General features: G+C 74.1%; 53 protein-coding genes and 1 other RNA gene (1 of these 54 only partly in view). 26 read left to right on the top strand and 28 right to left on the bottom strand.

The features are described 5' to 3' along the window. A protein-coding gene (locus ACZ514_RS25370) for an NAD+ synthase (RefSeq protein WP_468174863.1) crosses the window boundary here: on the top strand, positions 1–874 show its end. It extends 881 nt beyond the left edge of the window; 874 of the gene's 1755 nt are visible here — the last part of the coding sequence; its start codon lies off the left edge, out of view; the stop codon is at positions 872–874. Between the two features lie 84 nt (positions 875–958). Here ACZ514_RS25370 and ACZ514_RS25365 read toward each other — a convergent pair whose 3' ends face one another. After that, positions 959–1987 (bottom strand): endonuclease/exonuclease/phosphatase family protein, encoded by a 1029-nt coding sequence (locus ACZ514_RS25365; RefSeq protein ID WP_468171223.1) that lies wholly within the window; start codon positions 1985–1987, stop codon positions 959–961. 306 nt (positions 1988–2293) lie between these two features. Here ACZ514_RS25365 and panB point away from each other — a divergent pair, with 306 nt between their 5' ends. From panB to ACZ514_RS25350, 3 genes are all read left to right on the top strand, one after another. Then, the gene (gene panB / locus ACZ514_RS25360) at positions 2294–3154 is read left to right on the top strand and encodes a 3-methyl-2-oxobutanoate hydroxymethyltransferase (protein ID WP_469125747.1); all 861 of its coding nucleotides are present in this window, start codon (positions 2294–2296) and stop codon (positions 3152–3154) included. Between the two features lie 130 nt (positions 3155–3284). After that, positions 3285–4307 (top strand): ATP-binding cassette domain-containing protein, encoded by a 1023-nt coding sequence (locus tag ACZ514_RS25355; RefSeq protein WP_468171229.1) that lies wholly within the window; start codon positions 3285–3287, stop codon positions 4305–4307. Next, a complete protein-coding gene (locus ACZ514_RS25350; RefSeq protein ID WP_468171232.1) occupies positions 4304–5152 on the top strand; it encodes an ABC transporter permease in 849 nt (282 codons plus the stop codon). The genes ACZ514_RS25355 and ACZ514_RS25350 overlap by 4 nt, the downstream gene beginning before the upstream one ends. Positions 5153–5216: 64 nt before the next feature. On the opposite strand, the gene ACZ514_RS25345 is transcribed toward ACZ514_RS25350, so the two are convergent. Beyond that, positions 5217–8570, bottom strand: coding sequence for an AfsR/SARP family transcriptional regulator (locus ACZ514_RS25345; RefSeq protein WP_469125746.1), 3354 nt, complete (start codon positions 8568–8570; stop codon positions 5217–5219). Positions 8571–8631: 61 nt separating this feature from the next. Here ACZ514_RS25345 and ACZ514_RS25340 point away from each other — a divergent pair, with 61 nt between their 5' ends. Next, positions 8632–9438: a site-2 protease family protein gene (locus ACZ514_RS25340; protein ID WP_468171238.1), complete on the top strand. Its 807-nt coding sequence runs from the start codon at positions 8632–8634 to the stop codon at positions 9436–9438. Positions 9439–9505: 67 nt separating this feature from the next. On the opposite strand, the gene ACZ514_RS25335 is transcribed toward ACZ514_RS25340, so the two are convergent. Then, entirely contained in the window at positions 9506–9688 is a 183-nt protein-coding gene (locus ACZ514_RS25335) for a hypothetical protein (RefSeq protein ID WP_468171241.1), read from the bottom strand. Positions 9689–9804: 116 nt separating this feature from the next. Next, on the bottom strand, positions 9805–10509 hold the full coding sequence (npdG, locus tag ACZ514_RS25330) for an NADPH-dependent F420 reductase (RefSeq protein WP_468171244.1): 705 nt from the start codon (positions 10507–10509) through the stop codon (positions 9805–9807). Positions 10510–10552: 43 nt separating this feature from the next. On the opposite strand from npdG, the gene ACZ514_RS25325 reads away from it, so the two are divergent. After that, positions 10553–11164 carry a hypothetical protein gene (locus ACZ514_RS25325; RefSeq protein ID WP_469125745.1) on the top strand — a complete coding sequence of 204 codons (612 nt, stop codon included), beginning with the start codon at positions 10553–10555 and terminating at the stop codon, positions 11162–11164. A gap of 24 nt (positions 11165–11188) precedes the next feature. On the opposite strand, the gene ACZ514_RS25320 is transcribed toward ACZ514_RS25325, so the two are convergent. Then, entirely contained in the window at positions 11189–11431 is a 243-nt protein-coding gene (locus ACZ514_RS25320; RefSeq protein WP_468171250.1) for a hypothetical protein, read from the bottom strand. 109 nt (positions 11432–11540) lie between these two features. Between ACZ514_RS25320 and map the strand changes: the two genes are divergently transcribed. Together map and ACZ514_RS25310 are read left to right on the top strand one after the other, a co-directional pair. Then, complete coding sequence (map, locus tag ACZ514_RS25315) at positions 11541–12398, top strand: type I methionyl aminopeptidase (RefSeq protein WP_388935920.1); 858 nt, start codon at positions 11541–11543, stop codon at positions 12396–12398. Positions 12399–12557: 159 nt separating this feature from the next. Then, positions 12558–13205 carry a biliverdin-producing heme oxygenase gene (locus ACZ514_RS25310; protein WP_468171253.1) on the top strand — a complete coding sequence of 216 codons (648 nt, stop codon included), beginning with the start codon at positions 12558–12560 and terminating at the stop codon, positions 13203–13205. A gap of 64 nt (positions 13206–13269) precedes the next feature. Here ACZ514_RS25310 and ACZ514_RS25305 read toward each other — a convergent pair whose 3' ends face one another. Next, positions 13270–13920, bottom strand: a complete 651-nt coding sequence (locus tag ACZ514_RS25305) for a PhzF family phenazine biosynthesis protein (RefSeq protein ID WP_468171255.1) — start codon at positions 13918–13920, stop codon at positions 13270–13272. A 388-nt stretch (positions 13921–14308) separates the two neighbouring features. Here ACZ514_RS25305 and efeO point away from each other — a divergent pair, with 388 nt between their 5' ends. Genes efeO through efeU form a run of 3 tightly spaced genes read left to right on the top strand, consistent with a single transcriptional unit; the run spans position 14309 to position 17625 of the window. Further along, positions 14309–15463 carry an iron uptake system protein EfeO gene (efeO, locus tag ACZ514_RS25300; RefSeq protein ID WP_468171258.1) on the top strand — a complete coding sequence of 385 codons (1155 nt, stop codon included), beginning with the start codon at positions 14309–14311 and terminating at the stop codon, positions 15461–15463. Positions 15464–15493: 30 nt separating this feature from the next. Further along, positions 15494–16756: an iron uptake transporter deferrochelatase/peroxidase subunit gene (efeB, locus tag ACZ514_RS25295; RefSeq protein ID WP_469125744.1), complete on the top strand. Its 1263-nt coding sequence runs from the start codon at positions 15494–15496 to the stop codon at positions 16754–16756. Positions 16757–16779: 23 nt separating this feature from the next. Further along, the gene (gene efeU / locus ACZ514_RS25290) at positions 16780–17625 is read left to right on the top strand and encodes an iron uptake transporter permease EfeU (RefSeq protein ID WP_469125743.1); all 846 of its coding nucleotides are present in this window, start codon (positions 16780–16782) and stop codon (positions 17623–17625) included. A gap of 73 nt (positions 17626–17698) precedes the next feature. Here efeU and ACZ514_RS25285 read toward each other — a convergent pair whose 3' ends face one another. Next, positions 17699–18460 (bottom strand): SDR family oxidoreductase, encoded by a 762-nt coding sequence (locus ACZ514_RS25285; protein WP_468171267.1) that lies wholly within the window; start codon positions 18458–18460, stop codon positions 17699–17701. Positions 18461–18646: 186 nt separating this feature from the next. On the opposite strand from ACZ514_RS25285, the gene ACZ514_RS25280 reads away from it, so the two are divergent. Next, complete coding sequence (locus ACZ514_RS25280) at positions 18647–20035, top strand: multidrug effflux MFS transporter (protein WP_469125742.1); 1389 nt, start codon at positions 18647–18649, stop codon at positions 20033–20035. 9 nt (positions 20036–20044) lie between these two features. Continuing rightward, positions 20045–21055 (top strand): small ribosomal subunit Rsm22 family protein, encoded by a 1011-nt coding sequence (locus ACZ514_RS25275; protein ID WP_469125741.1) that lies wholly within the window; start codon positions 20045–20047, stop codon positions 21053–21055. Positions 21056–21282: 227 nt separating this feature from the next. On the opposite strand, the gene ddaH is transcribed toward ACZ514_RS25275, so the two are convergent. Continuing rightward, positions 21283–22092 (bottom strand): dimethylargininase, encoded by an 810-nt coding sequence (gene ddaH / locus ACZ514_RS25270; protein WP_468171276.1) that lies wholly within the window; start codon positions 22090–22092, stop codon positions 21283–21285. A 156-nt stretch (positions 22093–22248) separates the two neighbouring features. Here ddaH and ACZ514_RS25265 point away from each other — a divergent pair, with 156 nt between their 5' ends. Both ACZ514_RS25265 and ACZ514_RS25260 read left to right on the top strand, forming a co-directional pair. After that, positions 22249–22875, top strand: coding sequence for a TetR/AcrR family transcriptional regulator (locus tag ACZ514_RS25265; RefSeq protein ID WP_468171279.1), 627 nt, complete (start codon positions 22249–22251; stop codon positions 22873–22875). A gap of 150 nt (positions 22876–23025) precedes the next feature. Continuing rightward, positions 23026–23775 (top strand): bifunctional DNA primase/polymerase, encoded by a 750-nt coding sequence (locus tag ACZ514_RS25260; RefSeq protein WP_468699584.1) that lies wholly within the window; start codon positions 23026–23028, stop codon positions 23773–23775. An 88-nt stretch (positions 23776–23863) separates the two neighbouring features. On the opposite strand, the gene yaaA is transcribed toward ACZ514_RS25260, so the two are convergent. Continuing rightward, a complete protein-coding gene (yaaA, locus tag ACZ514_RS25255) occupies positions 23864–24664 on the bottom strand; it encodes a peroxide stress protein YaaA (protein ID WP_469125740.1) in 801 nt (266 codons plus the stop codon). A gap of 174 nt (positions 24665–24838) precedes the next feature. Here yaaA and ACZ514_RS25250 point away from each other — a divergent pair, with 174 nt between their 5' ends. Next, positions 24839–26281: an RNB domain-containing ribonuclease gene (locus ACZ514_RS25250; protein ID WP_469125739.1), complete on the top strand. Its 1443-nt coding sequence runs from the start codon at positions 24839–24841 to the stop codon at positions 26279–26281. 42 nt (positions 26282–26323) lie between these two features. Here ACZ514_RS25250 and ACZ514_RS25245 read toward each other — a convergent pair whose 3' ends face one another. Further along, a complete protein-coding gene (locus ACZ514_RS25245) occupies positions 26324–27133 on the bottom strand; it encodes a hypothetical protein (RefSeq protein WP_469125738.1) in 810 nt (269 codons plus the stop codon). Further along, positions 27130–27864: a MerR family transcriptional regulator gene (locus ACZ514_RS25240; RefSeq protein WP_468699587.1), complete on the bottom strand. Its 735-nt coding sequence runs from the start codon at positions 27862–27864 to the stop codon at positions 27130–27132. Before ACZ514_RS25240 ends, ACZ514_RS25245 begins: the two co-directional genes overlap by 4 nt. 76 nt (positions 27865–27940) lie before the next feature. Between ACZ514_RS25240 and rnpB the strand changes: the two genes are divergently transcribed. Together rnpB and ACZ514_RS25230 are read left to right on the top strand one after the other, a co-directional pair. Beyond that, positions 27941–28343: RNase P RNA component class A (rnpB, locus tag ACZ514_RS25235), an RNA gene on the top strand. Positions 28344–28499: 156 nt separating this feature from the next. Further along, entirely contained in the window at positions 28500–29273 is a 774-nt protein-coding gene (locus ACZ514_RS25230) for a glycosyltransferase family 2 protein (RefSeq protein WP_468171297.1), read from the top strand. Between the two features lie 23 nt (positions 29274–29296). Here the strand turns inward: ACZ514_RS25230 and ACZ514_RS25225 are convergent, their stop codons facing one another. The 4 genes from ACZ514_RS25225 to ACZ514_RS25210 form a co-directional block, all read right to left on the bottom strand. Further along, positions 29297–29926, bottom strand: coding sequence for a DUF4352 domain-containing protein (locus tag ACZ514_RS25225; protein ID WP_469125737.1), 630 nt, complete (start codon positions 29924–29926; stop codon positions 29297–29299). A gap of 256 nt (positions 29927–30182) precedes the next feature. After that, positions 30183–31598 carry a bifunctional RNase H/acid phosphatase gene (locus ACZ514_RS25220; protein ID WP_469125736.1) on the bottom strand — a complete coding sequence of 472 codons (1416 nt, stop codon included), beginning with the start codon at positions 31596–31598 and terminating at the stop codon, positions 30183–30185. After that, positions 31598–32341: a zinc ribbon domain-containing protein gene (locus ACZ514_RS25215; protein WP_468171564.1), complete on the bottom strand. Its 744-nt coding sequence runs from the start codon at positions 32339–32341 to the stop codon at positions 31598–31600. Before ACZ514_RS25215 ends, ACZ514_RS25220 begins: the two co-directional genes overlap by 1 nt. Continuing rightward, positions 32338–33198, bottom strand: a complete 861-nt coding sequence (locus tag ACZ514_RS25210) for a Nif3-like dinuclear metal center hexameric protein (RefSeq protein WP_468171306.1) — start codon at positions 33196–33198, stop codon at positions 32338–32340. The genes ACZ514_RS25215 and ACZ514_RS25210 overlap by 4 nt, the downstream gene beginning before the upstream one ends. A 176-nt stretch (positions 33199–33374) precedes the next feature. Here ACZ514_RS25210 and ACZ514_RS25205 point away from each other — a divergent pair, with 176 nt between their 5' ends. Beyond that, entirely contained in the window at positions 33375–34520 is a 1146-nt protein-coding gene (locus tag ACZ514_RS25205; RefSeq protein ID WP_469125735.1) for a hypothetical protein, read from the top strand. 109 nt (positions 34521–34629) lie between these two features. On the opposite strand, the gene ACZ514_RS25200 is transcribed toward ACZ514_RS25205, so the two are convergent. The 3 genes from ACZ514_RS25200 to ACZ514_RS25190 all read right to left on the bottom strand — a co-directional run bounded on the left by ACZ514_RS25200 (position 34630) and on the right by ACZ514_RS25190 (position 37607). Then, positions 34630–35571, bottom strand: coding sequence for a 3-oxoacyl-ACP reductase (locus tag ACZ514_RS25200; protein WP_469125734.1), 942 nt, complete (start codon positions 35569–35571; stop codon positions 34630–34632). Between the two features lie 64 nt (positions 35572–35635). After that, positions 35636–36712, bottom strand: coding sequence for a Zn-dependent alcohol dehydrogenase (locus ACZ514_RS25195; protein ID WP_469125733.1), 1077 nt, complete (start codon positions 36710–36712; stop codon positions 35636–35638). Between the two features lie 22 nt (positions 36713–36734). Next, the gene (locus ACZ514_RS25190) at positions 36735–37607 is read right to left on the bottom strand and encodes a MaoC/PaaZ C-terminal domain-containing protein (protein WP_469125732.1); all 873 of its coding nucleotides are present in this window, start codon (positions 37605–37607) and stop codon (positions 36735–36737) included. A 250-nt stretch (positions 37608–37857) separates the two neighbouring features. Here ACZ514_RS25190 and ACZ514_RS25185 point away from each other — a divergent pair, with 250 nt between their 5' ends. Next, a complete protein-coding gene (locus tag ACZ514_RS25185) occupies positions 37858–38217 on the top strand; it encodes a response regulator (RefSeq protein WP_468171567.1) in 360 nt (119 codons plus the stop codon). Between the two features lie 116 nt (positions 38218–38333). On the opposite strand, the gene ACZ514_RS25180 is transcribed toward ACZ514_RS25185, so the two are convergent. Continuing rightward, positions 38334–39638, bottom strand: coding sequence for a cytochrome P450 family protein (locus ACZ514_RS25180; RefSeq protein ID WP_469125731.1), 1305 nt, complete (start codon positions 39636–39638; stop codon positions 38334–38336). Between the two features lie 240 nt (positions 39639–39878). Between ACZ514_RS25180 and ACZ514_RS25175 the strand changes: the two genes are divergently transcribed. After that, positions 39879–40970, top strand: coding sequence for an amidohydrolase family protein (locus ACZ514_RS25175; protein WP_468171324.1), 1092 nt, complete (start codon positions 39879–39881; stop codon positions 40968–40970). Between the two features lie 45 nt (positions 40971–41015). Here ACZ514_RS25175 and ACZ514_RS25170 read toward each other — a convergent pair whose 3' ends face one another. From ACZ514_RS25170 to ACZ514_RS25155, 4 genes are all read right to left on the bottom strand, one after another. Continuing rightward, the gene (locus ACZ514_RS25170) at positions 41016–42200 is read right to left on the bottom strand and encodes a thiolase C-terminal domain-containing protein (RefSeq protein ID WP_468171327.1); all 1185 of its coding nucleotides are present in this window, start codon (positions 42198–42200) and stop codon (positions 41016–41018) included. A gap of 59 nt (positions 42201–42259) precedes the next feature. Beyond that, positions 42260–44425, bottom strand: a complete 2166-nt coding sequence (locus tag ACZ514_RS25165) for an acyl-CoA dehydrogenase (RefSeq protein ID WP_469125730.1) — start codon at positions 44423–44425, stop codon at positions 42260–42262. A gap of 125 nt (positions 44426–44550) precedes the next feature. Continuing rightward, positions 44551–45513, bottom strand: a complete 963-nt coding sequence (locus ACZ514_RS25160) for a serine/threonine-protein kinase (RefSeq protein ID WP_469125729.1) — start codon at positions 45511–45513, stop codon at positions 44551–44553. Next, positions 45405–46256: a serine/threonine-protein kinase gene (locus ACZ514_RS25155; RefSeq protein WP_469125728.1), complete on the bottom strand. Its 852-nt coding sequence runs from the start codon at positions 46254–46256 to the stop codon at positions 45405–45407. Before ACZ514_RS25155 ends, ACZ514_RS25160 begins: the two co-directional genes overlap by 109 nt. Before the next feature lie 284 nt (positions 46257–46540). Between ACZ514_RS25155 and ACZ514_RS25150 the strand changes: the two genes are divergently transcribed. The 4 genes from ACZ514_RS25150 to ACZ514_RS25135 all read left to right on the top strand — a co-directional run bounded on the left by ACZ514_RS25150 (position 46541) and on the right by ACZ514_RS25135 (position 50323). After that, positions 46541–47128 (top strand): class I SAM-dependent methyltransferase, encoded by a 588-nt coding sequence (locus ACZ514_RS25150; protein ID WP_468171570.1) that lies wholly within the window; start codon positions 46541–46543, stop codon positions 47126–47128. A gap of 146 nt (positions 47129–47274) precedes the next feature. Beyond that, a complete protein-coding gene (locus tag ACZ514_RS25145) occupies positions 47275–48261 on the top strand; it encodes an N-acetylmuramoyl-L-alanine amidase (protein ID WP_468699600.1) in 987 nt (328 codons plus the stop codon). Positions 48262–48377: 116 nt separating this feature from the next. Next, complete coding sequence (locus tag ACZ514_RS25140) at positions 48378–49169, top strand: DUF5336 domain-containing protein (protein ID WP_469125727.1); 792 nt, start codon at positions 48378–48380, stop codon at positions 49167–49169. A gap of 143 nt (positions 49170–49312) precedes the next feature. After that, entirely contained in the window at positions 49313–50323 is a 1011-nt protein-coding gene (locus ACZ514_RS25135) for an LLM class F420-dependent oxidoreductase (RefSeq protein WP_469125726.1), read from the top strand. Between the two features lie 7 nt (positions 50324–50330). Here the strand turns inward: ACZ514_RS25135 and ACZ514_RS25130 are convergent, their stop codons facing one another. From ACZ514_RS25130 to ACZ514_RS25110, 5 genes are all read right to left on the bottom strand, one after another. Further along, complete coding sequence (locus ACZ514_RS25130) at positions 50331–50717, bottom strand: hypothetical protein (RefSeq protein WP_468171345.1); 387 nt, start codon at positions 50715–50717, stop codon at positions 50331–50333. 26 nt (positions 50718–50743) lie between these two features. Beyond that, positions 50744–51316 carry a hypothetical protein gene (locus ACZ514_RS25125; protein ID WP_468171573.1) on the bottom strand — a complete coding sequence of 191 codons (573 nt, stop codon included), beginning with the start codon at positions 51314–51316 and terminating at the stop codon, positions 50744–50746. Between the two features lie 162 nt (positions 51317–51478). Then, positions 51479–52567 (bottom strand): prenyltransferase/squalene oxidase repeat-containing protein, encoded by a 1089-nt coding sequence (locus ACZ514_RS25120; RefSeq protein WP_468171348.1) that lies wholly within the window; start codon positions 52565–52567, stop codon positions 51479–51481. Next, positions 52564–53307 (bottom strand): class I SAM-dependent methyltransferase, encoded by a 744-nt coding sequence (locus ACZ514_RS25115; protein WP_388936019.1) that lies wholly within the window; start codon positions 53305–53307, stop codon positions 52564–52566. Before ACZ514_RS25115 ends, ACZ514_RS25120 begins: the two co-directional genes overlap by 4 nt. Positions 53308–53458: 151 nt before the next feature. After that, on the bottom strand, positions 53459–54769 hold the full coding sequence (locus ACZ514_RS25110) for a glycosyltransferase family 4 protein (protein WP_468171351.1): 1311 nt from the start codon (positions 54767–54769) through the stop codon (positions 53459–53461). Positions 54770–54996: 227 nt separating this feature from the next. On the opposite strand from ACZ514_RS25110, the gene ACZ514_RS25105 reads away from it, so the two are divergent. Beyond that, positions 54997–55665 carry a TetR family transcriptional regulator gene (locus ACZ514_RS25105; RefSeq protein ID WP_469125725.1) on the top strand — a complete coding sequence of 223 codons (669 nt, stop codon included), beginning with the start codon at positions 54997–54999 and terminating at the stop codon, positions 55663–55665. Positions 55666–55791 lie beyond the last annotated feature (126 nt).

Here is a 55791-nt window from a genome sequence, read left to right as displayed (position 1 = left end):
GCCCGGCGGCTACGCGGAGCGCCTGGACGACGACGAGGAGGTGTACGACGCGCTGGTCGTGGGGCTGCGCGCGTACGTCAGGAAGAACGGCTTCCGTTCCGTCCTGATCGGGCTCTCCGGGGGCATCGACTCGGCGCTCGTCGCGGCCATCGCCTGCGACGCGGTCGGGGCGCAGAACGTGTACGGCATCGCCATGCCCTCGAAGTACTCCTCGGAGCACTCCAGGGGCGACGCCGCCGATCTGGCGGAACGGACCGGGCTGAACTTCCGCACCGTCCCGATCGAGCCGATGTTCGACGCCTACATGGGCTCCCTGGGCCTGACCGGACTGGCCGAGGAGAACCTCCAGTCCCGGCTGCGCGGCACCCTGCTGATGGCGTTGTCCAACCAGGAGGGGCACATCGTGCTGGCCCCGGGCAACAAGTCCGAGCTGGCCGTCGGCTACTCCACCCTCTACGGGGACTCCGTCGGCGCCTACGGGCCGATCAAGGACGTCTACAAGAGCGACGTCTTCCGGCTCGCCCGCTACCGCAACCGGGCCGCCGTCGAGCGGGGCGAGACCCCTCCCATCCCGGAGAACTCGATCGTGAAGCCGCCGAGCGCCGAGCTGCGCCCGGGCCAGGTGGACACGGACTCGCTGCCGGACTACCCGGTGCTCGACGCGATCCTCGCCCTGTACGTGGACCGGGACCAGGGCCTGGAGGAGATCGTCGCGGCCGGCTTCGACCGGCAGCTGGTGGCCCGGACCCTGCGGATGGTGGACACGGCGGAGTACAAGCGCCGCCAGTACCCGCCGGGCACCAAGATCTCCGCGAAGGGCTTCGGCAAGGACCGCCGGCTGCCCATCACCAACGGCTGGCGGGAGCACGCGTAGCCGCCGCTCCCGGCCCGACGGGCCCGGCAGGGGGCCGGCCGCTCACGCGGCCGGCCCCCTGCCCGCGTCCCGCGGGCGCGCCGCTCACTTGCGCACGGTCACCCGGGCGGCCACCGGGAGGTGGTCGCTGCCCGTGCGCGGCAGGGTCCAGGAGGCCTCCGGCTTCACCCCGCGCACCATGATCTGGTCGATCCGCGCCATCGGGAACTGCGCGGGCCAGCTGAAGCCGAAGCCGTCGCCGGCCGCGCCCTGGGTGGAACGCATCTGCGAGGTGACCTCGGACAGGGCGCGGTCGTTCATGGTGCCGTTGAGGTCGCCGAGCAGGATGACGTTCTTCAGCGGTTCGGCGGCGAGGGCCGCGCCGAGCGCGTCGGCGCTGTTGTCGCGCTGGTTGGCGGTGAACCCGGCGTTGAGCTTGACCCGGACCGAGGGGAGGTGGGCGACGTACACGCCGATCTCCCCGAAGGGGCTCGCGACGGTGGTGCGCATGGCGCGGGTCCAGCCGAGCCGGATGTCCACGGGCTTGCTGGAGGTCAGCGGGTACTTGCTCCACACGCCGACCGTGCCCTCGACCGCGTGGTACTTGTACGCGCCCCCGAGCGCCTTCTCGTAGACGGGCACGGCGCTCGCCTTGAGCTCGGTCAGGGCCAGCACGTCCGCCCGCGAGGTGGCGAGCGCCTCGCCGGTTCCGCGCGGGTCGGGGTTGTCGGCGTCGACGTTGTGGGCGGCGACCATCAGGTTGCCGCGGGAGCCCGACTTGTCGGTGACGAGGCCGCCGAAGAGGTTCACCCAGACCGCGGCCGTCAGCAGTATCGCGATCAGGGCCGTCGCGGACCTGCGGACCACGGCGATGGCCAGCAGGACCGGCACGGCCAGGCCCAGCCAGGGCAGGAAGGTCTCGGTGAGGCTGCCGAGGTTGCCCACGTCGTTGGACAGCTCGGCGTGGAAGACCATCACCAGCGAGATCAGGGCGGCGACGCCGGCGGTGACGACGCCCCGCTTCCAGATGCCGCGGTCGCCCCGCAGCTCGGCCAGGAGGCGCTTCAGTCGGGATCCGGGGGGCCCGGGCTCGGAGCCGCCGTTCCCCGTCTCCGTCATGTACGCCTGTGCCATGCCATGTCCTCGCTGCCGTGCTCGCGCTCCGTCCCCGTGCCTTGACCCTAGGCGATGTCGGGAGCCTTCCGTGCCGTCCTCGCGGCCGTACAACCGGGAGGACGAACGGCCGTGCGGCAAGGGTTCCGCTTGTCACGAAACGCGCACATTGGCTCCGGCGCGCCCGGAGACGGGCCGGGAGTGTGACGGACCGGTCAGCGCGCCGCGGTCCTCCCACTTCCGTCGACGGCCGGACGGGTGCCACCATGGTGGGTGAGTCCGGGGACACCGTGAGGGTGCCTCGAGATGACACAAGGAGCAGTTGCAATGACGCATGCCGTTTCGCCTGCCCGCGAAGCCGCCTCCCCCACCCTGTACGGAGGCACGGGCAACCGGCGCATCACCGTCCGCGACCTCACCCTCGCCAAGGAGCGCGGCGAGAAGTGGCCCATGCTCACCGCGTACGACGCCATGACGGCGTCCGTGTTCGACGAGGCCGGGATCCCGGTGATCCTCGTCGGTGACTCCATGGGCAACTGTCACCTCGGCTACGACACCACCGTCCCCGTGACGATGGACGAGATGACCCTGCTGTCGGCGGCCGTCGTACGGGGCACCGGCCGGGCCCTGGTCGTCGGCGACCTGCCGTTCGGGTCCTACCAGGAAGGCGCCGTCCAGGCACTGCGCAGCGCGACCCGGCTGGTGAAGGAGGCCGGTGTCGGGGCGGTCAAGCTGGAGGGCGGGGAGCGCTCGCTGCACCAGACGGAGCTGATCGTCCAGTCCGGCATCCCGGTCATGTCCCACCTCGGCCTGACCCCGCAGTCCGTGAACGCCATGGGCTACCGGGTGCAGGGCCGCACCGACGAGGCCGCGCACCAGCTGCTGCGCGACGCCAAGGCCGCGCAGGACGCGGGCGCCTTCGCGGTGGTCCTGGAGCTGGTCCCGGCCGAGCTGGCCGCCGAGGTCACCCGGTCGCTGCACATCCCGACCGTCGGTATCGGCGCGGGCTCGGAGTGCGACGCGCAGGTGCTCGTGTGGACCGACATGATGGGCCTGACCGGCGGGAAGATGCCGCGCTTCGTCAAGCAGTACGCGGACCTGCGCCGGACCATGGGTGACGCGGCGAAGGCCTTCGCCGAGGACGTGGTGGGCGGAACGTTCCCGCAGGAGGAGCACGCCTTCCACTAGTCCCCGCCGTCGCGGACCCCGCGCACCGACAGCCCGCCGGCAGGCCCGCCGACGGGCTGTCGGCCGCCCGTCGGAGGGCTGTCGGACGTCTGTCGGAGCTTTGTCAGTGACGGCTGGTCCCATGGTGGACATGACGCGAAACGACAAGAACTCCCACGCCGTGGAAGTGCGCGGGCTGGTCAAGCACTACGGCGAGACCAAGGCCCTGGACGGGGTCGACCTGGACGTCCGCGAGGGCACCGTGCTCGGCGTGCTGGGCCCGAACGGCGCCGGCAAGACCACCCTGGTCCGCTGCCTGTCCACCCTGATCGTCCCCGACGCGGGCACCGCCACGGTCGCCGGCTTCGACGTGGTCCGCCAGCCCCGGCAGCTGCGCCGCACCATCGGCCTCACCGGCCAGTACGCCTCGGTCGACGAGAAGCTCTCCGGCTGGGAGAACCTCTACATGATCGGCCGGCTGCTGGACCTGTCCCGCAAGGACGCCCGGGCCCGCGCGGACGAGCTGCTGGAGCGGTTCTCCCTCACCGAGGCGGCGAAGAAGGCGGCGATGCACTACTCCGGCGGGATGCGCCGCCGGCTCGACCTGGCCGCCTCGATGATCGGCCGCCCGGCGGTGCTCTACCTGGACGAGCCGACCACCGGTCTGGACCCCCGTACCCGCAACGAGGTGTGGGACGAGGTGCAGCGGATGGTCGCCGAGGGCGCCACCGTGCTGCTCACCACCCAGTACATGGAGGAGGCCGAGCAGCTCGCGGACGAGCTGACGGTCATCGACCGCGGCAAGGTCATCGCCAAGGGCCGGGTCGACGAGCTGAAGGCCCGCGTCGGGGGCCGCACCCTGCGGATCCGGCCGGCGCACCCGTCCGACCTGCCGGACATCGCCCGCTCGCTGGCGGAGGCCGGGCTGGACGGGGTGGCCGGCTCCCAGGCGGTGCCGGACGAGGGGGTGCTGCTGGTGCCGATCCTGAGCGACGCGCAGCTGACCGCGGTGGTCGGCCTGCTGGCCGCCCGCGGGTACCCGATCGCCGACCTCGGCACCTACCTGCCCAGCCTGGACGAGGTGTTCCTGTCCATCACCGGCCACAAGCCGGGGACGGCCGAGGACGCCGCATCCGCCCCGAAGACCGAGCCGAACCAGGAGGTCGCGGCATGAGCACCGCCACCACGACGAAGCCCAGCACCACCGCGGCCGTCACGGCCGCGTCCCGCCCGCCCGCCGAGGGCCGGATCGGCCTGCGGGCCAACCTGCGCCACATCGGCGCGCTCGTCCGCCGCAACGCCCTCCAGATCAAGCAGGACCCGGAGTCGATGTTCGACGTCCTGTTCATGCCGATCATCTTCACGCTGCTGTTCGTGTTCGTCTTCGGCGGCGCGATCTCCGGCAAGGGCAACCAGGGCGAGTACGTCAACTACGTGGTCCCGGGCCTGATGGCGATGATGGGCATGAACATCGCGATGGGTGTCGGCACCGGCGTCAACGACGACTTCAAGAAGGGCGTGATGGACCGCTTCCGGTCCATGCCCATCGCCCGGTCCTCGGTCCTCATCGCGAAGATCGTGGTCGAGCTGGGCCGGATGATGGTCGCCATCGCCATCCTGCTCACCGTGGGCTTCATCCTGGGCCTGTCCATCAAGTCCTCGGTGCTGGACCTGTTCCTCGCCATCGGGCTGTCGGCCGTCTTCGGCGCCTCCCTGATGTGGATCTTCATCCTGCTGGGTCTGACCCTGAAGACCGCGCAGGCCGTCCAGGGCATGGCGATGCTGGTCCTGATGCCGCTGCAGTTCGGCAGTTCGATCTTCGCCCCGCCGACGACGATGCCGGGCTGGCTGCAGTCCTTCACGGACTACAACCCGCTGTCCAACCTGGCCGACGCCGCCCGCGGCCTGATCAACGGCACCCCGCTGGGGAACTCCGTGTGGGTCACGCTGGCCTGGTCGGTCGCCATCACGGCGGTCACCATGCCGGTCGCGGTCCGCAAGTTCCGCCAGAAGACCTGATCCCCCGCCGGCCGGTCCGTCAGGATCGCGTCCCGGACGGCACCGCACGGGGGAGCCGGCCGGATCAGATGAGGGCGGTGGCCTCCTCCAGGGTGAGGCCGCCGCCCTCGGCGCACGCCGCCTCGTACGCGGCGTCCCCCAGCGCCGCCCGCGCCCGTTCCCCGGCGAGGGCGGCGTCCTCGCGTTCGGAGGAGACCGGGACGTGCCCGGCCGGCAGGTGGGCGCGGTAGGCGCCGATCAGCCGCGCGGCCTCGTACGCCTGCTCCCGGCCGCCCAGGCCGGTCCGGGCCACCGCAGCCGTCAGCAGGTACAGGGCGGGCATCTGCGGGGCGACCATCATCGCCAGCGGGTGCCGGACGGCTCCCGCCGCCTCCCGGGCCAGCAGCAGGGCGTCCTCGTACTTGCCCTCCTGGTTGTCCAGCCAGGCCGTCGTCGCGAGGAGGAACACGTCGAAGACGGCGAAGGCGCCGAGGGCGAACTCCTCGCGCAGCATCCGGATCTGGGCCCGGGCCTCGGGGATGCGGCCGGTGCGGCCGTAGACGCCCGCGAGGAACATCCGGGCGGCGGGCATGGCCTCGTTCCCGAACCGGTCCAGGGTGGTGAGGCTGTCCGTGAGGATCCGCTCGGCCTCCTCGATCCGGCCGCTCTCCACCAGGGACCCGGCCATCCGCACCCGCAGCACCGTCACCTGCGCCTTGGCGCCGAGGCGTTCGGCGTACTCGATCGCCTCGCGGTAGTCCCGGGCGGACAGGGCGTAGTCCCCGCGCTTCTCCCGGGACTCGGCGCGGGCCGAGAGGGCCTCGGCGCAGCCCCAGTGGTCGCCGAGTTCGCGGAAGATCGCCAGGCTCTCGTCGGCGTCGCGGGAGGCGTCGCCGGCCCAGTCGGCACGGTTGGCGAGGATGTTGGCCCGCAGCTGGAGGGCGGAGGCGAGCTCCCAGCGGTAGCCGAGCTGGCGGGCGGTGTCCACGGTGGCGTCCACGACCCGCTTGAGCAGCCCGGCGTCGCCCGCGATCATCACGGCGTAGATCCACAGCGAGGCCGGGGTCCGGCAGGTCTGCGGGAGTCCGGGCCGGTAGGTGGCGAGCACGCCCGCCACCTGCTCGCGGACCTCGGGGCTGTCCCAGTCGGTGCTGGTCTGGTCCCGGGAGGCCAGCCGCACCAGGTGCAGGGCGCGCCAGCCCTCGGTGAGCACCTCGCCGGAATAGGGCGGGGGCGAGTCGACGAGCCGTTCGTGGACGGGCCCGGCGGGGACGTGGGGCGGCCGGAAGGGGTCGGGGCCGAGTTCGGCGGCGGCCTCGGACCAGTGCCGGGACTCGGCGCGCAGGTCCTGCATGTGCCAGTACCAGCCGAGCGAGTGGACGAGGCACAGCACTTCGCCGGTGTCGCGGGCGGCCACGGCCCGGCGCAGGGCGGTACGGAGGTTCTCGTACTCGGTGGCGAGCCGGTCGGCGGCCGCGCGCTGGTCGTGGCCGCGGAGCAGGGGTTCGGTGGTGCGGGCGAGTTCGCGGTAGTGGACGAGGTGGCGGCGCTCGGTGGCTTCGCGGTCCTTTCCGGCGCCGGCCTCGGCGAGGCGCTCGGCGGCGTATTCGCCGACGGTCTCCAGGAGGCGGTAGCGCATGTCGCCGGCGGGCCCGGGCGCGGCGACGACGAGGGACTTGTCGACGAGGGCGGCCATGGCGTCGGCGACGTCGGTGTCCGGACCGGCGTCCGGGTCCGCGCAGACGGCTTCGGCGGCGTCCAGGTCGCAGCCGCCCGCGAAGACGGACAGCCGTCTGAGGACGGCCCGTTCCGGCTCGTCCAGCAGGTCCCAGGACCAGTCGACGACGGCGCGCAGGGTCTGCTGGCGGGGCAGGACGGTGCGGGCGCCGCCGGTCAGCAGGCGGAAGCGGTCGTCGAGCCGGTCGGCGATCTGGCGGGGGGTCAGGAGCCGCAGGCGCGCGGCGGCCAGTTCGATGGCGAGCGGCAGCCCGTCGAGACGGCGGCAGATCTCGGCCGCGGCGGCCGGGTCGTCGCTGACCCGGAACCCGGGCCGGGCGGCGGCGCCCCGGTCGCCGAGCAGCCGCAGGGCGACGGGGTCGGGCAGCGGTTCGACGGGGCGCAGGAACTCCCCGGGCACGCCGAGGGGTTCCCGGCTGGTGGCGAGGATCCGCACGCCGGGGCAGTGGGTCAGGAGCCGCTCGGCGAGTACGGCGGCGGCGCCGATGACGTGCTCGCAGTTGTCGAGGAGCAGCAGCAGCCGGCGGCGGGCGCAGTGCTCGGTGAGCCGGTCGAGGGGGTCGTCCCCGGCCCGGTCGGTCAGCGCGCGCAGCTCCTCGGCGGCGGCCCCGCGCAGCTTGGTCTCGCGGGCGCCGAGTGCGGCGAGGACCGCCTCGGGGACGTCCTCCGGGTCCTCCACGGGCGCCAGCTCGGCGAACCACACCCCGTCGGGCCAGGCGTCGGCGGCGGCCCGCGCGTGCGTCTCGGCGGCCTCCTGCGAGAGCCGGGTCTTCCCGGCCCCGCCGGGGCCGAGGAGGGTGACGAGCCGGGCCCGGGCGAGGTCGTCGCCGATGACGCGGATGTCATCCTCCCGCCCGACGAAGGTGGTGAGCCGCGCGCGGAGGTTCCCGGGGGGCTCGGCCTCGTGCGGGGCGGCGGGGGCGGCCGGGAGCGGGGCGGGGGGCGGGGGTGTGGCCGGGCCGGGGGCCCGGGAGGGCCGGGGGCCCGGCGGGGGCGGTGAGAGGAGCTCCGAGTGGAGGGCGCGCAGGGCGGGGCCCGGGTCCGTGCCGAGGCGGGCGGCGAGGTCCTGGCGGACGGTCTCGTACGCGGCCAGCGCCTCCGCCGGGCGGCCCGCCGCACGCAGGGCCCGGATCCGCAGCACCTGCGAGGGCTCGTCCAGCGGCTGCCGCGCGCACAGCTCGGTCAGCTCCGGCAGGACCTGTTCCGCTTGGCCCAGCGCCAGCGCCGCGCCCAGGCGGCCCCGGCGCGCGTCCGTGCGTACGGCCTCCCAGCGCGCGGCCTCGGCCGCCGGATCGGGGAGGGAGGCCAGCGCCGGGCCCCGCCACAGCGCGAGCCCCTCGTCGTACAGGGCCGCCGCGCGGGCCTGGTCCGGCTCGGCCGCGGCGGCGCGCACGAGGCGCTCGAAGCGGTACAGGTCGACGTCGTCCCGCTCCGCCTCCAGCCGGTAGCCGCCCTCCACGGACCGCACGGCCGCGTGCCCGAGCGTCCGCCGCAGCCGCCCCACCAGCGCCTGGAGCGCCGCGACGGCATCGGCCGGCGGGGCGGCGTCCCACACCTCCGCGATCAGCAGCCCCGCCGGCACGGCGCGGCCCGGCCGCAGGGCGAGCGCGGTCAGCAGGGCGCGCAGGCGCGCTCCGCCGACGGCGACGGGGGTCCCGTCGTCGCGGATGGCCTGGGCGGTGCCGAGAATCGCGTAGAGCACCGGCCCATTCTCTCCGGGACCGCGTCCCCTTCCGCGCCGAGCCCGGGGTAGGTTTCGCGGCATGGTTCACCAGGGCGTCCGCAGCGAGCGGCAGATCAGTTCCGTCTTCCTCGGCATCGCCGCCGTCATGGCCGTGACGGGCTGGGCGGTGTGGACGGACTACGCGGCGAGCACGGGGCTGGCCGTGTTCCTCTTCGTCACGTCCGCGTGGGTGGTCTCGCTGTGCCTGCACGAGTACGCGCACGCCCGGACCGCGCTGCACGGCGGTGACATCACGGTCGGCGCCAAGGGCTACCTCACCCTGAACCCGCTGAAGTACACGCATCCGCTGCTCAGCATCGTCCTGCCGGTGGTCTTCGTGATCCTGGGCGGGCTGGGGCTGCCCGGCGGGGCCGTGTACATCGAGCTCGACCGGATCCGGGACCGCTGGAAGCACAGCCTCGTCTCGGCGGCGGGGCCGCTGACGAACGTGGCCTTCGCGGTGGTCTGCACGGCCCCGTTCTGGCTGGGCGCCCTCGACGGGGTGCCGCTGCCCTTCCGCTTCGCGCTGGCCTTCCTCGCGCTGCTCCAGGTCTCGGCGGCCATCCTGAACTTCCTGCCGGTGCCGGGCCTGGACGGCTACGGGATCATCGAGCCCTGGCTCCCCCACCGGGTCCGCCGCGAGCTGGCCCCGCTGGCGCCGTTCGCGCTGATCGGGGTGTTCGTGCTGCTGTGGATCCCCGAGGTGAACGCCGTCTTCTTCGACGCGGTCCGCGGGATCCTGCGCGGGCTCGGCGTCTCGGACCTGGAGACGTACTGCGGCCGCGGCCTGTACCGCTTCTGGCAGGAGTCGGACGGGTTCTTCTGCGCGGCCCCGCAGGACCGGTAGGCGTCCCGCGGGACGGCCGGGTCCCGTCCGGTCGTGGCGCGCGGGCCGGCGGCCCCCGGCGCCCCGGCTACGCGGCCCGCCGCTGCTTCTCCGCCTTGGCCTTGCGCACGTAGAACCAGGCCATGTTGGACGTGACGCCGGCCAGCAGCACCCACACGATCCCGAGGAAGCTGCCCTCCACGAAGGCGACCACGGCCGCGGCCACGGCGAGGACGCAGACGACAAGGGCGAACACGGCAAGGCGGGGCATCGGGAACAGCTCCTCGGGGGCACGTCAGGGGGCGAACCCCTCCAGTGTCCCCCATCCCGCCCGGGCCCCGCCGCCGGCGCGGGCCCGGGAGCGGCGCGGACCCCGGGGCGGCGCGGTCAGACGTCGGTGAGGCGCAGGCCGGCGTGGGCCTTGTAGCGGCGGTTGGTGGAGATGAGGTTGGCCACCATCGCCTCGACCTGGTGGGCGTTGCGCAGGCGGCCCGCGAAGACGCCGCGCATGCCGGGGATGCGGGCGGCGAGGGCCTGGACGAGGTCGGTGTCGGCGCGGGACTCGCCGAGGACCATCACGTCGGTGTCGATCTCCTCGACCGAGGCGTCCTGGAGGAGGACGGCGGAGAGGTGGTGGAAGGCGGCGGTGACGCGGGAGTCGGGGAGCAGGGCGGCGGCCTGCTGGGCGGCGCTGCCCTCTTCGACCTGGAGGGCGTAGGCGCCCTGCTTGTCGAAGCCGAGGGGGTTCACGCAGTCGACGACGAGCTTGCCCGCGAGGTCCTCGCGCAGGGCTTCGAGGGTCTGGGCGTGGCCCTCCCACGGCACCGCGATGATCACGATGTCGCTGCGGCGGGCGCATTCGGCGTTGTCGGCGCCCTCGACGCCGAGGCCGAGTTCTTCGGCGGCGCCGCGCGCGCGGTCGGCGGCGCGGGAGCCGATGATCACCTTCTGGCCCGCGCGGGCGAGCCGGTAGGCCAGGCCCCGGCCCTGGTCACCGGTGCCGCCGAGGACGCCGACGACGAGGCCGGAGACGTCCGGGAGGTCCCAGGGGTCCTTGGCCGGCGGCTTCTGGGTGCTGTCTGAGGAAGTCATGGGGGCGAGGGTACTGCCGAGTAGGCCGGCCGAGGAGGGTCCGATGGGGCAGGATGCCGTGAGGGTGGCGCTGCTGCGCGAGGTGCTCGCCGGGACGGGGTGGCCGGACGAGGCCCGGCGCTTCGCGGGCTCGCTGCGGCGGTCGGTGGCACCGTCCGGGGGCAGCCTGCTGCTGGTGGGGACCGAGCAGTACGAGCCCTGGCACCTGGCGGCGCACCTGGTGGACGAGGCCGCCTGGTCGGGGCAGCCGGAGCTGGCCCCGACGCTGGTGCGCCACCACGTGCGGCCGGGGGAGCCGCCGCACCTGTCGGTGGGGCTGAGCCGGCTGGAGACGGCCCGGCGCGGGCACACGCTGCTGGTGGTGGCGCCGGAGCGGCCCGGCGGGGGGCTGCTGGAGCGGGTGCACGACGCGCGGCGCGCGGGGGCGACCGTACTGTCCCTGGACGGCGGGGATCCCGACCTGGGCACCCTGGCCCACGACGCCCTGTCGGTGCCGCCGGTCACCTCCGAGCTGGATCTGGACACCGTGCAGCACCTGGTCAGCGCGGCGGCCGGGGAGAACGGCCCGCCGGAGCGGCGGGGGCCCCGGCGGCTGCGCGACCGGCTGGCCGGGCTGGCCGAGCGGCTGACCGCTCCCCCGCCCAGCCGCTGGTAGGCCGCGCCGGCGCGGGCGGCCCGGTCAGGGGGCGGTGCCGCCGCCTTCCCCGTCCTCGCGGGTCTTGTCGTTCCACTTGGGGTCGTTCTGCCATTCGAGGTTGCGTTCCTGCGCGGTCTCCATGGCGTGGGCGGCCTCTTCACGGGTGGTGTAGGGGCCGAAGCGGTCCTTGGCAGGGCACTCGGGACCTTCCTCGACCTTCCGGTGGACCAGGCAGTAGTACCACTCGCCCGGTTTTCCCACCTGACGCTTCTTGAACAGGGCCATCGCCTCGGGGCTCCTCTCGACGCCGGCTTCCCGGTACCGCCGCTCGATACCGTTCGATACCGCTCCTCGTCGCCATGCTGCCCCATCGCCGCTGGATACACTCGCTTGCATGTCTGGCCAGTCGCTGCTCGTACCAGGCGAGCTCTCTCCCGTCCGTTCCGTCCCCGGCAACATCCGCCGGCCCGAGTACGTGGGCAAGCCCGCGCCCGCTCCGTACACCGGACCGGAGGTGCAGTCGGCCGAGACGATCGAGGCCATGCGCATCGCCGGCCGGATCGCCGCGCAGGCGATGGAGGAGGCCGCGAAGCACATCGCGCCCGGGGTGACCACCGACGAGCTGGACCGGGTCGCGCACGAGTACATGTGCGACCACGGCGCCTACCCGTCGACGCTGGGCTACCGGGGGTTCCCGAAGTCCCTGTGCTCCTCGCTGAACGAGGTCATCTGCCACGGGATCCCCGACTCGACCGTCCTGCGGGACGGCGACATCGTGAACCTGGACGTGACCGCGTACATCGGCGGGGTGCACGGCGACAACAACGCCACCTACCTGTGCGGCGAGGTGGACGAGGAGTCGCGGCTGCTGGTGGAGCGCACCCGGGAGGCCCTGAACCGGGCGATCAAGGCGGTCAAGCCCGGCCGTCAGATCAACGTCATCGGCCGCGTCATCGAGTCGTACGCGAAGCGGTTCGGGTACGGGGTGGTCCGGGACTTCACCGGACACGGCATCAACTCGTCCTTCCACTCGGGCCTGATCATCCCGCACTACGACAGCCCGCACGCCACCACCGTCATCGAGCCCGGGATGACCTTCACCATCGAGCCGATGCTGACGCTGGGGACCCACGAGTACGACATGTGGGAGGACGGCTGGACGGTCGTCACGAAGGACCGCAAGCGCACGGCGCAGTTCGAGCACACCCTGGTGGTGACGGACACCGGCGCGGAGATCCTGACCCTGCCGTAGGGCGGCCGGCCGAAAGGCGCGGCGGCGGGTTTCCGCCGCGCCCGCGGGGTTTTTACCGACAAGGCGTCGGGAACACATTGACTTAGGCAACCCTCAGCACGAGGATCGGGCGTGGCGGCGGTCTGCCGCCGGCCCGTTCCTCTTCCCCGGAGGTCAGTCTTGGACGCGTTCTCCACGGTCATCCGTGTCGCCTCGCACGAGCAGCACACCGAAGCCGAGACCTCGACGTTCATGAGCGACCTGCTCGGCGGGCGCCTCGGGGTGGACGCGTACACCCGCTACACCGAGCAGCTGTGGTTCGTGTACCGGGCGCTGGAGGACGGCGCCGAATCGCTGCGCGAGGACCCGGTGGCGGGCCCCTTCATACGGCCCGAGCTGATGCGCGTCGCCGAGATCGAGCGCGACCTGGCCCACCTGCTCGGCCCGGGCTGGCGGGAGGCCGTCAGCGCCCTGCCCGCGACGCGGGCGTACGCGGACCGGGTCGCGCGGTGCGCGGCCACCTGGCCGGGCGGGTACGTCGCCCACCACTACACCCGCTACCTGGGCGACCTCTCCGGCGGCCAGATCATCCGGGACAAGGCCGAGCGGACCTGGGGCTTCGCGCGCAAGGGCGACGGCGTGCGGTTCTACGTCTTCGAGGACATCTCCAACCCGGCCGCCTTCAAGCGGACCTACCGCGAGCTGCTGGACGCGATCGCCGCGGACGACCTGGAGAAGCAGCGCATCATCGACGAGTGCAAGCGGGCCTTCGACTTCAACGGCGCGGTCTTCCGCGAGCTGGGCGAGGAGTTCCCGCTCAGCGCGTAGGCCGTCCGCCGCGGCGGGCGGGGGCCGGGCGGGTGCGTGCGCCCCGGCCCGGCCCGCTCGTCCGTCACGCGGCGAAGCGGACGCGGCCGCCGATCTCGATCGTGCCGTCGGGGCCGGGCGCGGTGAGGATCTGGGAGCCGGCGCCCTGGGTGATGTTGAGGGCGCGGTTCAGCTCGGCGGTGAGGAGTACCGCCGCCGAGCCGGTGGCCTCGTCCTCGGTGATGACCCCGTCCGGGCGGCGCGGGAAGCCCCGGGCGCGGATCCGTCCCGCGGTCTCGTCCTCCCAGGCCCACGCGTACAGCCAGCCCTCGCCGGGCGGCGGGGCGGGCAGCGCGTCGACCTCGGCGGGGGTGGCGTACTGCTCGGTGCGCTTGCCGGTGACCCACTCGGGGCGGGCGGTGATCCAGGTGAACTCGCCGTCGTCGCGCGCCCACACGGGTCCGGCGGGCGGCTGGAGCTCCTCGATGTCCAGCAGCCAGGCGACCCCGACCAGCGGGTGCCCGGCGAAGGACATCCGCGTGCCGGGGGTGCGGATGTCGACGACCCCGCGCTCGGGGTCGTCGACGAACACCGTCTCGCTGTAGCCCAGTTCGGCGGCGAGGGCCTGCCGGGAGGCGTCGTCCGGGCAGGTGCGGCCGTCGCGGACGACTCCGAGCAGGTTGCCGAAGCGGCCGTCACCCGCGCAGAAGACCTTGATCACGTCTAGATCGTTCACGCTGGCATTCAAGCACGGCGCGGTGTCCGGGCCCCGTGGCCGGGGAGCGCGCGGCTGCCGGCGGAGGGGCCCGCGGTCGGCCCGCCGGCGGTCGGCCGGTGGTCCGCGGTCGTCCCGCCGGCGGGCCCGGTGCGGGGGCCACCGGACTCCGCGTCCGCCGCCCCGCCGGGCTCCGCGGGGGCCGGCGCGGGCGGTGCTTGACTTCGGCTTGACCCTTCCTTGAGGGGGTCATGGAGGGGTCGTGACGGGCCCGTGTCCGGGGCCGGAACCTGAGAGCTGAATCACTGGACGACGGGCCATCGGTCAGGTAAGCCTCGGTTAAGTTAGGTCCGCCTCACCGGCCCGTCCCGCCCCACCGGCCTGCCCCCGCCCTCACCCAGGAGCCCCCATGCGCCCCGCCCGCCTCACCGTGCTCACCGCGGCAGCAGCCGTCGCCGCGCTCACCGCAGTCACCGGCTGCGCCGAGAAGAGCGACAAGGACGGCGGCTCCGGAGCGGTCCACGTGAACGCGACCGACAGCGCCTGCGAGGTCTCGCGGACCGAGTTCCCGGCCGGCAAGGTCTCCATCGAGGTGGAGAACAAGGGCTCCAAGGTGACCGAGCTCTACGTGCTCTTCCCGGACGACCGGATCGTCTCCGAGCGCGAGAACATCGGCCCCGGCACCAAGGCCACCATCACCGCGGAGATCAAGGCCGGCGACTACGAGTTCGTCTGCAAGCCCGGCATGAAGGGCGACGGCATCCGCACCAAGGTCAAGGCCACCGGCAAGGGCGGCACCGAGAAGCGCAGCCCCGAGCTGGACGCCGCGGTCGCCGCGTACCGCAAGTACGTCCAGGAGCAGGCCGACGAGACCCTGCCGAAGGCCCAGGCCTTCGCCGACGCCGTCAAGGCCGGGGACGTGGAGGCCGCGAAGAAGGCCTACGCCCCCTCCCGCATCGGCTGGGAGCGCACCGAGCCCGTCGCCGAGTCCTTCGGCGACATCGACCCGAAGGTCGACGTCCGCGAGGACGGCCTGGAGGCCGGCCAGGACCCGGCCAAGGACTGGACCGGCTGGCACCGCCTGGAGAAGTCCCTCTTCCAGGACGGCAAGATCGGAGACGACGAGAAGAAGCTCGCCGACACCCTGATCACCGACCTGACCGCGTGGCAGAAGAAGGTGGGCCAGGCCGAGATCACCCCCACCTCCATGGCCAACGGCGCCAAGGAACTGCTCGACGAGGTCGCCACCGGCAAGGTGACGGGCGAGGAGGAGCGCTACAGCCACACCGACCTGGTCGACTTCAAGGCCAACGTCGAGGGCGCCCAGAAGTCCTACGAGCTCCTCAAGACGGTCACCGTCAAGAACGACCCGGAGCTCGCCAAGCAGCTGGACACCCAGTTCGCCGCGCTGAACACCCTGCTCGACAAGTACCGCGCCGACAAGAACGGCTACGAGTTCACCTCGTACGACAAGGTCGGCGAGGCGGAGCGCAAGGAGCTCTCGGACGGTGTGAACGCGCTGGCCGAGCCCCTCTCCAAGCTGGCCGCCGCGGTCGTCAAGTAATCCGGAGCCAGGCAGAGGCGGGAGATCCACATGACCGACGGGGTAGCGGAAGAGACCACGGGCGCCGCCGGCGCGCCCTCGCGCCGCGCCGTACTCGGCTGGGGCGGGGCCGGGCTGGCGCTCGGCGCGGCCGCGGCCGGCGGCGCGGCGGCCGCCCTCGGCGGCGGCCCGGACGTCTCCCCGGCGGCGTCGGCCGGTGCGGCGGTGCCCTTCCACGGCGAGCACCAGGCCGGCATCGCCAGCGCCGTCCAGGACCGGCTGCACTTCGCGGCCTTCGACGTGCGCACGAAGAGCCGCGACGAGCTGGTCCGGCTCCTCAAGGACTGGACGGCGGCGGCCCGCCTGATGACGGCCGGGCAGCCGGTCGGCGACGCGTACGGCGGCCTGCCCGAGGCCCCGCCCACCGACACCGGCGAGGCCCTCGGCCTCAAGCCCTCCCGCCTCACCCTGACCATCGGCTTCGGCCCCGGCCTGTTCGCCAAGGACCGCTTCGGCCTGGAGGGCAGGCGCCCCGAGGCGCTGGTGGACCTGGAGCTCTTCCCCGGCGACAACCTGGACGCGGCCCGCTCCGGCGGCGACCTGTGCGTCCAGGCCTGCGCCGACGACCCGCAGGTGGCCGTGCACGCCATCCGCCAGCTGGCCCGCATCGGCTTCGGCAAGGTCGCGGTGCGCTGGTCGCAGCTGGGCTTCGGCAAGACCTCGTCCACCACCCCGGACGAGCAGACCCCGCGCAACATGATGGGTTTCAAGGACGGCACCCGGAACATCTCGGGCACCGACACGGCCGCCCTCGACCGGCACGTGTGGGTCGGCGCGGGCGACGGCAGCGACTGGCTGACGGGCGGTTCGTACCTGGTCGCCCGGCGGATCCGGATGAACATCGAGACCTGGGACCGCACCTCCCTCCAGGAGCAGGAGGACATCTTCGGCCGCGACAAGGGCGAGGGTGCCCCCGTGGGCAAGTCCAAGGAGCGCGACGAGCCGTTCCTGAAGGCGATGAAGCCGGACGCGCACGTACGCCTCGCGCACCCCGACAGCAACGACGGGGCGACGATCCTGCGGCGCGGCTACTCCTTCACCGACGGCACCGACGGCCTGGGCCGCCTCGACGCGGGCCTGTTCTTCCTGGCCTACCAGCGCGACGTCCGCAAGGGCTTCATCCCCATCCAGCGCCGGCTGGCGAAGTCGGACGTCCTGAACGAGTACATCCAGCACGTGGGTTCGGCGATCTTCGCCGTCCCGCCGGGCGTCCGCGACGAGGACGACTGGTGGGGCCGGACTCTGTTCGCATAAGTCCCCGCCGGAGAGGAAACGCCGTGTTCGGCAACTATCTGATCGGCCTGCGCGAGGGGCTGGAGGCCAGCCTGGTCGTCTGCATCCTCGTCGCCTACCTGGTCAAGACCGGGAACCGGGCCGCGCTGCGGCCGGTCTGGCTCGGCATCGCGATCGCCTGCGGGCTCTCGCTCGCCTTCGGCGCGCTGCTGGAGTTCGGCACCCAGGAGCTGACCTTCGAGGCGCAGGAGCTGCTGGGCGGCAGCCTGTCGATCGTGTCGGTGGGCCTGGTGACGTGGATGGTCTTCTGGATGAAGCGCACCGCGCGGCACCTGAAGGCGGAGCTGCACGGCAGGCTCGACTCGGCGCTCGCCGTCGGCACCGGCGCGCTGGTCGCCACCGCCTTCCTGGCGGTGGGCCGCGAGGGCCTGGAGACGGCGCTGTTCGTGTGGGCGTCGGTCCGCGCGAGCGGCGAGGGGTCCTCCGCGCCGCTGATCGGCGTCCTGCTGGGCATCGCGACCGCCGTCGTCCTCGGCTGGCTGTTCTACCGCGGCGCCCTGAAGATCAACCTGGCGAGGTTCTTCACGTGGACCGGCGGGATGCTGGTGATCGTCGCCGCGGGCGTGCTCGCGTACGGGGTCCACGACCTCCAGGAGGCCCGCTTCCTCGGCGGCCTCCAGGACAAGGCGTTCGACGTCAGCTCGGCGGTCCCGCCGGACAGCTGGTACGGGGTCCTCCTCAAGGGCGTCTTCAACTTCCAGCCGGACCCGACCGTCCACCAGCTGGCGGTGTGGTCCCTCTACCTGGCGGCCGTCCTGACCCTCTTCCTCCTCCCGTCCCGCCTGCGCGGCGCGACCGGGACCCCGGCCCCCGCCAAGTCCGGGGCCTGACGGGGGGCGGCGGCGCCCGCGGGGCCGCCCGCGCGGAGCGGGTGACGGAGACCGGGACGTTCCGGCCGGGCGGTCAGCCCCGGCCGATGTACGGCATCGCGGTGGCCATCACCGTCGCGAACTGGACGTTGGCCTCCAGCGGCAGCTCCGCCATGTGCAGCACCGTGCGGGCCACGTCGGCGGCGTCCATCACCGGCTCCACCGCCAGCTGCCCGTTCGCCTGGAGGATGCCGGTCCGCATGCGCTCGGTCATCTCGGTGGCCGCGTTGCCGATGTCGATCTGGCCGCAGGCGATCCGGTAGGGGCGTCCGTCGAGCGACAGGGACTTGGTCAGGCCGGTCATGGCGTGCTTGGTCGCGGTGTAGGCGATGGAGTGGGGGCGGGGGACGTGGGCGGAGATGGAGCCGTTGTTGATGATGCGGCCGCCCTGCGGGTCCTGCTCCTTCATCAGCCGGAACGCGGCCTGCGCGCAGAGGAAGGAGCCGGTCAGGTTGACGTCCACGACCTGCCGCCAGTCCTCGTACGCGATGTCCTCCAGCGGGACGCCGGCGGGACCGAAGGTGCCGGCGTTGTTGAAGAGCAGGCCGAGGTGTCCGTAGCGGGCCCGGACCGTCTCGAACAGCGCGGCGACGTCCCGCGGGTCGCTGACGTCGGCCCGTACGGGCAGCACGTCCGCCCCCGCTCCGGCCGCGGCGGCCGTCTCCTCCAGCGGACCGGTCCGCCGTCCGGCCACGGCCACCGACCAGCCGGCGCCGGCCAGGGCCAGGGCCACCGAACGGCCGATCCCGGAACCGGCTCCGGTCACTACAGCGGTCTTCTTCGCGGGTGCGCTCATGGGGCCGCAGAGTACGTCACAGCGGACATACGGCCCGGGGCGTTCCGACAGCTGAGAGCATGGGCCGGTCAGGGGTGGATAAAGCAGATGAAAAGACTGGAGTTCCGCATGTCGGAGAGTGGCCCCCCGACGGCCCCCTCACACGGACCGTCGTCCCAGGCGTCGCCCGAGGCGTCGTCCGAGGCGTTGGCGTCCGAACCCTCCCCCGAGCCGCCGTCCCGGAACTCCGGGCCCCGGAAGGCCTCTGACGCCGGCGCCCCCCTGACGGCGGCGCGCCGCACCAGCCTGCTGGTCACCTTCGTCCTCGGCGGCCTCAGCGCGCTCCCCCCGCTCTCCATGGACATGTACCTGCCGGCCCTGCCGGAGGTCACCACCGCCCTGCGCAGTCCGGCCGCGACCGTCCAGCTCACCCTCACCTCCTGCCTCGCCGGCATGGCGCTCGGCCAGCTGGTGATCGGCCCCATGAGCGACAAGTGGGGCCGCCGCCGGCCGCTGCTGACCGGCATGGCCGTCTACGTCCTCGCCACCGCGATCTGCGCCCTCGCCCCGAGCGCCGGGCTGCTGATCGGCTTCCGGCTGCTCCAGGGCCTGGCCGGGGCCGCCGCCGTCGTGATCGCGCGGGCCGTCGTGCGCGACCTGTACGACGGGGTCGAGATGGCCCGCTTCTTCTCCACCCTGATGCTGATATCCGGGGCCGCCCCGATCATCGCGCCGCTCATCGGCGGCCAGGTGCTCCGCTTCGCCGACTGGCGCGGGGTCTTCGCCGTCCTCACCGCCGTCGGACTCGCGCTCACCCTGCTGGTGTGGCGCGGCCTGGGCGAGACGCTGCCGCCCGAGCGGCGCCAGACCGGCGGGGTGGGGGCCGCGCTGCGGACCATGCGCGGGCTGCTCGGCGACCGGGTCTTCGCCGGCTACACCCTGGCGGGCGGCTTCGCCTTCGCGGTGCTCTTCTCCTACATCGCCGCCTCGCCCTTCGTCGTGCAGGAGATCTACGGGGCCTCCCCGCAGGCCTTCAGCCTGCTGTTCGGCCTGAACTCCGTCGGCCTGATCGCCGTCGGCCAGATCAACGGCAAGCTGCTGGTGGGCCGGATCAGCCTGGACAAGGCCCTGAGCGCGGGCCTGGCCGTCATCACCGCCGCCTCCGTCGCCCTGCTGCTGATGTCGTCCGGGGCGTTCGGGAAGGCCGGGCTGGTGCCCGTCGCCGCGGCGCTGTTCGTGCTGATGTCGGCGATGGGCCTGGTGCTGCCGAACACCAACGCGCAGGCCCTGATGCGCACCCCGCACGCCGCCGGGTCGGCGTCCGCGCTGCTGGGCACCTCCTCGTTCCTGGTCGGGGCGGTGGCCTCGCCGCTGGTCGGGATCGCCGGGGAGGGCACGGCGGTGCCGATGGCGCTGGTGCAGCTGAGCTGCTCGCTGCTGGCGCTGGCCTGCTTCCTCGGGCTGTGCCGGCCCTGGCGGCCGCGCGAGCCCATGGCCGTACCGGGCACACCGGCGGAAGCGGAGGCCCCGGCCGACGCGGCGGCCCCTCCGGCGGCTTCCGGACCGGCCGCGTCCGCCGCGCCCGGGGCGCCGTAAACTTCGCTGGTGACCGCCGCACCCGCCCCCACCACCGCCGACACCCTCCGCAGCGCCCTCGCCGGGCTGCTCGACGGGCTCCCGCCCAAGCAAGCCTCGGCCGCCGTGGAGCGCCTGATCGCCAACTACCGGGGGGCCACCCCCACCGACGCCCCCGTCCTGCGCGACCGCTCCGACGTCGCGGCGTACGCGGCGTACCGGATGCCGGCCACCTTCGAAGCCGTACGCTCCGCCCTGGACGGGCTGGCCGGTGCCGCGCCGGAGTGGACGCCGGGCTCGCACGTGGACGTGGGCGGCGGCACGGGCGCCGCGACCTGGGCGGTGGACGCCACGTGGGACGGGCCCCGCGAGACGACGGTGCTGGACTGGGCGGAGCCGGCGCTGGCGCTCGGCGGGGAACTGGCCGGCCGTTCGTCCTCCCCGGTGCTGCGCGCGGCCGCATGGCGCCGGGCCGTCATCGGCAGCGGGATCGTCCTGCCCGACGCGGACCTGGTGACCGTGTCGTACGTACTCGGCGAACTGACCGCGCAGGCCCGTCGGGCGGTCGTCGCGGAAGCGGCCCGCGCGGGCCGGGCGGTGGTGCTGGTCGAGCCGGGCACGCCCGAGGGGTACCTGCGGGTCCGCGAGGCCCGCGATCAGCTGATCGAGGCCGGGATGACGGTGGCGGCGCCCTGCCCGCACGACGGGGCCTGCCCCATCGAGCCCGGGCAGGACTGGTGCCACTTCTCGGCACGGGTCAGCCGCTCCTCCCTGCACCGGCAGGTCAAGGGCGGTTCCCTGCCGTACGAGGACGAGAAGTTCAGCTACGTCGCGGCGACCCGGTTCCCGGTGACGCCGGTCCCCTCCCGGATCACGCGCAAGCCGCAGATCCGGAAGGGACTGGTCCTGCTGGACCTGTGCGGTCCCGAGGAGGCGGGCCTGTCCCGGGCGACGGTCACCAAGCGCCACGGCGCCCTGTACAAGGCGGCCCGGGACGCCGAATGGGGCGCCCCCTGGCCCCCCGCCCCGGACCACGACTAGGCCGTCCCCTTTCGGATCTCGCCGGTCAAGCCCGCGGTGTCCGGTGCCGTGCGTCGCGAGGCGGAGCGGCTCCCGATGACCGGACGTCCTCGGGTGCCACGACAACGCGGACGGCGGAACGGACGGCCGCGGCCGTCGCCGCCCAGCCGCGCGAGCGCGGCTGACGAGACGGACACGGAGCCAGGACCCCGGCCGGGGAGTCCTGGTCCGCGTCGGACAGCGCGTCCTCAGGGGCGCAGCTCCTGGGTGCAGCACTTGACGCTGCCACCGCCCTTGAGCAGTTCGCCGAGGTCCATCGGGACCGGCTCGAAGCCCCGGTCCCGCAGCGGGGCCAGGAGTCCGGTCGCGCCCTGCGGGAGCAGGACGTGGCGTCCGTCGGAGACGGAGTTCAGGCCGAAGGCGGCGGCGTCCTCGTCCTCCACGAGCAGGGCGTCCGGGAACAGCCTGCGCAGCACGGCCCGGCTGCCCGGGGAGAACGCCGGCGGGTGGTACATGATCTCGTCGCCGTCGAGGACGCAGAGCGCCGTGTCCAGGTGGTAGTACCGCGGGTCCACCAGGTCGAGTCCGATGACGGGGCGTCCGAAGAACTCCTGCGCCTCGTCGTGCGAGAGCGGGCTGGAGCGGAAGCCCCGGCCGGCCAGGATGTAGGTGGCGGTGACGGCGAAGTCGCCCTCGCCCTCGTTGACGTGCGAGGGCTCGTGCACGTCGGCGAAGCCGTTCGCGCGGAACCAGTCGAGGTGGATTTCCGCCTCGGCGGCGCGTTCCGGATGGGCGAAGCGGGCGCCGAGCACCCGGCCGTCGACGACGAGGGCCCCGTTGGCGGCGAAGACCATGTCGGGCAGGCCGGGATCGGGAACGAGGGTCTCGACGGTGTGGCCGAGGGAGAGGTAGCGGTCCCTCAGGTCTTCCCACTGGGCTTGTGCGAGGGGCAGGTCCACCGGTTTCGTGGGGTCCATCCACGGGTTGATGGAGTACGTGACCCTGAAGTGCGCGGGTGGGCACATCAGGTAGCGCCGGGGTGTGGCGTCTCTGCGCAAAGAAGGCTCCTCACGACTACGACTACGGACTCACGGTGCTGTGCGTGTCGAGAGAATCGTCTCTCCTCCGGGGTGACGGCGCAGTGAACTGATCGGGTGGTTTACCACAACGGCTCGGAGACGATACGTCTCGGACCGGCTTGATACGTTGGACCGGTGACCAAGTCCCCCGACGCCACCCGGCGCAGCGACCGTTCCCGGCGCGCCATCCTCGACGCCGCCCTCGTGCTGGTCGGCGAGGTCGGCTACAACAAGCTGACCATCGAGGCCATCGCGGCCCGCGCGGGGGTCGGCAAGCAGACGATCTACCGCTGGTGGCCGTCGAAGGCCGACGTCCTGCTCGACGCGTCGCTGGGGCTGGCCGGGGACGCCGGCGCGGAGGCCGGCTGGAGCGGCTTCCCCGACACCGGGGACCTGGCGGCGGACCTGAAGGCGGTGCTGCGGGCCACGGTCGACGAGTTCGCCGACCCGCGGTACGAGGCCCCCGCGCGCGCCCTGACCGCCGCCGGGGCGACCGACCCGGAGCTGGGGGCGCGCTTCACGGAGAAGCTGCTGGAGCCGCAGCTGGCGCTGTACGAGGCGCGGTTGCGGTCGGCCGCCGGGGCCGGGCAGCTTCCGGCGGACCTGGACCTACGGCTGACCGTGGAGATGCTGGTGGGTCCGCTGACGTACCGCTGGCTGATGCGGACCGCGCCGCTGACGCACGCGTTCGCGGACGCGCTGGTGGACGCGGTGCTGGGCGGCGTGGGATACGTCACCGCCGGGCGGCGGGAGGGCCGGTGACGGCGGCATGACCGAGAAGCATATGGCCGGATTGTGTGTTTATGCGGGGATCTCGATCGCGGAGTCCGTTCGGGGGGTGCGGTCACCCGGCGCCCCCGATGGTGGGACCATGGAACGGTCTGCCGGGGCAACGGTGAGGTGAGGGGATAGATGGGGTCTGAGTCCGGCCGCGTCAAACGCGGCGAGCAGAGCAGGATTTCCCAGTGGCTGCGCCGCCGCTCGAAACCCGCCCCCGAGGACCCCGGCAAGGAGCGAGAAGCCCTGCTGATCGCCGTCGCCGCCGCCGGACTCCCCCTCGCCCCGGCCGCCCATCCCTCGGGATACCGATGTTCGTGCGACCGCATCGGCTGTCCCACACCCGCACGGCACCCCGTCTCCTTCGCCTGGCAGACGCAGTCGACCACCGACCGCGCGCAGGTCGAGCGCTGGGCCCGCAACCAGCCCCAGGCCAACTTCATCACCGCGACGGGCATGGTGCACGACGTCCTCGACGTCCCCCTGGAAGCCGGCCGCAGCGCGCTGGAGCGCCTGCTCGCCGCCGGGATCGAGGTCGGACCCGTCGCCGAATCGGGCGGCACCGGCGATCAGGCCCGGATGCTCTTCTTCACGGCGACCCGCGGTACGCCGGAGGACGAGGACGAATGGTGGCCCTGCGAGCTGGACTGCCACCCCGAGACCATGGACGAACACCCCGGCCTGCGCTGGCACTGCCGCGGAAGCTACGTGCTGCTCCCCCCGGCCGCCCTGCCGGGCGACCACTCGGTGAGCTGGCTGCGCGACGTCCGCCACCCGCTCCCGGACCCGCTGACCCTCCTGGAGACCCTCACCGACGCCTGCGCCCAGTACGCGGGCACGACGGACCAGACGCCGGCCGCGGTGGCCTGGCCGCTGGGGCGCTGAAGACCCTCGCCCGCCGCCCGCGGCCCGGCCGGCCGTACGCCGGGCCGGCCGCGCGCGGGGCCCGGCGGGCCGGCCGCCCGCGGGCCGGTCAGTGGATCCGCGTGACGACCACGTCGAGGGACCAGGCCTTCGCCGGCTTCGCGGGGGCCTCCGCCTCCACCACGTAGCCCAGGTCCCGCAGGGCCGTCACCAGCTCCGACGGGGACTCCGGGACGGCCCCGGCCAGCAGCAGGTCGCGTACCAGACGGCCCTTGGTGGCCTTGTTGAAGTGGCTCACCACCGAGCGCTTCTCCACCCCGTCCACGACCTGCGCGTGCAGCACCCGCACGGTGGCGGTCCGGCCCGCCGTCTCCCCCTTCGGCTTCCACGCCGACGCGTACGCCGACGAGCGCAGGTCCAGCACCAGCCCGTCCCCCGCCGCCTCCGGCATCACCTCCGCCATCGGCGTGCGCCAGTACGCGCCCAGCGCGCCCAGGCCCGGCAGCCTGACCCCCATCGAGCAGCGGTAGGAGGGGATCCGGTCGGTCACCCGCACGGCGCCCCACAGCCCGGAGAACACCAGCAGCGACCGCTCGGCCGGCTCCCGCGCCGGCGCCGGCAGCCCCGCCAGGTCCAGGGCGTCGTACAGCACACCGGTGTAGACCTCCCCGGCCGGGCGGGCCGGCGCCGAGCGCAGGGCGGCGTTCTTCGCGACCTCCCAGCGCAGCCCCTCGCTGAGGCCGAGCACCTCACGCGCCTTCGGCTCGTCCCCCGCGCACAGCTCGACGAGTTCCTCCAGTACGGCCGCCCGCGCGGGGGCCAGGCCCGGCAGCGACAGGGACGCCGGGTCGAGCGGTGCGCCGGAGCCGCCGGCGGCCTTTCCCTCGGAGGGCGGCAGCAGCACGAGCACGGTGGTTCTCCTTCATGACGACACGGCGCAGGGGATGCGGCCCCCGGGCCAGGGTAGACGGCCCGCCGCCACCCGGTCACAGGCCGGCGGCCGCCCCGCGCCCCGCCCGCCGACGGCCCGCCGACGGCCCGTCCGGCCCGCGCGGATCCGGCGCGGTCGGCCTACGCTCGGTCCATGCCACGCCGTCACATGCACATGGCCGGAGCGGACGGGGCGGCCCTGCGCGCCGCGCTGGGCGACCTGCGGACGCGGCTGGGCGTGCCCGGCGCCTTCCCGCCCGCGGTGCTCGCCGAGGCCGAGCGGACGGCCGCCGCCCCCCGGCTGCCGTCCGAGGACCTGACCGGCCTGCCCTTCTTCACCGTCGACCCGCCCGCCTCCATGGACCTCGACCAGGCCATGCACCTGGCGAAACGGTCCGCCGGCGGCTACCGCGTGCACTACGCCATCGCCGACGTCGCCGCGTTCGTCGGCCCGGGCGGCGCCGTCGACGCCGAGGCCCACCGCAGGGCGACCACCCTCTACTTCCCCGACACGAGGGTGCCCCTGCACCCGCCCGTGCTCTCCGAGGACGCGGCCAGCCTGCTGCCGGACCGCGTCCGCCCGGCCCTCGTATGGCGGATGGACCTGGACTCCGACGGCCGGGTCGAGACCACCGACGTACGCCGGGCCCTGGTGCGCAGCCGGGCCAGGCTCGACTACGAAGGCGTCCAGAAGGCGGTCGACACCGGCACCGCCGACCCCTCCCTGGCCCTCCTGAAGGACATCGGGACCCTGCGCGAGGCCCTGGAGGCCGAACGCGGCGGGATCTCCCTGAACGTGCCCGAACAGGAGGTCGTCGCACACGACGGCTCGTACAGCCTGGTCTACCGGGCGCCCCTCCCGGCCGACGGCTGGAACGCCCAGGTCTCCCTGATGACCGGCATGGCGGCCGCCGGCCTGATGCTGGCCTCCGGTACGGGCATCCTGCGCACCCTCCCCGCCGCCCCCGACGGAGCGGTCGGGCGGCTGCGCAGGGCCGCGAAGGCCCTGCGGATCGAGTGGCCGCACCACCTCCCGTACGCGGTGCTCGTCCGCTCCCTCGACCCGCGCCTGCCCGCGCACGCCGCCTTCCTCCAGGAGTGCACGACCCTGCTGCGCGGCGCCGGCTACACGGTCTTCACCGGCGGCCGGACACCGGACCCCGCCCTCCACGCGGCGGTCGCCGCCCCGTACGCGCACTGCACCGCCCCGCTGCGGCGGCTCGCCGACCGCTACGCCGGCGAGCTGTGCGTGGCGGCGGCCGCGGGGGCGGAACCCCCGGCGTGGGCGGTCGAGGCGCTGGAGGCGCTGCCGCAGGAGATGGCGGGCGGCACCCGGCTGGCCAACTCGGCCGAGCGGGAGTGCGTGGACCTGGTGGAGGCGGCCCTGCTCAAGGACCGCGTCGGGGAGACCTTCGAGGCGACGGTCATCGACGTCAGGGAACAGGAACCGGGGGTCGGGACGGTCCACCTGGAGGACCCGGCGGTGGTGGGCCGGGTCGAGTCCCCGGAGGGGCGGCTGCCGCTCGGCGAACGGATCCGGGTCCGCCTGACGCGCGCCGACCCGGGCGTCGCGAAGATCCTTTTCACGCGGGCGTGAGCGGCAGCACCCACCGGCGTCGGCCGTCGCGTGCGGGCGGCGTCACGGAGCCGCGGCCTCCCGCAGCGCGGTCACCAGCGCGCGGGGGTCGTCGGCGTGGAAACGGACCGTGCGCGCCCGGGCCCGGGCGCCGAGCGGACGGCGAAAGTCCAGCGGGCGGTTCAGCTCCAGGGTGACGGTCGTCTGGCCGCCCACGACCAGGTCGAGCACCCCGTCGCCGGAGAGGCTCACGAGCCGGCCCCCGGGCCAGCGGCGCTCCACCCGGGCCGAGGCCACCGCCTCCGGCGGGACGGTCAGGTCGAACAGGGCCCCGTAGCGGATCCGCAGCGTCCCGTCGGCCCGCAGCACGTGCGGGCGGGTGACGCAGGCGGCGTGCAGGGCGAGCACCAGCAGCACCCCGTAGACGTCGAGCACCAGCACCACGTGGTGCACGGCGGGCCAGGGGATGAGCACGGCCAGCGCGGCGGTCTCGACGGCCGACACGAAGAGCAGCCCGTACATCACGGCCGTCTGCGGTCCGGTGTACCGGGCGGCGAGATCGCCCGGCCGCACCCCGTGCTCGCGGCGCGTGATCCACCGGCCCAGGGAGGCGGTGGCCCGCAGCTCGTGCGCGAGCAGCCGCAGGACCGGCTCCGGCACGGCGGACCGTACGGCCGCCCGCCAGGAGCCGGTGCGGCGCCGCAGCGAACACAGCACCCCGGCCTCCAGCAGCAGCGCCCCGAGCAGCAGCCCCTCGCCGGCGGCCGTCGCCCACCCGGGCGGGCGCACCCCGGCCGCGAGGCCGAGTACGAGGAGCAGCTCGCCGGGTATCACGGCGGCGGCCGCGATCCGGGCCGCGCGTACGGCGTTCACGGCCGCCCCCTCGCGATGAAGGCCGCCATCACCCGGCGCACCACCTCCGCCTGCGCGGGGGCGTACTCGGCGAGCAGCGCCTCCCCGAACCCGGCCACGACGGGCCCGCCGGACGGGATCGCGTCGAAGACCGCGTCGGGGACGGCGGCGACCATGGCCCGGGCGAGCGGGCCGATCCGGGGGTCGTCGGCGGGAGCGTCGGCCAGCTCGTCCAGCCGCTCGTACAGTCCGAGCACGGCGGGGTCCGAGGCCAGCGGCCCGAGGAGGGCGCAGAGCTCTTCACCGCCGGCGCCCGGGACGTCGAGCAGGGCCAGGTGCTCGCGGTCCTTCGCGGCGGCCGGGGAGTCCGCCGGCGGCGTCTTCGCCAGCAGCGCGGCGAGGGCGGGCGGGACCGGCCCGCCCTCGTCGGGGCCGGCGTCGAGCAGCACCGCGAGCCGGCGCCGGCGCCCGGCCAGTTCGGCCTCCTGCCGTGCGAGGTCGGCGGCCGGCTCGCGGAGCACGGCGGCCGGCTCGCGCCCCGCGTCGTCGGCGAGGACGGCGCGCACCTCGTCGAGGCCCAGTCCGAGTTCGGTGAGCCGGCGCACCCGGGCCAGGAGCACGGCGTCGCGCACGCTGTAGGACCGATAGCCGTTGGGGCGTCTCGCCGGCTCCGGGAGCAGCCCGACGTGGTGGTAGTGCCGGACCGCCCGGGTACTGACCCCGGCCAGCGCGGCGATCTCTCCGATGCGCATGCCGCCAGTAGAAACCCTGCCGCTGCGTCAAGGTCAAGCCGTCGCGGACAGCCGGTAGCATGGTCGGTACGACAGACGAGTCGGCCGGGCGGCCGCGTCGGGGTCCCCGGATCCCGCCGAGGAACGTCCGGGCTCCACAGGGCAGGGTGGTGGGTAACGCCCACCCGGGGTGACCCGCGGGACAGTGCCACAGAAAACAGACCGCCGGGGGCTTCGGTCCCCGGTAAGGGTGAAACGGTGGTGTAAGAGACCACCAGCGCCTGAGGTGACTCAGGCGGCTAGGTAAACCCCACCCGGAGCAAGGTCAAGAGGATCCGTCCCCGGACGGGTCTGCGCGAACGCTCGAGGGCTGCCCGCCCGATGTTCGCGGGTAGACCGCACGAGGCCGGCGGCAACGCCGGTCCTAGATGGATGGCCGTCTCCCCGGCGACCGCGAGGTCACCGGGTGACAGAACCCGGCGTACAGGCCGGCTCGTCTGCCGTACCCCAACCCTCCCCGCACGAGGTGGGGGGTCGTCTTCACGTCCCCCTCGGGTAGCGCTCGGGCGGCAGCCGTTCCGTCGCACCGGTGGGAGCCCCTCCTCGACGCGATGCTTGAATGGACCGTCGTTCCCGGTCCGGCAAGGAGAAACGCTGTGCCCCTGGTGTCTGTCGTGATGCCCGTGTACAACTCGGCGGCCACCCTCGGCGCGGCCGTCCGGTCGGTGCTCACACAGACCCACGGCGACGTGGAGCTGCTGGTCACCGACGACCGGTCCTCCGACGGCTCCATGGACCTGCTGCGCGAGTTCGCCGCGCAGGACGAGCGCGTCCTGCCGGAGTCGGCACCCGTGCAGGGCGGGGCCGGCCGGGCCCGCAACCTCGCGATCGAACGGGCCCGCGGGGACTACGTCGCCTTTCTCGACAGCGACGACATGTGGCTTCCCGAGAAGACCGAGAAGCAGCTCGCCTTCGCCGCGGAAGGCGATGCGCCCCTGACGTTCACCTCCTACTTCAAGATGGACGCCGACCACGCCGGTGAGAGCACCGACTGGGTCCCGAACGGGCGGGTGGTCCGTGCCCGGGAGCACGTGGACTACCGCGCCATGCTGGTCCGGGACCACATCGGCGCCCTCACCGCCATGTACGACCGCAAGGTCCTGGGCACCAGGCTGATGCCGGAGATGCGCAAGCGCCAGGACTACGCCCTCTGGCTGTCGATCATGCGGGACGGCGCCGAGGCCCGGGGCCTGGCCGAGCCGCTCGCGGTGTACCGGGCCCACCAGGCGGGGTCGCTGTCCTCCAACAAGCTGTCGCTCGTGCGCTACAACTGGGCCCTGTACCGCGAGCACGAGCACCTGTCGGTCCCGCGGGCGACGCGTGCGCTGGCCGGCGCCACGTGGCAGTCGCTGCGCAACTCGCGCATCTGAGCCGTCCCTTCCGGCTGGCGCCGCTACTGCACCGGGGCGCTGTACGTCGTGCCGAGCAGGCCGTTCCTGAAGTGGACCGTCTTCGCGGTGACCTTCCCCCTGACCGTGATCGTCCCGGAGGCCTTCTCGCCCTTGGCCGGCTTGACGGTGTCGATCTGGTCCTCGGCCGCCGCCAGTTCGATCTGCTTGCGGGTTCCGTCCTCGGTCGTCACCTCGAAGAAGAAGACGTTGACGTCGACTTCCTCGGCGCCGTTGTTGACGACGGTCACCTGGACCGAGGTGTGGTCACCGCCCTGGGCGAGGATGCCGGCCTTGTAGGCGGCCGGTGAGGCGCTCACCACCACGTCGGCGCCGGTGTCCGGCGCCGGAGCCGGCGGCCCGGACTGCGCCGGGACGGCGGAGGGGGCCGTGGCGGCCGCGGGAGCCGTGGGGGTCACCGGTGCCGGGAAGGCCGGGGTCTTGGCGTCCGGCTCGCCGCCCTTGGAGCCGGCGAGGACCGCCGCACCGCAGCCGAAGAGGAGCAGCGACAGCAGGACCAGACCGCCGCAGCCGAAGCCGATGATCTTGCCGGTGTTGCTCTTTCCCCGGGGTGGCGGCGGGGCCGGGTATCCGCAGGGCGGGAGCGGCTGCCGGCCGGGCTGAGGGGTGGTCATGGCGGCTCCTGCGCTGGGTCGTCGACGTCGGGCCCGTGCCTGATGCCGATCACCCGGCTCGGGACGTGAGCGGCGCTCAGCTTGAGCAGCCGGAACGCGCCGGGGGGAGTCCCCGTCATGAGACGGTCACTTCCCGGGCGGCCGCGCGGCGCCGGCGCGGACGAGCACCCTCGGCGGGTCCTCCGGGAACCACCGCGGCCGCCGCGCGCGAAGGCCCCCGCCGGGCGGGCGGGGGCCTTCGCGTGCTGGCGGTGGTTCAGCGCAGGTGCGAGGTGTCGTTCAGGAGGCGGACCGAGGCGTTGCCGTCGGCGTAGTAGGCCACCGCCGACAGGGAGGCCGCGGAGAGCTCCATCCGGAACAGGGACTCCGGCGGTGCGCCCAGGGCGAGCCGGACCAGCGTCTTGACCGGTGTCACGTGCGTGACCAGCAGCACCGTGCGGCCCGCGTGCGCGGCCAGCAGCCGGTCACGCGCCGCCGAGACCCGGCGGGTGACGGCGGTGAAGCTCTCGCCGCCGCCCGTCGGCGCCGCCCTCGGGGAGTCCAGCCACGCCTGGAGGTCGTCGGGGAAGCGCTCCCGCACCTCGGCGAAGGTCAGGCCCTCCCAGGCGCCGAAGTCCGTCTCGCGCAGGCCCTCTTCGACCGCGACCGGCAGCCCGAGCCGGTCGGCCACGGCCTGCGCGGTCTCCCGGCAGCGGCGCAGCGGGGAGCTGACGACGGCCTGTACGGTGCCCCGCGCGGCCAGCGCCTCGGCGACGGCGGCGGCCTGGCGGCGGCCGGCCGGGGACAGCTCCGGGTCGGTGCCCCCGCTGCCGGAGAAGCGCTTCTGCGGGGTCAGGGCGGTCTCGCCGTGACGCAGCAGCACGAAGGTGGCGGGGGTGCCCAGGTCGGGCCCGCCCCAGCCGGTGCCGGTGGCGCGGGGGGCGCCGGCGGCCGCCGGGGCCGCGTCCGCCGCGGTGCCGGTGCCCGGTGCGGGGATGCCGACCGGGACCGGGGCCGTGGCCACGCCCGTCCCGCCCTCGGCATCGCCGAAGAGCGCGCCCGTCCCGGAGGCGGCGGCGCTGCGGGCGGCCCGTACGTCGGTGTCGGGCGCGAGGGTGCCCGTACCGGCGGCGGAGCCGGAGGCCGCACGGGTTCCCGTACCGGTGCCGGAGGCGAGGGCCGCGCGGACCGCCGCGGCGCCCTTCGCCGCGTCGCCCGGGGGCCCGGCCGGAGCCGGGGCGGCGGCGAGGTCGGCCGTGGAGGCCGACGGCTCCCACTGCTTGCCGCGCTTGCCCGCGTCCATCGCCTCGTTGGCGAGCCGGTCGGCGTGCTTGTTCTTCTCGCGCGGGATCCACTCGTACGTGACCTGCCCGCGGGGGAGGACCTTCGCCGCCTCCGCCGCGAGCGGCTTCATGTCGGGGTGCTTGATCTTCCAGCGGCCCGACATCTGCTCCACGACGAGCTTGGAGTCCATCCGGACCCGCACCACCGCGTCCGGCGCCAGTTCGCGCGCCGCCTTCAGGCCCGCGATCAGGCCCTTGTACTCGGCGACGTTGTTCGTGGCGACACCGATGAACTCGGCGCGCTCGGCCAGGGTCTCCCCCGTGACCGGGTCGAGGACGACCGCCCCGTACCCGGCGGGACCCGGGTTGCCCCGGGAACCGCCGTCCGCCTCCACGACGAAACGCGGCATCAGATGCCCGAGTCCGCCGCACGGACCAGGATGCGGCCGCAGTTCTCGTGCCGGACGACCTGGTCGCGGGCCGCGGCCTTGATCTCGTTGATCTCCGCCATGTCGAGCTCCAGCCGGCAGCCCTCGCAACGGCGCTGGTACAGGCGCGCGGCACCGACCCCGCCCTGCTTGACGCGGATCTTCTCGTACAGCGCCATCAGGTCGGACGGCATGGAGGCGACGATGACCTCGCGGTCCTTGGCGATCTTCGCGGCCTCGGTGTCGAGTTCGCCGGTGGCGGCGTCGCGCCGCGCGGTGGCGTCCGCCAGCCTGGCCTCCAGCGAGGAGACGCGCTCGGTGATCGCGGTGACCCGCTCCTGCGCGCCCTCCAGCCGCTCCATGACCTCCAGGACCACGTCCTCCAGGTCGGCCTGCCGCTTGGCGAGCGAGGCGACCTCGCTCTGCAGGTTCGCCAGGTCCCTGGCCGAGATGCCCGCGCCGGAGTCCAGGCGCTGCTGGTCCCGGGCCGCGCGCTGGCGGACCTGGTCGACGTCCTGCTCCGCCTTGGTCTGCTCGCGGGCGGCGTCACTGGCCTGCGTCTGGGCGGCGACGAGGAGGTCGCGCTGCTGGCTGAGTTCCTTGGTCAGGGAGTCGACCTCGGCGTGCTCGGGCAGCGACTTGCGCTTGTGGGCGAGCTGAGACAGCCGGACGTCCAGGGCCTGGACGTCGAGAAGTCGGATCTGGTCGGCGGGCTCGGCGTTCAGTTGGGGGCTCCAGAGGCACTAGAAGGGGGTGTGACGGACGGCGCGTGCGCCGTCCAGGGGTCGGTGACCGTGCGCGAGACGTGGGTCCGCAGACCCCAGCCGTGGCGCTCGGAGATCGCGTCGAGCTCGGCGGCGGCCTGCTCGCACCAGGGCCACTCGGTGGCCCAGTGCGCCGCGTCGACGAGGGCGAGCGGGCTCTGCTCGCGCGCCTCGGACACCGGGTGGTGACGCAGGTCGGCGGTGAGGAAGGCGTCCACCCCGGCGGCGCGGACCTGCGCGAAGAGGCTGTCGCCGGAGCCGCCGCTGACGGCGACGGTGCGGATCCGCGCGTCCGGGTCACCGGCCGCGCGGATGCCCTGCGCCGTGCGCGGCAGCCGGGCGGCGGCGCGGGCGGCGAACTCGCGCAGGGTCTCCGGGCGGTCCAGCTCGCAGATCCTGCCGAGGCCCCGGCGGCCCGCCGGGTCGGTGGGGTCGGGCACGAGGGGGCCGGTGACGCGCAGGTCGAGGGCGCCGGCGAGGGCGTCGGAGACCCCGGGGTCGGCGGTGTCGGCGTTGGTGTGGGCCACGTGCAGGGCGATGCCGTTCCTGATCAGCGTGTGCACGACGCGGCCCTTGAAGGTGTCCGCGGCGACGGTGGTGGTGCCGCGCAGGTAGAGGGGGTGGTGGGTGACGACCAGGTCGGCGCCGAGCTTCACCGCCTCGTCGACGATCTCCTGTACGGGGTCCACGGCGAAGAGCACCCGGGTGACCTCGGCATCGGGGTCGCCGCAGACGGTGCCGACGGCGTCCCACTCCTCGGCCCGCGAGGGGGGCCACAGAGCGTCCAGCGCGGCGATGACTTCAGAGAGACGGGGCACGGGCCAAGGCTACCGTCCGTGGCGACCGGTGGTCCCCTGGCCGGGTGGGCAGCACAACCGCCTCGTCCGTCACCGGCGAATCGGCGGCGGGCCACCCGTACGTGTGAAGCGCGCTGGGTCGCGCCGTTCGGGTGGGAGTGCGAAAACTAGCTTCCTCTGCGGAGGTGACGGCCCGGATGACTGTCTGTGCCACCGAGATCACGAAGACCAGCACGTCCCCGGACCCGGAGGTCGCGGCCCCGGCTCCGGCGGCCCCCGTCCCGGCCGCGGCGGTCCCCGCCCTCGCGATCGCCGCCGACGGGACGTACGCGGCCCGGCTGGCCGGCGAGGGCCAGGCGCGCTACCCGGAACGCTGGACGCTGGGCGGCCCCGAGCCCTACGCCGTACCGCTGCCCCTCGCGCAGCCGGAGGAGGCGGACAGCGAGGTGCTCGCGCTGGCCGACGGGCAGGTCCTGATCCACCGCCGCGTCGCCGACCGGCACGCCTTCTCCCTGCTGTACCCCTCCGGTGCCGCGACGGGCCCGCGCACCGGGGAGGCCCGGCTGGGCTCGGTCGCCGCCGAGGAGGGGGTACGGGTCCGCCTGCTGCCGCCGTCGCCCGACGGGCGCGGGGCCTACGCCCTGGCGGTGGGCGCCGAGGAGAGCACCGTCTGGCAGGTGGCCGGGGCCTCCGGCGGGCCCCGGCGGGCCGCGGTGGTCCCGGGCCGCTGCTCCGGCGGGGTCTGGCTGGACCGCACGGGCCGGCTCCTCGCCCTGGACCGCGAGGTGGGCGGCCGCACCAAGGCCGTCGCCGTGGACCTGGGCCGGGGCGGGGTGGTCAGCCCGCTGCTCCAGATCGCCGATGACAGCGACGACCGGCTGCTGCTGGCCGCCCCGGACAGCGGGCTGCTGCTGATCCGCTCGGACGCCCCGGGCGAGCCGCGGATCGGCTGGGGGGTGCTGGGCAGCGAGCGCCCGGTCCGCTTCCCGGAGTGCCTGCGGCTGGAGGACGCGCACCCGTTCGCGGTGCAGCCGGGCCAGGTCCTGATGCCGGAAACCTGCGGGGTGGCGCTGCGGGTGGGCGGTGGCGGTCTCGCGCTGTGGCGGCCCGCCGACCGGTACGTCTTCCGGCTGGGCGCCCCGGAGGGCTGGCTCGGGAGCGGCCTGTGGACCCCGGAGGGGCGGCTGTGCCTGCCGTACTCCACCCCCGGGGTGCCGTGCGGGGTGGTGAGCCTGAGCCAGCCGCCCGCCCCGCCCCCGCCGGTCCGCGTGGACCCGCCCCCGCCCCCGCCCCCGCCGCCCGCCGCCCGCCCGGTACCGCTCCAGCAGGCGCCGCTGCGCTGACGGGGTCCGTCCACTCCCGCGGGCGGGCCGGTCTGCGGGCGGCGCTCGCGTTCCTCTGCTGAGTACGGGTCGGCGGCCCGGGGGTTCCTCCCCGGGCCGCCGGGTGACGCTACCCGTGCCTGAGGCCCAGGACCTCGGTCGCCGCGAAGGTCTCGTTCGGCGGGCGGGAGTCGTAGTGCGGGGTGAGGAGCCCGTCGAGCTCCTCGAAGGTGAAGGCCTCCTTGGCGGTGTCGAACTTCGCGGCGACGCGGGGGCGTTCCATCACGGCGACGATCCCGCCGTGCACCACGAAGAGCTGTCCGTTGACCCTGGCGGAGGCCGGTGAGGCCAGGTAGCCGACCAGCGGGGAGACGTGCTCGGGGGCCAGGGCGTCGAGCCCGCCGTCCTCGGGGACCTGGAAGCCGGCGAAGACGTCCTCGGTCATCCGGGTGCGGGCGCGCGGGCAGATGGCGTTGGCCGTCACCCCGTACTTGGCCAGGGCCAGGGCGGTCGAGGTGGTCAGGCCGACGATGCCGCCCTTGGCGGCGGCGTAGTTGGGCTGGCCGGCCGAGCCGCCGAGGAAGGCCTCCGAGGAGGTGTTCACGATCCGGCCGTACACCGGACCGCCCGCCGCCTTGGAGCGTTCGCGCCAGTGCGCGGCGGCGAAATGGGTGGTGTTGAAGTGGCCTTTGAGGTGGACCCGGATCACCGAGTCCCACTCGTCCTCCGTCATCGAGAAGACCATCCGGTCCCGCAGGATCCCCGCGTTGTTGACCAGGACGTCGAGCTTGCCGAAACGGGAGACCGCCAGGGCGACCAGCTCCCGGGCCTGTTCGAAGTCGGCCACGTCACCGAGGTGCGCCACCGCCTGCCCGCCCGCCGCGCGGATCTCCTCGGCCACCGCCTCCGCCGGGGCGGCCGAGGCCTCTCCCGAGCCGTCGCGGCCGCTCTGCCCGTAGTCGTTGACGACGACACCCGCGCCGAGCCGGGCGAGTTCGAGCGCCTCGGCGCGGCCGAGCCCGCGGCCCGCGCCGGTGACGATGGCGGAGAGCCCCTCAAGTGGGAGTGACATCCGTGGCGTTCCTCTCAGCGGTCGTGGAGCAGCGGTCGTGGAGCAGCGAGCGTGGGCAGGGGGCTCAGAGTTCGATGCAGGTGCGCAGGGCGACGCCGGTGCGCATCTGGTCGAGGGCGTCGTTGATCTCGGCCAGGGTCACCCGGTGGGTGATCAGGTTCTCCAGGTCGATCCGGCCGGCCCGCCACAGCGCGATGGTGCGCTCGTACGAGCGGAGCACGTCGCCGCCCCCGTACATGGACGGGAGGATCTTCTTCTCGTCGAAGAACAGGGAGAACATGTCGACCTGGAAGTGGTCGTCGAGGGCGCCCGCGCCGACCACGACGACGGAGCCGCCGCGCCGCGTCATCTCGTACGCCTTCCGCGCGGTCGCGGACTTGCCGACCACTTCGAAGACGTAGTCGAAGCCCTCGCCGGCCGTGATCCGGTTCTTGGCGTCGGCGGACTCCGCCGGGGAGACGGCCTCGGTCGCGCCGAACCGCAGTGCCGCCTCGCGCCGGGAGGCGACCGGGTCGACGGCGATGATCTGCGCCGCGCCCCGGACCTTGGCGCCCTGGACGACGGAGATGCCGACGCCGCCGCAGCCGATGACGGCGACCGAGGAACCGGCCTCCACCCGTGCGGTGTTGATGGCCGCGCCGAGCCCGGTGGTGACGCCGCAGCCGATCAGGGCGGCGATGTCGAAGGGCAGGTCGTCGGGGATGGGGACGGCGCAGGCCGCCGGGACGACCATCTCCTCGGCGAAGGTGCCGGTCCCGGCGAAGCCGAAGACGTCACTGGCGGCCCGCTTGAAGTTGGGGGTGGCGACGTTCCCGAAGGCCTCCAGGCACAGGTGTCCCTGGCCGCGCCTGCAGGCGGGGCAGTGGCCGCACGGCGGCAGCCAGCAGACGAGGACGCGGTCGCCGACCGCGTGGCCGGTGACCCCGTCGCCGACGTCCGTGATCACGCCGGAGCCCTCGTGGCCGGGGATGAAGGGGGCGGGCTGCGGCAGTACGCCGCTCATCGCCGAGAGGTCGGAGTGGCACAGACCGGTGGCCCTGACGCGGATCCGGACCTTGCCGGGGCCGAAGCCGACGGCCTCCATGTCGTCGACGACCTCGAGCTTGTCCTGGCCTATCTCGCTCTGCAGTGCTGCGCGCACGGTGCGGCTCCTTCCGTGGATGCTACGAGTGTTCGACGACGGTGTCGGCGAGGACCGGCGCGTCGTCCCGTTCGACGGCGGTCACCGAGACCAGTACGCGGCCCTCCTCCTGCCACATCCGGATGCGCAGCGTCTCCCCGGGGAAGACGATCCCGGCGAAGCGCGTGCGGTAGGCGCGGACCCGGGACACGTCCCCGCCGAGCGCGGTGTCGACGACGGCCTTGAGGGTCATCCCGTACGAGCACAGGCCGTGCAGGATCGGCTTGTCGAAGCCGGCCAGCTTGGCGAACTCGGGGTCGGCGTGGAGGGGGTTCCAGTCCCCGGAGAGCCGGTAGAGCAGCGCCTGTTCCTCGCGGATGGCCCGCTCCTCGGTGCGGTCGGGGGCGCGTGCGGGCAGTTCCTCCCTGACGGACGGGCCGCGTTCGCCGCCGAAGCCGCCCTGACCGCGTACGAAGATCTGCGCGTCGCTGGTCCACAGCGGCCCGTCGGCGTCCGCGACCTCGGTGCGCAGCACGATCACCGCCGCCTTGCCCTTGTCGTAGAGGGCGGCGACCTTCGCGCAGGAGGTCGCGCTGCCCTTGACGGGGATGGGCCGGTGCAGCTCGATGGACTGGCCGCCGTGCAGGACGTCGGCGAGGTCGACCTCGATGCCGGGGGCCGCGAGACCGCCGAGCATGGCCATGCCGGCTCCGGCGACGGTCGCGAAGCTGGGCAGGACGTGGAGCCTGGACTCCAGGGTGTAGCGCAGCTCGTCGGGGTCGGTGGCCAGGTTCTGGCCGTGCAGCGGCGTTCCCGCTCCGAGTCCGAGGTGGTAGAGCTGGATGTCCTTGTGGTCCCAGCAGATGTCCCCCCGGCGGGGTTCGGCGGCGAGGGCCCTGGCGGCATCGATCGGCATGAGGATGCTGCTCCTTCGGTTCCTTGGAAGACCTCGGCACGGCCGTCCGCACCGTCGGCCGCACCGAGGTCGTGTGCGGGGCCGCACGCCGGGACGCGTTCTAGAACGCGTTCTAGCACCGGGCCGAAGGCATGTATAACGCACGCCCCGGCACTTGGGAAGACCGCTGACTGCACGTCAGATGAGCGCGCTCAAGGGCGTGTTGCGCCTGGACCCGCGGGACGGCCGTTACGCTTCGGCGGTGGACGAAATGCCCCTCACGCACCGGCCCGCCCGCTCGCTGCGCGTCCTGCTGGAGCCGCCGGACCCGGCCCTCGCGCTGCTGCTCGGCCTCCAGCCGGACATCGAGGTGGTGGACTCCCCCACCGCCCGGCCGCAGGTGGCGCTGGTGGAGGAGGTCGCCGCGGTGACGGCGCTGCTCGCCGACGATCCCGAGTGCCGGGTCCTGCTGACCGCCGGCTCGGCCCGCCCAGGCCTGCTGGAGGCGGCCCTGACGGCGGGCGCGGCCGGGCTGGTCCTGCGGGACGGCCCCGTCGAGGACCTGGCGGACTGCCTGCGCCGCGCCTCCACGGGCGAGACGGTGGTGGACCCGGTGCTGGCGGGCCCGTAGACCGGCCGGCCGGCAGACCGACAGACCGGAGACCGGTCGCGGACGCGCGGGGGCCTCCGCCGTCACCGGCGGAGGCCCCGGGCGCACCGGGCGGGGCGGGGTTCAGTCTGCGGGGTTCAGTCCGCGGGCTTCGTCCAGTCGTCGACCGTCCGTGAGGGGTCCAGCGCCACGGGCAGCCGCTCCAGCCCGCGGAAAGCGGGGAACGGCCCCTTCAGCCAGTCGCCGCCGTGCGCCGACGGCATCGCCAGCACCATGTCGGGGAAGCGGTCCAGCAGCGACGTCAGGCAGATCTCCAGCTCCAGACGGGCCAGCGGCGCGCCCAGGCAGTAGTGCGCCCCGAAACCGAAGCCGAGGTGGCTGCCCTGGAGCCCCTCGCGCGTGAAGTCGAGCCTGTCGGGCTCGGGGAACTTCTCCGGGTCCCGGTTCGCGGAGGCGATGGCGATCTGGATGACGGCACCCCGCGGAATGACCGTCCCGCCGATGTCCAGGTCCTCGAGCGCGTACCGGAAGGTGGAGGTTTCCACCGAGCCCTCGAAACGGACCATTTCCTCGATCGCCCGCGGCAGGAGTTCCCGGTTCTCCTGGACGGTCTTCATCTGTTCCGGATTCGTCAGCAGGCTGTAGACGCAGTTCCCGATCTGGAGGGTGGTGGTCTTGTGGCCGGCGAAGAGCAGCACCCAGATCATCGAGACGAGTTCGTCGTCCGTCAGCGGTTCCTCGTCGTGCGGGGTTTCCGCCAGCACGCTCAGGAAGTCGTCGGTGGGATTCTCGCGGGTGCGGTGGATCAGGTCCGTGAAGTAGTCGCGCAGCCAGTGCTCGGCCTCGACCAGTTCGTGCTCGAGGTCCCTGCTGAACCGGGAGCGGGTCACCTGGGCGAACCACTTCAGCACCTCGACGCGTTCGTCCCCGACGATGCCGAGCAGCTCGCAGATGACCATGACGGGCAGCGGCAGCGCGAAGGCCGCCATCAGGTCGACGGGCCGGTCCGTCGGGCACCGGTCGAGCAGCCCGTCCACCAGTTCCTGGATGTGCGGGCGCAGGTCCTTGACGTGGCGCGGGGTGAAGGCCGTCTTGGCGATGTGGCGCAGCCGGGTGTGCCGGGGCGGGTCCGCGAAGAGGAGGTTGTCGTCGAGCGCCTCGCACGCGTCCCCGAACAGGGCGTGGTAGGTGTCGATGGCCTCGTGCATGTCCTTGCCGACGCGGTGGTCGGCGAGGATCGCGTGGGCGTCCTCGTACCGGGTGATGAGGTACGTGGGCACTCCGTGGCCGGGGGTCAGCCGGGCGACCGGGGCCTTCTCGCGCAGGGACCGGTAGACCGGATAGGGGCACTGCCGGTATCCCGGCGTGCCCTTCGTCACCGCCGCCACCGCGTCTTCGAGCGCGGGTCCGTCCCCCACTGCCACCGTCGGTTCAGTCGTCACGCGCTCATACCTCTCGGGTATCCCGGAATGGACAGTCGGCTCCTTTCCCTGGGCCGAACGAAGGCCAAACCGCGTTGACCCGTTCGGAGCCGAATGCTCCCCCTCGGGAATGTCCGGACGGTGGTGGCCCGGGCCCGCCCTAAGGTTTCTCCGATCACGTTCCGCGATCCGTTCCTCGATCCCGGTCCGCGATCCCGTTCCGCGGTTCCGTTCCGCGGCCCGAAGAGAGGGAATGCGCCCATGCCGGAATACGGCGCCGGCGGTTTCGCCGCCAGTGGAGCAGCAGGGCTCGCCCCCGCGGCCGCGGAGGACGACGGCAGCCGGGCGGTGATCGACGTCCACCACCACTTCTGCGCCCCGGCCTGGCGGGAATGGGGTGAGGCGCGGGGGCTGGTGGATCCGCGGGCGCTGCCGCCGTGGGCCCGCTGGGACGCGGAGTCCGCGCTGGCGCTCATGGACCGGGCGGGGATCGCCACCGCCGTGCTCAAGCCGATGCTGCCCGCCCGGTACGAGAGCTCCGCGCAGCTGCGGGAGGCCGTCACCGTGACGCTGCGGGCGGCGGTGGAGGCCGCCGAGGCGCATCCGGGGCGGTTCTTCTTCCACACCCCGCTCTTCCTGGACGACCTGGAGGTCTCCTCCTGGGCGCTGCGCCACGGGCTCGACGAGCTGGGCGCGGTGGGGGTGAACGTCACCGCCAACTACGGCGGGGTGTACCTGGGGGACCCCGTGTACGACGGGATCTTCGCCGAACTGGACGAGCGGGCCGCCGTGGTGGACACCCACCCGCACAACCTCCCGGCCGTCCCGCCGGGCCCGCCCCCCGGCGCGGGCGGACCCGGCGCGGGTGCCCGGCCGGGGGCCGGGGGGCCGCCGGGGGCCACCGTGCCGGGGCTGCCGAACTTCCTGTGCGACTTCCTCCTCGACACCACCCGCGCCGCCGCCAACATGATCCGCAACCGGACCCTCGACCGTTTCCCGAACCTGTCGGTGGTCCTGCCGCACGGCGGCGGCTTCCTCCCGCACATCGCGACCCGGCTGGAGGCCTTCGCGGGCTCCTTCGACCCTCCGGTGGAGCCCGCGGCGGTCCGGGACCACCTGCACCGCTTCTACTACGACACCGCCGGCCCGATGTCCCCGGCCGGGACCCTGCTGGCCACCGTGGACCCGGCCCGGATCCTCTTCGGCAGCGACTGGCCCGCCTGTCCCGCCGCCATGGTCGCGGACATCGCCGTACCCGCGCTCGCCGCGGACCCGGCCCTGACGCCCTCGCTGCGCCGCGCGATCAACCGGGAGAACGCGCTGCGCCTGATGCCGCGGCTCGTGCCCGCGTAGGGCCGTGACCGGCGGGGCGGTCCGCACGCACTCCGGCGGCGGGGTTCACCTGCGCAGCAGGGTCACCACCGCCGCGCCGCCCAGCCCGATGTTGTGCGCCAGCCCGACCCGGGCGCCGGGGACCTGGCGGGCGCCCGCCTCGCCGCGCAGCTGCCACACCAGCTCCGCCGCCTGCGCGAGCCCCGTCGCCCCGAGCGGGTGCCCCTTGGAGATCAGGCCGCCCGAGGGGTTGACCACCCACCGCCCGCCGTAGGTGGTGGCACCGCTCTGGACGAGCTCGCCGGAGGCACCGTCGGCGCACATGCCGAGCGCCTCGTACGTCAGCAGTTCGTTCACCGAGAAGCAGTCGTGCAGCTCGACGACGTCGACGTCCTCGATGCCGAGCCCGGAGGCCTCGTACACCCGGCGGCCCGCGGCGGCCGTCATGGGTTTGCCGACGACGTCGATGCAGGAGCCGCCGAAGCTCTCCGCGGTGTCCGTGGCCATCGCCTGGGCGACGATCTCGACGGCCTTGTGGTGCAGTCCGTGCGCGACGACGAACCGCTCCGAGACGACGAGGGCGGCCGCGGCCCCGTCGGAGGTGGGAGAGCACTGGAGCTTGGTCAGCGGGGCGTGGACGGTCTTGGCCGCGAGGACCTCCTCGACCGTGTACACGTCCTGGAACTGCGCGTTCGGGTTGTCCGCGGAGTGCCGGTGGTTCTTGGCGCCGACCGCCGCGAGCTGGGCGGGCGTGGTGCCGTACCGCTCCATGTGCTCGCGGGCCGCGTTCCCGAAGATCTGCGCGGTGGGCGGGGACGTCTCGAAGCCGTGCGCGGCCGCCATGATCCCGTAGTGCCGGGCCACCGGCGAGGCGGCGAAGTCACCGCCGTCGGCGCCGCCGCCGAGCGCGCCGCGCTTCATCTTCTCGAAGCCGACGGCGAGCACGCAGTCGGCCAGGCCGCCCTGGACGAACTGCCGCGCCATCATCAGGGCGGTGGAGCCCGTCGCGCAGTTGTTGCTGACGTTGTAGACGGGGACGCCCGTCAGGCCCAGCCCGTACACCGCCCGCTGACCGGCGGTGGAGGGCTGGAAGCAGTAGCCGGCCGGCACCTGCTCGACCAGCCCGTAGTCCACTCCGGCGTCCGCGAGCGCCGCGCCGCCGGCCTCCTCGGCCATGTCCCAGTACGGCCGGTCCCGTGACTCCGGCTTCTCGAACTTCGTCATGCCGACGCCCACGATGTACGACTTCATGCCGTTGACTCCTCGTCCGTAAGTCCGTAAGTCCGCAGGTCCGTAAGTCCGTGGGTCCGTCAGTCCCTGGGGAGGCCGAGGATCCGCTCGGCGACGACGTTGAGCTGGACCTGTGTGGTGCCCCCGGCGATGGTCAGGCAGCGGGACATGAGCATGCCGTGCACCGCCCGCTCCCCCGCGCCCTCCCGCACCGCGCCCGCCGGGCCGAGCAGCTCCAGCACCAGTTCGGCGGTGCGCTGCTGGTGGGGGGTCTGCACGAGCTTGCGTACGGACGCCCCCGCGCCCGGATCCAGACCGGACACCTGCTGGAGGGTGGTGCGCAGGCCGATGCAGGCGAGGGCGTGCGCCTCGGCGGCGAGCGCGCCGATGCGGGCCGGGTACGGGCCGTCGAGCTCGGCCGAACCGGCGATCAGCGCCTCCAGACCGGAGGCGGCGCCGGAGCCGCCCGGCCCGGGGGCGGCGCCGGAGCCCACCTGGTCGGCCATGTGGACGCGCTCGTTGCCGAGCGTGTTGCGGGCGACCTGCCACCCGCCGCCGGCCGCCCCGACCAGGGCGTCGGCCGGGAGCACGGCGTCCTCGAACCAGACCTCGTTGAAGAGGGCGTCGCCGGTGATCTCCCTGAGCGGGCGGATCTCGATGCCGGGGGTGTTCTTCATGTCGACGACGAAGTACCCGAGCCCCTTGTGCTTGGGCGCGGCGGGATCGGTCCGGGCCAGCAGGATCCCGAAGTCGGCGGTGTGCGCGGAACTCGTCCACACCTTCTGGCCGTTGACCTTCCAGGAGCCGTCGGCGGCCCGTTCGGCGCGCGTCCGCAGGGAGGCCAGGTCGGAGCCCGCGCCGGGCTCCGAGAAGAGCTGGCACCAGGCCGTGTCCCCGCGCAGGGCCGGCAGGACGTGGGCGGCGCGCTGCGCGTCGGTCCCGTAGGCGAGCAGCGAGGGCACCACCCAGGTGGCGATGCCGAGGTCGGCGAGCCTGACGCCGGCCTCCCTCAGCTCCTGCTGGACGACGAGCTGTTCGACGGGCCCGGCGCCGAGGCCGTACGGGGGCGGGAGGTGGGGGGCCGCGTACCCGGTGGGGGCCAGCACCCGGCGGGCGGCGGCCGGGTCGAGGCCGCGGGCGGCCCCGATGGCGGCGCGGGCGGCCGCCCGGTACGTCTCGGCCCCGGGCGGCAGTTCGAGGCGCAGTTCGCGCCGCGCGCCGGCCGCGGCGAGGCGCACGGCGCGGACGCGGTGGCCGTCGCCGGGGCCCAGGAGCTGGCGGGCGACGAGGGAGCGGCGCAGGTAGAGGTGGGCGTCGTGTTCCCACGTGAAGCCGATGCCGCCGAGGATCTGGACGCAGTCCTTGGCGCAGGAGTACGCGGCGTCGAGGGCGGTCGCGGCGGCGAGGGCGGTGACGAGCGAACGTACCGGCGGGGTGTCGTCCGCGCTGTTCGCGGCGTCCCAGGCGAGGGCGCGGGCCTGTTCGAGGCGGACCAGCATGTCGGCGCACAGGTGCTTGACGCCCTGGAAGCGGCCGATGGGGCTGCCGAACTGCTCGCGGGTCCTGGCGTGCCCGGCGGCGGTGTCCACCGCCCAGGCCGCGGTGCCGCAGGCGTCGGCGGCGAACAGGACGCAGGCCAGGTCCCGGACGAGGGCCGTATCGAGCTCCAGCAGCCGGCCGGGCGGGACGGTGGCGTTCCGTGCCCGGACCTCGGCGGTGGGGCGGGTGGGGTCGGCGCTCTCGTGGGTGCGGATGCCGAGCGCGGCGGCGTCGACCGCGAACCAGCGGGTGGCGCCGTCCGCGTCGGCGGCGAGGACCACCAGGTCGGCCTCGCCCGCGCCGAGCACGGGGAGCGCGTCCCCGTCCAGCCGCCACCCGCCGCCTCCGTCGGGGACGGCGGTGAGGGTGCCGGGGCCCAGGGCGACCGCCCCGGTACGGCCGCCGAGCGGCTCGGCCCCCGCCCGGTCCAGGAGTACGGAGGCCAGTGCGCTCGGCAGGAAGGGCCCGGGCAGCGCCGCCCGGGCGGCCTCCTCCACCACGACGGCCAGGTCCAGCAGGGTCCCGCCCTCCAGGTGGGGCACCGCCAGTCCGGATTCCACCAGCCCGTCCCAGTAGCCGGGCCGCTCCCCCGTCCGCGGCGGGGCGTCGAGCAGCTTGCGCACCTCCCCGGGCGGTACGGCCCGCGCCACCCAGCCGCGCACGGCGTCGGCCAGTTCCCGCTGTTCCCGCGTGATTCCGATGCCCATGCGCGGCAGAGTAGAACACGTTCCAATCTGACGGAAGGTCAGGAACGGTCTCTTCTCGGCACCCCGTGCGGCCCTCGCGGCAGCGCCCGGTGCGCTGCGGGCCGTCCCCCCACGGGTCCGGCCCCTCAGCCGGCCGGCACGGCCGCGAGGGCGGCGCGGGCGATGTCCACGGCCTCTTTCCGGCACCCGGACGGCGGGGCGGGAGACTCGCTCGCGCCGGTTTCGCCCGACCCGCCGTCATCGGCCTGGCTCGGGTCCGCATCGCCTCCGCTCCACACGTAGAGCCGGAGGTTCCCGTCGCGGACCACGAGTTCGCAGCTGTCCTTCCACAGCGACTCGTCGCCGAGGTCCACCTTCGCCTGCCGCACCGTCCTCGCGGTCCGCTCCACCGTCTGCCGCTCGGAGGCGAGCCGCTCCCGCTGTTCCTCCCGCCCCTTGCGGGCGCCGCCCTCCCCGTTGAGCTTCAGGGACCACTCCACGATCACGCGGGGCTTCCCCGCGCCGAACCAGTAGCAGCGCACCGAGGTGGTGGGACCGGCACCGCGCTCCGGCAGCACGGTCTCCAGCGTCGGCGCCGGCTCCGCCCCGGACGGCAGCGGCAGCTTGGCGGACGCGGGGTCGCAGCGGTCGAGCTTCGTGTGCACCTTCTCGCCCCACCCGCCGTCCCGCTGCCCGTACGCCCATACGCCCGCACCGGCCGCCACCAGCACGACGGCCGCCGCCAGCGGCCCGGCCACGCGGAGCGCGCGGCGCCGGGGCGGCGCGGGGGCCGGGGCGCCCACGGTGACGGGCCGCTCCTCCGGCAGGGTCACGGGGGCGGGCCGTGGATCCGGGACCCGCGCCGGCTGGGGCTGCCCCGCCGGCTCCGGTGCCGGCGCCCGCTCCCGCTCCGGTTCCGGCACCACCTCCGCCACGAGCGTCGCCGGCTGCTGCGGGCCGCCGCCCAGCAGGCGGTCGATGGCCGCGCCCTGCTCGGTGATCATGCGGTGCACCGCGGGAGGCCACGGCTGGCGGCCCGACGGGGCGACCGGGCCGAGGAGGGCGAACAGGTCCGCCGGGGACGGCCGGGCGGCGGGGTCCTTGGCCATGCACCGCTCCACGACCGCCCGCAGCCCCGCCGGGACGGCCGACAGCTCGGGCTCCGCGTGCACCACGTCGTACAGGGTCTGGAGGGTCGACGAGCCCGCGAACGGGTTGCGCCCCGTGACCGCCAGGTACAGCACCGAGCCGAGGAGAACACGTCGCTGGCCGCCGTGAGTTCGCGCCCCTCGGCCTGCTCGGGCGACATGAACGGCGGCGAGCCGATCACCAGGCCCGTGTGCGTCAGCCGGGTGTCGGCCCCGCTCTCGGCGGCCCGCGCGATGCCCAGGTCGATGACCCGGACGCCGTCCTCGGTGAGCAGGACGTTCTCGGGCTTCAGGTCCCGGTGGACCAGCCCGGCCCGGTGGATCTCCGCGAGCGCGGACGCCAGGCCGGCCGCGAGGCGGCGTACGGTCTCCTCGGGCAGCGCCCCCACCTCGGCCACGGCCGCCCCCAGCGACGGGCCGGAGACGAACACCGAGGCCAGCCAGGGGGTCGGCGCGTCCGCGTCGGACTCCATCACGGCCGCCGTGTAGGCCCCGGACACCCTCCGGGACGCGGCGACCTCCCGCCGGAAGCGGGCGCGGAAGCCCTCGTCGTCGGCGAACCGGGCGAGGACCTGTTTGACGGCGACCAGCCGCCCGTCCGGCGCGGCGCCGAGCAGCACCCGGCCCATCCCGCCCTCGCCGAGCACGCCCAGCACCTTGAACGGCCCCACGTACGACGGACCCGACGGCCCTAACGGCTCCATGCCCCTCCCGCCCTCCCCAGGTACGGGAGGGGATCATACAGAGCGGCCCGCTCCCGCCACCGGGCAAGGGCGGCGCCACGGGCCCCCGCCGGCCCGGCCGCCGCCGCCCGCGGCGCCGGGGCGGTCCCGCCGCCGTACGGCGAGGCCGCCGGACCCCCGGCATGGTGCCCTACCGGGCGGTAGGGCAGCATGGGCCGCCACAGCCGCTCATCGCCGGAGGAACCACCGTGGCCGCCACTCCCAAGCCGGAGACCCTCGCCGCTTTCGAGGCCGCCAAGGGGTTCATGCCCGTACGCGAGGGCCTCGCCCTGTACGCGGCGGCCGCCGCGGCCGCCGCGCTCGGGCTGCCGCTGCTGGAGGTCGGCACGTACTGCGGGCGTTCCACGATCCTGCTGGCCGACGCGGCCCGCGAGGCGGGCGTCCCGGCGATCACGGTCGACCACCACCGGGGCAGCGAGGAGCAGCAGCCCGGCTGGGAGTACCACGACCCGACCGTCGTGGACCCGGAGACCGGCCTGATGGACACCCTGCCGTCCTTCCGCCGCACCCTGTACCGGGCCGGTCTGGAGGAGCACGTCATCGCGGTCGTGGGCCGCTCCCCGCAGGTCGCGGCGGCCTGGGGCGGCAAGCTCGGCTTCGTCTTCATCGACGGCGGCCACACCGACGAGCACGCCACCGGCGACTACGAGGGCTGGGCCCCGCACCTCGCGGAGGGCGGCACGCTCGTGATCCACGACGTGTTCCCGGACCCGGCGGACGGCGGCCAGGCCCCGTACCGGATCTACCTGCGCGCCCTGGCCTCGGGCGCCTTCGAGGAGGTCTCGGTGACGGACTCCCTCCGCGTGCTGCGGCGTACCGGAGCCGGCGTCTAGACCGGCGTCCGGGCCCCGGGCCGACGCGTCCGGGCCCCGGGCCGACGGGAGTGCGCCCGCCCGGGATCATTGGACGACAATCACACCACGCCCCCGGATGGCCCATGGTCCGTACGCAGCCCGGGCGGGCGCTCTAGCATCGCGGCGTGCGCTACGACGAAAGCCCCCCGCTCCCCGAGTCCCGGTCCTCGATCAGCCCGGACCGGCCCTGGTTCGCGCGTCGGCCCGCCCTCACGGTGTCCCTGGCGGCGCTGGCCCCGGCCTGTCTGGCGGGCTGGGTGCTGACCCAGGTGCTGACCGGCCCGGGGCCCGACGGGCGGCAGCCCGGGGGCCCGCCCCTCACCGCCTCGCACGCCACGGGCTCGACGGACGCGAAGTCCAGCGCCTCGCCCAGCCCGGCGCGGGGTCCGGAACAGAGCCCCGCCCCGAGCCCCGGCGCCCAGGCCCCCGCCGCCAAGGGCCCGCTCGCCGGCCGGACCGTCGTCATCGACCCCGGCCACAACACGGGCAACTTCCAGCACGGCTCCGAGATCAACAAGCTGGTGGACGTCGGCACCCACCGCAAGGAGTGCGACACCACCGGCACCACCACCGACTCCGGCTACAAGGAGGCGGAGTTCTCCCTCGACGTCTCCCGCCGGGCGCGCGCGCTGCTGGAGGCCAAGGGCGTCAAGGTGGTGTTCACCCACGAGGCCGACCGCCCGTGGGGCCCCTGCATCGACGAGCGGGCCCGGATCGGCAACGAGGCGGCGGCCGACGCCGTCGTCTCCGTCCACGCCGACGGCGTCTCCGCCGGCAACCGGGGTTTCCACGTCATCCTCCCGGCCCGGGTCAAGGGCGGGGCGGCGGACACCGAGAAGATCGTCGGGCCCTCCCGCGACCTCGGTGAGCGCATCGCGCGCAACTTCGGCCGCACCACGGGCTCCGCCCCGGCCAACTACCTCGGCAGCGGTACCGGGATGGTGGTCCGCGACGACCTGGGCGGGCTCAACCTCTCGACCCGGCCCAAGGTGTTCCTCGAATGCGGCAACATGCGTGACGCCAAGGACGCGGCGCAGTTGATGAGTCCGGAGTGGCGGCAGAAGGCGGCGCAGGGCATCGCCGACGGCATCGTCGGCTTCCTGGGCGGGTAGTCCACCGGCAGTCGTCCCGGGGCGGCTCGCCGCCCCGATCCTCTCGGCCGCGCGAAGCTCCGTACCATGGGGGCGCCCGCTCCGCCCAGCCAAGACCGAGAAGGACACCCCAAGACGTGAACATCCGCTCCCTCACTCGAGGTGACGGCGTGGTGATCGGAGCAGCGGTGCTGCTGTTCATCGCCTCGTTCCTCGATTTCTACTCCGCCACCGGCCTGGACCTCCCGAGTGCGTGGGACACCGACGTCTACGGGCTGGCGCTGCCCACCATCTTCCTGACGGGGTTCATCGCCGCCGGCCTGCTGATCGGCGCCCGCTTCCTGCCCGAGGGCCGCAAGCTCGGGGGCCTGACCCTGACGGCCTGGGGCACCGTGCTGGCCGTGGCGGCGGCCTGGGCGGCACTGTGGTCGCTGATCACCAGCCCGGCGAGGGCCGACCTGGGCGCCGGCTGCATCCTCGCCTTCCTCGCCGACCTCGTACTGGCGGGCGTGGCCGTCGCCGGTGCGAAGATCCCCGCGCTGACCGGGCCGCTCGTGCCCGAGCCCCGGCCGGTCGCCCCGCAGCCGTACGGCGGCCAGCCCGGCAGCGGGTACGGCTACCCGGGCGGGCAGCAGCCCCAGGCCTACGGCGCCACCCCGCAGCCCGCCCCGCCCTACGGGGGCACCCCGGCGCCGGGCCCGCAGGACGCGCCGGCCGCCCCGGCGGCGGACTTCACGCCGTTCTGGTTCGCGGTGCCGGTGGCCCGGCCCCTGTACGGCGAGGACGGCTCCCCCGTCCCGATCGCGGAACTGGCCCCGGGCACCTGGTACCTGGCCGTCGACCAGCGCGGCCCGGCGGCACTGATCGCGCAGACCCAGGACGGCCGCCGCGGCGTCCTGAACGACACCTCCGGGATCCAGCGCGGCTGACCGCCCGCCCGGACCACGGCGTACGGCCCCCTCCCGCGCGGGGAGGGGGCCGTTCCGTACTTCCCGGCGGGGCGCGCGTGCCCTACAGTCGCCTGACGTTACCTGACGTATCGTCAGATCCGGCTTCGCGGAGGGGACCGCACATGCGCCTCGGACTCGCACTCGGCTACTGGGGCCGCGGACCCGCCCCCGCCCACCTGAGCCTCGCCACCGAGGCCGAACGCCTCGGCTACCACTCCGTGTGGACCGCCGAGGCCTGGGGCTCCGACGCCTTCACCCCGCTGACCTGGATCGCCGCCCACACCTCCCGCATCCGGCTCGGCACCGCCATCGCACAGATGGCCGCCCGCACCCCCACCGCCACCGCCATGCACGCCCTCACCCTCGACCACCTCTCCGGCGGCCGGATGATGCTCGGCCTCGGCCTGTCCGGGCCGCAGGTGGTGGAGGGCTGGTACGGGCGCCCGTTCCCCTCCAGCCCGCTCACCGCGACCCGGGAGTACGTGGACGTCGTCCGCCAGGTGCTGCGCCGCGAGGGCCCGGTCACCCTGGACGGCCGCTTCCACCACCACCCCTACCGCGGGCAGGACGGCACCGGCACCGGCAAACCCCTCACGCCCATCACCCACCCGCTGCGCGCGGACCTCCCGCTGCTGCTCGGCGCCGAGGGCCCCAAGAACATCGCCCAGACCACCCGCATCGCGGACGGCTGGCTCCCCCTCTACTGGTCACCCACCCGCACCGACGTCTACCGGGCCTCCCTGACGGACCTCCCCGACGGGTTCATGATCGCCCCGATGGCCCGCGCCCAGGTCTGCGACGACGTCGCCGAAGGGCTGCTGCCCGTCAAGGCGATGCTCGGCTTCTACATCGGCGGCATGGGCCACGCCACCCGGAACTTCCACGCCGACCTGATGGGCCGCATGGGCTACGAGGCCGAGGCCCGGCGCATCCGCGAACTGTTCCTGGAGGGACGCAGGGAGGAGGCGGTGCTCGCCGTCCCGGACGCGTTCGCCGACGAGATCTCCCTCATCGGCCCCCGCGAGCGGATCGCGGAACGCCTGGAACCATGGCGCGAGGGCCCCGTCACCGATCTGCTCGTCACGGCCCCGGACCCGCACACCCTGAGGGTGCTGGCGGAGCTCACCACCTGAGCGGCGACTACGCCTTCTCTTCCGGCACGGCCTCGAGGAGCGCGCGCAGGTCCAGCGGCATCACCGCGATCTCCATCGTCCCCCCGCCCTCCAGGGCGCAGGCCACGATCCGCGAGCCCGGGTTGATGGAGATCCCCTCCCGCACGGAGGGCACCCGGACGGCGGTGGCCCGGGCGCCGGCCAGGGGCACGGCCGGGCGCCGGGCGGGCTGCCAGCGGGCCGCGCCCCCGTCCGCGTACAGCCGGCCCGGGCGCCAGCGGCCCCCGCCCGCCGGGATCCGGGCCATGCCCGGGATCCCCGCGGGACTGCCGGCCGCCGGCCGCTGCCGGTGCCTGCGGCGCAGCAGCCAGCCCAGCCCGCCGACCGCGAGGGAGAGGAACAGGAACTCGATCACATCCGCCATTGAAACAGGCGGACGGCTCAGCCGGTCAGCTGCGAGGTGCTCGGCACCTTGTCCGTCACCACGGCGCCCGCGTTCTTGCCGGCTTCCTTGACCCCGTTGATGACGTTGTTGAAGGCGTCGATGTCGGCGTCGCCCGCCTCGCCCTTGCGGAGCTTGCTGCCCAGCCCCTTGAGGGAGTCGATGCCCGCCGTCAGCGGACCCATCGCCTTCGACAGCAGCGGGTCGCCCTTGGCGTTCTCGGCGGCCGCCTTCAGCCGGTTGTACGCGAAGGCCCCCGCGAGCCCCGCCTTGATCAGCGCGAACGTACGCCCCTTCGCGCCCTTCTGGAACTTGCCCTCGCGGTACGGCTTGACGATCCACTGGTACGTCGCCCCGGCCGCGAGCCCGGCGTTGGCGACGAACCGCGTCTTGGCGAACTTCTGCCTCTCGGCCTCGGTGCCGGGCGTCGGCGTCGCGGCGGCCAGCTCGTCGGCGGCGGCCGCGTCCGTCTCCGCCACGGCGAGGACGGCCAGCTCCGCGGCGGCCGCCGAGGAGACCTCCTCCCGCTGCCCCCGGTCGCCGCCGCTGCCGCACGCGGTGGCACCGGCCAGCAGCGCGGTGGACAGCACCACCGCCGTGACGGCTCGACGGATACGGACGGTTGCGGATACGGCCACGGTTTCCTCCGGGGACTGAGGTGTCCCCCGCAGCCTCACCCCCGGCACCCGGCCCCACCACCCGGGGGACCCGTTCGGGGGTCCCCCGCGGGGGCTTCAGCGACAGCAGTCCGGTTCCAGGCCCGCCGGCAGGGCCCGCCCGCCGAAGACCTCCCCCGTCGCCTCGTCCCCGCCCAGCGCCGCCACCGCGAGCAGCAGCGAGCCGGCCGTCCAGGTCGTCTGCTCCACCGGCCACACCGCCCGGTCCTCGAAGACGTAACCCGTCCAGTACATGCCGTTCTCGGCGCGCAGGTGCCCGATCGAGCGCAGGACCTCCAGCGCCCGGTCCGACTCGCCCATCACCCACAGGGTCAGCGCCAGCTCGCAGGACTCACCGCCCGTCACCCACGGGTTCGGCAGCACGCACCGCACCCCGAGGTCCGGGACGACGAACTCCTCCCAGCGCCGCTCGATCCGCGCCTTCGCCTCCGGGCCCGACAGCGCCCCGCCCAGGACCGGGTAGTACCAGTCCATCGAGTAGCGGTCCTTGTCCAGGAACCGCTCCGGGTGGCGGCGTATCGCGTGCGCGAGCGCGCCCGTCGCCAGCTCCCAGTCCGGCTGCGGGTCGCCCCGGTGGTCCGCGATGGCCAGCGCGCAGCGCAGCGCCTGGTGGATCGAGGAGGAACCGGTCAGCAGGGCGTCGCCGACGACGGTGCCGTCCGCCTCCCGCTTCCAGCCGATCTCGCCGCCCGGCTGCTGGAGCGCGAGGACGAACTCGACGGCCGCGAAGACCGACGGCCACATCCGGTCCAGGAAGGTGTCGTCGCCGGTGGCCAGGTAGTGGTGCCAGACGCCGACGGCTATGTACGCGACGAAATTGGACTCCCGGCTCGCGTCCTGCGGCACGGCCGTGTCCACGCCCTCGGGCCGGTCCGCGTACGCCGCGTACCAGGAGCCGTCCTGGTTCTGGTGCCGGGCCAGCCAGGCGTAGGCCCGCTCGGCCGCCTCGTGCTCTCCCGCCGTGTCCAGGGCCATCGCGGCCTCGGTGTGGTCCCACGGATCGAGGTGGTGGCCGCGGAACCACGGTATGGCCCCGTCCGCGCGCTGCGCGGCCAGGATCCCCGCCACGGTCCGCGCGGCCTGCTCGGCGGTCAGTACGCCGTCCAGGACGAGGTGTTCCGGTACGGTGCGCCCCGGCGAGCTCACTGGGCGGAGCCGGCCGCGCCGACGGGCAGGTGGGGCTTGGTCGCGTACGCCACGAAGCTCTTGCCGATGAGCGGGTTGAGGGCCTGCTCGGCGAGGCGGGTGGCCAGCGGCTTCTTCATGATGTCCCAGACCAGGAGCTTGTGGTACGCCTTGACGGGCAGCGCCTTGTCGTTGTCGACGCCGAAGGCGCACTTGAGCCACCAGTACGGGGAGTGCAGGCCGTGCGCGTGGTGGGTGCCGTACGGCTTGAGGCCCGCGGCCTCCATCTTGCCGAGCAGCTCGTCCGCCTTGTAGATGCGGATGTGGCCGCCCTCGACCTCGTGGTAGGCGTCGGACAGTGCCCAGCAGACCTTCTCCGGGCCGTAGCGCGGGACGGTGACCGCGATGCGGCCGCCCGGCTTGAGCACGCGCACCATCTCGGCGAGGACGCCCTTGTCGTCGGGGATGTGCTCCATGACCTCGGAGATGATGACGACGTCGAAGGACTCGTCCGGGAAGGGCAGGGCCAGGGCGTCGCCCTCCATGGCGGTGGCGGTGGCACCGGCCGGGGCCTCACCGGCCTCCTTCATGGCGGCGAACCACTTGGCGACCTCGCGGATCTCCTCGCCGTTGCGGTCGACGGCGACGACCTGGGCGCCGCGCCGGTAGCACTCGAAGGCGTGCCGGCCTGCGCCGCAGCCCAGATCGAGCACACGGTCGCCTGCGGCGAGCGGGAACCGGGAGAAATCGACGGTCAGCACGGGGTCCTGCCTTCGCGGTCACGGGGGTGAAGGGTGTTGCGGATGAGAGGAACTGCCGGGGGGTGCCCGGGACGCTCGACGTGGTCGGGGCGCTCCGGGCTCATGCGGGTGCTTCGGGTCTCGGTGGTGCGCTGGGGGCAGGCTCCGGAGTTCACCGGGTCCGGGCGGCGGCCGCCCGCGCGACGGCGGCTCTGTAGTGCGCGACGGTGCCCTCGGCGGCCCTGGCCCAGGTGAACCGGGTCAGGACCCGCTCGCGCCCGGCCGCCCCCAGCCGCGCGCGCAGCCCGGCGTCGCCCAGCAGCCGGCCCAGCGCGGCGGCCAGTGCCCCCGCGTCGCCGGGCGGCACGGCCAGGCACGTCTCCCCGTCGGGGCCGGACACCTCGGGGATGGCCCCGCCGGTGGTGGCGACCAGCGGCGTGCCGGTGGCCATCGCCTCGGCCGCCGGGAGCGAGAAGCCCTCGTACAGGGAGGGCACGCAGGCGACCTGGGCGCCGCGCACCAGGTCCACGAGCTCGGCGTCGGTGATGCCCTTGACGAACCGCACCGCGTCCTGGAGCCCGTACGTCTCGATCGCGCGGGCCACGGGACCGCTCTCGGCGCGCTTGCCGACGACGACGAGGTGCGCACCGGGCTGCTCGGTACGGAGCTTGGCGAGGGCCTCCACGAGGTGGACGAGTCCCTTGAGCGGGACGTCGGCGCTGGAGGTGGTCACGATCCGCCCGGGAACCTCCGGGACGGAGGGGTCCGGCGACCAGAGGTCGGTGTCCGCGCCGATGTGCACGACGTGGATGCGGTCGCCGCGCACCCCGAGGTGCTCGGCGATCTCCTGCTGGGAGGAGCCGGAGACGGTCAGCACCGACGGCAGCCGTCGGGCCACGCGGCCCTGCATGCGCGTGAACGCGTACCAGCGCCGCACGGAGGCGCGCTTCTTGCGGTCCTTCGCGGCGGCGAGGTCGAGCTTGCGGTCGACGGTGATGGGGTGGTGGATGGTGGTCACCAGGGGTGCGCCGAGATCGCCCAGCAGGCCGTAGCCGAGGGTCTGGTTGTCGTGGATGACGTCGAACTCGCCCGCGCGGGCGCGCAGGTGTCGCCGGGCGCGCAGCGAGAAGGTCAGCGGCTCGGGAAAGCCGCCGGTCCACATGGTGCCGACCTCGAGGGCGTCGATCCAGTCCCGGTACTCGTCGCGCTTGGGCGTACGGAACGGATCGGGGCTGCGGTACAGGTCCAGGCTCGGCAGCTCGGTGAGGGTGGCACCGGTGTCGAGCACTGGGTAGGGCTGGGCTCCGATGACCTCGACGGAGTGCCCGAGCTTGACGAGCTCCCGGGAGAGGTGCCGGACGTAGACGCCCTGGCCGCCGCAGAACGGGTTCCCCTTATAGGTGAGGAGTGCGATGCGCAACGGGCGGTCGCCGTCCGTGGCGGAACCCGTGAAAGGGCTCGTCACCATGGCCTCTGCGGTCACTCTCGGCCCCCTTCTCCCTGCACTTTCGCCGGAGCGTAACCGCTCGGATAATGTAGAACAAGTTTCAGACTTGATCCTCTGAAGACCATTGAATCTACCGGCCGGAAACCGCACCGTAAGAGGCGGAGCAGGTGATTCGCGCCACGGCTCGGACGCCTGACATGCTGGCCCCCGGACCATCCCGGAATCAGCCGCCGCAACGATACGGAACGCCAGGAACGGGACACATGACAGCGGAAGCGAAGGCCGTGACGCCTCCCCTGACGGAACGCCAGGAGGCGCGTCGGCGCCGCATCCTGCACGCGAGCGCGCAGCTGGCCAGCCGGGGCGGCTTCGACGCCGTGCAGATGCGGGAGGTCGCCGAGTCGTCGAACGTCGCGCTGGGCACCCTGTACCGCTACTTCCCGTCCAAGGTGCACCTGCTGGTGGCCACCATGCAGGACCAGCTCCAGCACATGCACACGACCCTGCGCAAGCGCCCCCCGGCGGGCGAGGAGCCGGCGGCCCGCGTCGCGGAAACCCTGATGCGCGCCTTCCGCGCCCTCCAGCGGGAACCGCACCTCGCGGACGCGATGGTGCGCGCCCTGACCTTCGCGGACCGGAGCGTCTCCCCCGAGGTGGACACGGTCTCGCGGCTGACGACCGCGATCATCCTGGACGCCATGGGCCTCGACGCCCCGCCGACGGCGGAACAGCTCTCGGCGGTCCGGGTCATCGAGCACACCTGGCACTCGGCCCTGATCACCTGGCTCTCGGGCCGCGCGTCGATCGCCCAGGTGAAGATCGACATCGAGACGGTGTGCCGCCTGATCGACCTGACGGGCGGGGCTGCGGGGGGTAGGGCTGCGGGTGGGGCTGCTGGTGGAGGGGTGGGCGGGGCTGCGGGAAAGGCCTGATTGTGGTGTGGGGGGTTTTGGGGGCGGGGGGTCTGCGGGGCGGTATCAGGGCTGGTTTGGGGGTTTCCCGTCAGTCCCATCGTCCTTCCGTGTCGGGCCGGTCCCTCAAGGGCGCTCCTTCGTCGC

The sequence above is a fragment of the Streptomyces sp. NPDC034086 genome, from assembly GCF_055575515.1.
This window is presented reverse-complemented; position numbering and strand designations above follow the sequence as displayed.

What these genes read in the sequence shown, in the direction of transcription:
- ACZ514_RS25365 (WP_468171223.1), bottom strand. Translation starts at nt 1,987, where the DNA reads ATGGCACAGGCGTACATGACGGAGACGGGGAACGGCGGCTCCGAGCCC.
- panB (WP_469125747.1), top strand. Translation starts at nt 2,294, where the DNA reads ATGACGCATGCCGTTTCGCCTGCCCGCGAAGCCGCCTCCCCCACCCTG.
- ACZ514_RS25355 (WP_468171229.1), top strand. Translation starts at nt 3,285, where the DNA reads ATGACGCGAAACGACAAGAACTCCCACGCCGTGGAAGTGCGCGGGCTG.
- ACZ514_RS25350 (WP_468171232.1), top strand. Translation starts at nt 4,304, where the DNA reads ATGAGCACCGCCACCACGACGAAGCCCAGCACCACCGCGGCCGTCACG.
- ACZ514_RS25340 (WP_468171238.1), top strand. Translation starts at nt 8,632, where the DNA reads ATGGTTCACCAGGGCGTCCGCAGCGAGCGGCAGATCAGTTCCGTCTTC.
- ACZ514_RS25335 (WP_468171241.1), bottom strand. Translation starts at nt 9,688, where the DNA reads ATGCCCCGCCTTGCCGTGTTCGCCCTTGTCGTCTGCGTCCTCGCCGTG.
- npdG (WP_468171244.1), bottom strand. Translation starts at nt 10,509, where the DNA reads ATGACTTCCTCAGACAGCACCCAGAAGCCGCCGGCCAAGGACCCCTGG.
- ACZ514_RS25325 (WP_469125745.1), top strand. Translation starts at nt 10,553, where the DNA reads ATGGGGCAGGATGCCGTGAGGGTGGCGCTGCTGCGCGAGGTGCTCGCC.
- ACZ514_RS25320 (WP_468171250.1), bottom strand. Translation starts at nt 11,431, where the DNA reads ATGGCCCTGTTCAAGAAGCGTCAGGTGGGAAAACCGGGCGAGTGGTAC.
- map (WP_388935920.1), top strand. Translation starts at nt 11,541, where the DNA reads ATGTCTGGCCAGTCGCTGCTCGTACCAGGCGAGCTCTCTCCCGTCCGT.
- efeO (WP_468171258.1), top strand. Translation starts at nt 14,309, where the DNA reads ATGCGCCCCGCCCGCCTCACCGTGCTCACCGCGGCAGCAGCCGTCGCC.
- efeB (WP_469125744.1), top strand. Translation starts at nt 15,494, where the DNA reads ATGACCGACGGGGTAGCGGAAGAGACCACGGGCGCCGCCGGCGCGCCC.
- ACZ514_RS25285 (WP_468171267.1), bottom strand. Translation starts at nt 18,460, where the DNA reads ATGAGCGCACCCGCGAAGAAGACCGCTGTAGTGACCGGAGCCGGTTCC.
- ACZ514_RS25260 (WP_468699584.1), top strand. Translation starts at nt 23,026, where the DNA reads ATGGGGTCTGAGTCCGGCCGCGTCAAACGCGGCGAGCAGAGCAGGATT.
- ACZ514_RS25250 (WP_469125739.1), top strand. Translation starts at nt 24,839, where the DNA reads ATGCCACGCCGTCACATGCACATGGCCGGAGCGGACGGGGCGGCCCTG.
- ACZ514_RS25240 (WP_468699587.1), bottom strand. Translation starts at nt 27,864, where the DNA reads ATGCGCATCGGAGAGATCGCCGCGCTGGCCGGGGTCAGTACCCGGGCG.
- ACZ514_RS25225 (WP_469125737.1), bottom strand. Translation starts at nt 29,926, where the DNA reads ATGACCACCCCTCAGCCCGGCCGGCAGCCGCTCCCGCCCTGCGGATAC.
- ACZ514_RS25220 (WP_469125736.1), bottom strand. Translation starts at nt 31,598, where the DNA reads ATGCCGCGTTTCGTCGTGGAGGCGGACGGCGGTTCCCGGGGCAACCCG.
- ACZ514_RS25205 (WP_469125735.1), top strand. Translation starts at nt 33,375, where the DNA reads ATGACTGTCTGTGCCACCGAGATCACGAAGACCAGCACGTCCCCGGAC.
- ACZ514_RS25200 (WP_469125734.1), bottom strand. Translation starts at nt 35,571, where the DNA reads ATGTCACTCCCACTTGAGGGGCTCTCCGCCATCGTCACCGGCGCGGGC.
- ACZ514_RS25190 (WP_469125732.1), bottom strand. Translation starts at nt 37,607, where the DNA reads ATGCCGATCGATGCCGCCAGGGCCCTCGCCGCCGAACCCCGCCGGGGG.
- ACZ514_RS25185 (WP_468171567.1), top strand. Translation starts at nt 37,858, where the DNA reads ATGCCCCTCACGCACCGGCCCGCCCGCTCGCTGCGCGTCCTGCTGGAG.
- ACZ514_RS25175 (WP_468171324.1), top strand. Translation starts at nt 39,879, where the DNA reads ATGCCGGAATACGGCGCCGGCGGTTTCGCCGCCAGTGGAGCAGCAGGG.
- ACZ514_RS25170 (WP_468171327.1), bottom strand. Translation starts at nt 42,200, where the DNA reads ATGAAGTCGTACATCGTGGGCGTCGGCATGACGAAGTTCGAGAAGCCG.
- ACZ514_RS25165 (WP_469125730.1), bottom strand. Translation starts at nt 44,425, where the DNA reads ATGGGCATCGGAATCACGCGGGAACAGCGGGAACTGGCCGACGCCGTG.
- ACZ514_RS25160 (WP_469125729.1), bottom strand. Translation starts at nt 45,513, where the DNA reads ATGGCCAAGGACCCCGCCGCCCGGCCGTCCCCGGCGGACCTGTTCGCC.
- ACZ514_RS25155 (WP_469125728.1), bottom strand. Translation starts at nt 46,256, where the DNA reads ATGGAGCCGTTAGGGCCGTCGGGTCCGTCGTACGTGGGGCCGTTCAAG.
- ACZ514_RS25150 (WP_468171570.1), top strand. Translation starts at nt 46,541, where the DNA reads ATGCCCGTACGCGAGGGCCTCGCCCTGTACGCGGCGGCCGCCGCGGCC.
- ACZ514_RS25135 (WP_469125726.1), top strand. Translation starts at nt 49,313, where the DNA reads ATGCGCCTCGGACTCGCACTCGGCTACTGGGGCCGCGGACCCGCCCCC.
- ACZ514_RS25105 (WP_469125725.1), top strand. Translation starts at nt 54,997, where the DNA reads ATGACAGCGGAAGCGAAGGCCGTGACGCCTCCCCTGACGGAACGCCAG.